The sequence below is a fragment of the Geodermatophilus sp. SYSU D00742 genome (assembly GCF_054049935.1).
This window is the reverse complement of the sequence record NZ_JBJGYJ010000026.1, coordinates 1-57,671: the sequence shown is the minus strand read 5'-3', so window position 1 is coordinate 57,671 and position 57,671 is coordinate 1. Positions and strand designations below refer to the sequence as shown.

Genomic DNA, 57,671 nt, shown 5'->3' with positions numbered 1-57,671 from the left:
GACCGCGGGGTACTTCATGGTCACCTTGGACCCGAGGTTGCCGTCGACCCACTCCATGGTCGCGCCCTCGTGGGCGATGGCCCGCTTGGTGACCAGGTTGTAGACGTTGTTCGACCAGTTCTGGATGGTCGTGTACCGGCAGCGCGCGTTCTTCCTGACGATGATCTCGACGACCGCGGAGTGCAGCGAGTCCGACTTGTAGATCGGCGCGGTGCAGCCCTCGACGTAGTGCACGTAGGCGCCCTCGTCGACGATGATCAGCGTCCGCTCGAACTGGCCCATGTTCTCGGTGTTGATCCGGAAGTAGGCCTGCAGCGGGATCTCGACGTGCACGCCCTTCGGCACGTAGATGAACGAGCCACCCGACCACACCGCGGTGTTCAGCGCGGCGAACTTGTTGTCGCCCGACGGGATGACCGAGCCGAAGTACTCCTTGAAGAGGTCCTCGTGCTCCTTGAGCGCGGTGTCGGTGTCGAGGAAGACGACACCCTGCTCCTCGAGGTCCTCACGGATCTTGTGGTAGACGACCTCGGACTCGTACTGGGCGGCGACACCGGCGACCAGCCGCTGCTTCTCGGCCTCCGGGATGCCCAGCCTGTCGTAGGTGTTCTTGATGTCCTCGGGCAGCTCCTCCCACGAGGTCGCCTGGGCCTCGGTGGAGCGCACGAAGTACTTGATGTTCTGGAAGTCGATCCCGGACAGGTCCGAGCCCCAGTCGGGCATCGGCTTCCGGTCGAACAGCTTGAGGGCCTTCAGGCGGCGCTCGAGCATCCACTCGGGCTCGTTCTTGCGGCGGGAGATGTCCCGGACGACGTCCTCGGACAGACCCCGTCGCGCGGAGGCACCGGCGACGTCGGCGTCAGCCCAGCCGTACTGGTAGCGGCCGAGCTGCTCGATCTGCTCGTCCTGCGTCAGCGGCGCGCTGGTCACCGGCTGCTGGGTGCTGGTCATACGGGCGTCCTCTCCCGGTCGAACGTGTGGGTGGAGCTGGTGGACGGTGCGGTGCGCGTGGTCGCCGTCGTCGGCTGCGCTCCCCGCTCACCTGGTACAGGGCGCGCGGGGGCCGATCTGTTCCCCGCGCGGTTGTGAGCAAGGACCCCGTCCTCGGCCTCGTACGGAGGCCCGCCCTCAGCGCGCGAGGGGTGAGGGGCACGGGGTCCCCTTCGGGGCCACGGGCCTGCACCCGCCCGGACCGGCCCCGGGATGTGGGTGGTGCAGACGCCGTCGCCGTGCGCGATCGTGGCCAGCCGCTGGACGTGGGTACCCACCAGCCGGCCGATCACCGCCGTCTCGGCCTCGCACAGCTGCGGGAACTCCGCCGCCACGTGCGCCACCGGGCAGTGGTGCTGGCAGAGCTGCCCGCCGCTGGAGATCGCCGAGGCCGACGCAGCGTAGCCCTCAGCCGTCAGGGCCGCCGCAAGCACCTGCGCCCGGTCGACGGTGCCGCTCGCGGCGGCCTGCTCGACGGCCGTGGAGCAGCGCTCCTCGAGCCGGGAGAGCTGGGCCTCGGCGACCGCGCGGACGGCGTCGGGACCGCCGGAGGCGGCCACGTACCGCAGTGCGGTCAGCGCCAGGTCGTCGTACGCGTGCGGGAAGCCGGAGCGCCCGGCGTCGGTGAGGTGGAACAGCCGTGCCGGCCGGCCGCGGCCGCGGCGGGCCGTGCCGCCACCCAGCCGCTCCTCGACCCGACCGGTCGCGACCAGCGCGTCGAGGTGCCGGCGGACGGCGGTCGGCGAGACACCCAGCCGGGCGGCCAGTTCGGTCGCGGTCTGCGGCCCGTGCTCCAGGAGGAGCTCGGTGACGCGGTGCCGCGTGCGCCCGTCGTCGGCGCCGGCCGACGGTCGGGGCGGTGGCACCGTTCCGGTGCCCACCTGCACGTGGTCGCTTTCCACAACACGAGTGTTACCTATTTCCGGACGACCGCAAGCAAGGCGGACCTAAGTCCCTTGCGCCCCGGGACCCCCGGCCGTGGCCGGCACCGTGGTCCCGCGTCCGGCTGTGACCAAGGCCTCATCCGGTCGTGGACGACGCGGCGCCGGCGGGCTCGTCGACGACGGTGCCCTCCGAGGCGCCGGGCCCCGGCCCCGTGCCGTCCGTCCACGCGCCGGCGCCCGGGATCACCTCCCGGAGGGTCCGGACCGCAGGCCGCGACCGCCTAGCATCGGTCCGTGCCGGTCTCCCCTGCCGTCGTCTCGCGGTTCGCCCTGGCCAACGCCGTCGCCAACGGCGCGATCGTCGTCACCGGCGGAGCCGTCCGGCTCACCGGTTCCGGCCTGGGGTGCCCCACCTGGCCGCGGTGCACCGACGAGAGCTTCGTGGCGACGCCGGAGCTCGCCGGACACGGCGCCATCGAGTTCGGCAACCGGCTGCTGACCTTCGTGCTGGCGGCCGTGGCGATCGCCACCGTCGTGGCCGTGTTCCGCTCCGCCCGACGCGACCTGCGTGGTCTCGCCGTCCTGGCGTTCCTGGGCATCCCGGCGCAGGCGCTGCTCGGCGGCGTCACCGTGCTCACCGGGCTGAACCCGTGGACGGTGGCCGCCCACTTCCTGGTGTCGTCGGTCCTGGTCGCGGTGACGACCGTGCTGTGGCTGCGTTCGCGGGAGCCGGGGGTCGGCCGGCTGCTGGTCCGCCGTCCGTTCGCGCTGCTGGTGACCGGGATCGGCGTGGCCACCGCCGCCGTCCTGGTGCTGGGCACGGTGGTGACCGGCAGTGGCCCGCACAGCGGCGACCCCGGCGCCGGCCGCACCGGCTTCGACCCCGAGCTGGTCAGCCAGCTGCACGCCGACTCGGTCTTCCTGCTGCTCGGCCTGACCATCGCACTGCTGGTCGCGCTGCACGCCACGGACTCCCCCGGCCGCGTCGAGCGGGCCGCCCGCGACCTGCTCGTCGTCCAGCTCCTCCAGGGTGTCGTGGGCTACGTGCAGTACTTCACCGAGCTGCCGATCACCCTGGTGCTGCTGCACATGCTGGGCGCGGTGCTGGTGACGGCGTTCACCGCCCGCCTGGTGTGGTCGGTGCGCGGGCCGGCGCCCGAGCTGCCGCTGGGCGCCCCCTCGGTCCCGGCCGCCGCCACCCGCTGACCGGCGCGGCTCCCCCGAGGCCGGGGACACCGCGCGAGTCCGGGGCCCGGCCCGGACCGGGGACGGGACCTGGCCGCGGTGCCGTCCGGACGACGGCAGTGTCACGGGCCCCCGAGCGTGGACGGGCGTGCGGGCTCCGCCTGGTACGGGGACGGCACGTGGCCGCGGTGTCGGCCGGCAGGCCGACGGGGTGCACCGCTCAGACGAGGACGTCGACGATGATCGCGACCGACAGCAGGGTCATGTACGTGATCGAGATGTGGAACAGCTGCATCGGCTTGGTCTCCGCGCCGGAGCGGATGCGCCGGAGCAGCCGGTGCGCCTCGACGGCGAACCACAGGCCCAGGGCGGCCGCGGCGGCGGTGTAGATCCAGCCGATGCCGAACCCGTCGGCCACCGGCCACAGCAGCAGCGAGACGGCGACGGTCAGCCAGGTCCAGACGACGGTCTGCCGGCCCACCGACACCGCGGAGGCCACCACCGGCAGCATCGGCACGTCGGCGCGGGCGTAGTCGGCGCGGAACCGCATGGCCAGCGCCCAGAAGTGCGGCATCTGCCAGCAGAAGACGACGCCGAAGAAGACGACCGCGGGCCAGGCCAGCGAGCCGGTCACCGCGGCCCAGCCGATGAGCACCGGTGCCGCTCCGGGGACCCCGCCGAACTCGGTGCTGCGGCGGGTGTACCGCTTGAACACCATCGTGTAGAGGACCGCGTAGTACACGATCGCGGCGAGGGCCAGGACCGCTGCGAGCACCGTGGTGGTCGCGGCCAGCAGACCGACCGACACCACGGTGAGCACCAGCCCGAACACCAGGGCCGCGCGTGGGCTGACCTCGCCCATCGGCAGCGGCCGGCGCTCGGTGCGGTGCATGAGCCGGTCGATGTCGCGGTCGTACCAGCAGTTGAAGACGTTGGCCGCACCGGCGGCGAGGGTGCCGCCGACCATCGTGGCGATCAGCAGGCGCCAGGACGGCCAGCCCCCGGAGGCCAGCATCATCGCCGGCAGCGTGGTGACCAGCAGCAGCTCGATGATCCGCGGCTTGGTCAGCGCCACGTAGGCGCGCACGGTGGAGGAGAGGCGACGGGCCTGCAGGGCCGGGCGCTCCGACAGCGCGGTCACCGCGAGGCCTCGGGTGCGCAGGCACACGGGCAGGGCACCACCGGGCACCTGGACAGCACGAGGTCCCTTCCGAGAGGGGACGGGAGAACGGACCAACTGTAGCCCGCGCCCGCCGCCGCCACGGGCGGGCATGACTAGGGTCTCGTCACGTTGGTGCTGCGCATGCAGCGGGTAGGGCCGACGTCGACGACGACGGTGCGTCCAGGTCCGGCGCGACGGGCTGCGGGCACGCGCGACGGCCGGTCGCTGGAGCCGCGCACCGTCGTCCGCCCGCGGTCGGTTGGTCTCCACCGGTCGTCCCGGGCGGTCCCGCACAGGCCGACCCCGAGGGAGCACCCGCAAGATGGGAACCAGAAGCACCGCGTCCGAGGCTCCGGCCGAGGCGGCGACCGACGCACCGACCGGCAACCCGAGCCAGCCCTCCCCCACCCTGCCCGAGGGCTTCGGTGAGCTCGACCGGCGGGTCATCGACACCGCCCGGGTGCTCGCGATGGACGCCGTCCAGAAGGTCGGCAACGGCCACCCCGGGACGGCGATGAGCATGGCGCCGACCGCCTACCTGCTGTTCCACAAGTGGCTGCGGCACGACCCGAGGGACCCGCAGTGGGTGGCCCGGGACCGCTTCGTCCTCTCGATGGGCCACTCGAGCCTGACCCTCTACATCCAGCTCTACCTCTCCGGCTACGGCCTGGAGCTGGAGGACCTGCAGGCGCTGCGCACGTGGGGTTCGAAGACGCCTGGTCACCCCGAGGTCAACCACACCCCCGGCGTGGAGACGACGACCGGGCCGCTGGGCCAGGGCGTGGCCAACGCGGTCGGCATGGCGATGGCGTCGCGGCGCGAGCGCGGGCTGCTCGACCCCGACGCCCCCGAGGGCCAGAGCCTGTTCGACCACACCATCTGGGTCTTCGCCTCCGACGGCGACCTGGAGGAGGGCGTCAGCGGCGAGGCGTCCTCGCTGGCCGGCACGCAGAAGCTCGGCAACCTGGTGCTCGTCTACGACGACAACCGGATCTCGATCGAGGACGACACGAACGTCGCCTTCACCGAGGACGTCGGCAAGCGGTACGAGGCCTACGGCTGGCACGTCCAGCACGTGGACGACGGCGAGGACCTCGCCGCGGTGGACGCGGCCTTCGCCGCCGCCAAGGCCGAGACCACCCGCCCCTCGATCATCGTGCTGCGGACGATCATCGCCTGGCCCGCGCCGAACAAGCAGAACACCGGCGCCGCGCACGGCTCCGCGCTCGGCGAGGACGAGGTGCGGGCCACCAAGGAGATCCTCGGCTTCGACCCCGAGCGCACCTTCGAGGTGGCCGACGAGGTGCTGGCCCACGCCCGATCGGTCGTCGAGAAGGGCGCGGAGGACCACGCCGAGTGGCAGCGGCGCTTCCAGGAGTGGCAGCAGGCCAACGGCGAGGCCGCGGCGCTGCTCGATCGCATGACCACCCGGACGCTGCCGGAGGGTTTCGCCGGGCACCTGCCGACCTGGGACGCCGACGCCAAGGGCGTGGCCACCCGCAAGGCCTCCGGTGAGGTGCTCGCCGCGCTCTACCCGGTCCTGCCGGAGCTGTGGGGCGGGTCGGCCGACCTGGCCGAGAGCAACAACACCGCCGTCAAGGGCGAACCGTCGTTCCTGCCCTCGGACCGGCAGACGAAGATGTGGTCGGGTGGCCCGTACGGCCGCACGCTCCACTTCGGCGTCCGCGAGCACGCCATGGGCGCGATCATGAACGGCATCGCGCTGCACGGCGGCACCCGCGTCTACGGCGGCACGTTCCTCACCTTCTCCGACTACATGCGCGGGGCGGTGCGGCTGGCCGCGCTCATGCAGCTGCCGGTCACCTACGTGTGGACGCACGACTCGATCGGCCTGGGCGAGGACGGCCCGACCCACCAGCCGATCGAGCACTTCGCCGCGCTGCGCGCCATCCCGGGCCTGGACGTCGTCCGGCCGGCCGACGCCAACGAGGTGTCGGTGGCATGGCGGACGATCCTGGAGAACAACGACCGGCCCGCCGGGATCCTGCTGTCGCGGCAGAACCTGCCGGTCTTCGACCGGGGGCAGTTCGCGTCGGCCGACGGTGTCGCCCGGGGCGCGTACGTGCTGGCCGAGGCCTCGAACGGCGAACCCGAGGTGATCCTGCTCGGCACCGGCTCCGAGGTGCAGATCGCGGTGGCCGCGCGGGAGCGGCTGGAGGCCGAGGGCGTGCCGACACGGGTCGTGTCGGTCCCCTGCGTCGAGTGGTTCGCCGACCAGGAGCAGGCCTACAAGGACGAGGTGCTCCCGCCGTCGGTGCGCGCCCGGGTCAGCGTCGAGGCAGGCGTGCCCATGGGCTGGCGTGAGTTCGTCGGCGACGCCGGCCGGATCGTCGGCCTCACCCACTACGGGGCCAGCGCCGCCTACAGCGTCCTCTACGAGGAGTTCGGCCTCACCGACGAGGCCGTCGTGGCCGCCGCGCGCGAGAGCATCGAGGACGCACGGTCGGGCGCGGGCGTCCCGGCCGGTCCGGTCCCGGCCACCGGCGGCCTGCCGCACCCCACCGGCGACCGCTGAGCGAGGCCACCGCCCCACGACTCGTCGGAGGACTCCCTCCTCCGCACCGCTCGCGCACCCCGCGGTGGGCCTCGGACGGGGCCACACGATCACCCAACCGAGAAGGGCAAGAGACCATGGCACAGAACGAGAAGCTGGCCGAGCTGTCGGGGGCCGGGGTCGCCGTCTGGCTCGACGACCTGTCCCGCGACCGCATCCGCACCGGCAACCTGCAGTCGCTGGTCGACGAGCACTCCGTCGTGGGTGTCACCACGAACCCGACGATCTTCGCGGCGGCGATCAGCGGGTCGGAGTCCTACGACGACCAGCTGCACGCCCTCGCCGTCCGCAGGGTGAGCGTGGAGGAGGCGCTGCGCACGATCACCGCCTCCGACGTGCGCGACGCGTGCGACCTGCTGGCCCCGGTCGCCGAGCGGCAGCCCGGCGACGGGCGGGTGTCCCTGGAGGTCGCCCCCGGGCTCGCGCACGACACCGACGCCACGGCCGCCGAGGCGGCGCACCTGTGGTGGCTGGTGGACCGGACGAACCTGTACATCAAGATCCCGGCGACCGAGGCCGGCCTGCCGGCGATCACGACGTCGATCTCCCGCGGGATCAGTGTCAACGTCACCCTCATCTTCAGCCTGGAGCGCTACCGGGCGGTCATGGACGCCTACCTGTCCGGCCTGGAGAAGCGGGTGGCCGAGGGCGGATCTCTCGACGGCATCGCGTCGGTCGCCTCGTTCTTCGTGTCCCGCGTGGACTCCGAGATCGACAAGCGGCTGGACGCGGCCGGCGCCGACCCCGCGCTGAAGGGCAAGGCGGCCCTGGCCAACGCCCAGCTGGCCTACCAGGCCTACGAGGAGGTCTTCTCCTCCGACCGCTGGAAGGCCCTCGAGGCCCGGGGCGCCCGGCCGCAGCGGCCGCTGTGGGCGTCCACGGGGGTCAAGAACCCCGACTACCCCGACACCCTCTACGTCAGCGAGCTCATCGCCCCCGGCACGGTCAACACCATGCCGGAGAAGACCCTGATGGCCTACGCCGACCACGGCAGCCCCGGCACCCCGGTGCAGAAGACCTACGACGAGGCCGCCTCGGTCATGCAGTCCATCAGCGACGCCGGGGTCGACCTCGACGACGTCTTCCGGGTGCTGGAGGAGGAGGGCGTGCAGAAGTTCGTCGACTCCTGGGACGAGCTCACCGAGTCGGTACGCACCCAGCTCCAGGACAAGGCGTGACCTTGCGCTTCTCCTGCGCCGGACTCGACGTCCCGCAGGCCGTCCGCACCCAGCTGGCCGACGACGACGTCGCCGACCGGCTGGTGCGCAAGGACCCCACCCTGTGGGGTCCCGAGGCCGAGACCGAGGCGTCGGTCCGGCTGGGGTGGCTCGACCTGCCGGCCACGTCGCGGGAGCTGGTCCCGCGGCTGGCCGCACTGCGCGCCGAGGTGCAGGCCGAGGGCCTGGACCGGGTCGTGCTGTGCGGCATGGGCGGCTCCTCGCTCGCCCCCGAGGTGGTCTGCCGGACCGCCGGCGCCCCACTGGTCGTCCTGGACACCACCGACCCCGGCCAGGTGACCGCGGCGCTGACCGACCTGGACCGCACGCTCGTGGTGGTCAGCTCCAAGTCCGGCGGCACGGTGGAGACCGACAGCCACCGCCGCGCGTTCGTGGACGCCTTCGCCGCGGCCGGGCTGGACGAGCAGCAGATCGGGGCGCGGTTCGTCGTCGTCACCGACCCCGGCTCCCCGCTGGCGGAGACGGCGGCGGCGATGGGTGCCCGCGCGGTGTTCCTCGCCGACCCCACCGTGGGCGGGCGCTACAGCGCCCTGTCGGCCTTCGGCCTGGTCCCCGCGGCGCTGGCCGGCGCCGACGTCGCGGCGCTGCTGGAGGACGCCGCCGGGCTGGCCGAGCACCTGGCCGAGCCCGGCAACCCCGCCCTGGAGCTCGGGGTGGCACTGGGCGCGGGCTTCCGCACCGGCCGGGACAAGGTCGCCCTGGCCGAGAGCGGCCCGGTCCCCACCGGCTTCGGGGACTGGGCCGAGCAACTGATCGCCGAGTCCACGGGCAAGCAGGGACGTGGCCTGCTGCCCGTGGTGCTGGAGTCCCCCGACGCGCCGGGCGCCTCGGACCGGGACACCCTGCTCGCCGTCGTCGGCGGTGAGCCGGTCGCCCCGGGCCCCTCGGTCGGCGTCACCGGCCCGCTCGGCGCCCAGTTCCTGGGCTGGGAGTACGCGACGGCGGTGGCCGGTCACCTGCTCGGCATCAACCCGTTCGACCAGCCGAACGTCACCGAGAGCAAGGAGAACACCCAGCGGCTCCTGGCCGCCGGGCTGCCCGACGAGAAGCCGCTGGCCACCATCGGCGCGGTCGAGCTGTACGCCGGCGGCGACGTCCTCGACCAGGTCGACCTGAGCCAGCACGACGGCGTCCGCCTGGCGCTCGACGCGCTGATGGCCGCCGTCCCGCCGCGCGGCTACCTCGCCGTGATGGCCTACCTGGACCGCGAGCGCGACGCCCGCGCCGCGGAGCTGCGCGCAGCGCTGGCCACCCGCACCCGCCACGCGGTCACCTTCGGCTGGGGCCCACGGTTCCTGCACTCCACCGGCCAGTACCACAAGGGCGGGCCGCAGACGGGGGCGTTCCTCCAGCTCACCGGCGCCGTGGACGTCGACCTGCCGGTGCCCGACCGGCCGTACACCTTCGGCACCCTGCAGGCGGCCCAGGCCGCCGGCGACCGCCAGGCCCTGGCCGACCGTGGCCGTCCCCTGCTCCGCCTGCACCTGACCGACCGGGCCGCCGGCGTCGGGCAACTGCTCGACGCGCTGCGCTGACCGGTGTCGGCCAGGATCGGGTCGACAGGGCGTGGTCCACGGCCGCACCCCCGTTCCACCCCGCCGGGCGGTCCACCGCCGCGCCGGCCGGCGGGCCCGCACTCCGACCTCGAGGACGGACGATGATCTCCAACCCGCTACGGGACCCGCGGGACCGGCGGCTGCCCCGTGTGCCCGAGCCGTGCGCGCTGGTGGTCTTCGGCATCACCGGCGACCTGGCCCGCAAGAAGCTGCTGCCGGCGGTCTACGACCTGGCCAACCGAGGCCTGCTGCCGACCAACTTCGCCCTGCTGGGCTTCGCCCGCCGGGACTGGGGTGACGAGGACTTCGCGGAGCTGGCCCGCGACGCCGCCCGCAAGGCCGCCCGCACCCCGTGGCGGGAGGAGGTCTGGGAGCGGCTGGCCGGCAGCGTCCGGTTCGTGCAGGGCTCCTTCGACGACGACAACGCCTTCGACCAGCTCGCGGCGACCCTCGGTGAACTGGAGGGCACCCACGGCATCGGCGGGAACGCGGCGTTCTACCTGTCCATCCCCCCGGCGATGTTCCCCATCGTGCTCAAGCAGATGCAGCGCACCGGCATGGCCGACAGCACCGCCGACCGCTGGCGGCGGGTCGTGGTGGAGAAGCCGTTCGGCACCGACCTGGCCTCCAGTCTGGAGCTCAACGCGCTGGTCGACTCGGTGTTCAGCGCCGACGACGTGTTCCGCATCGACCACTACCTGGGCAAGGAGACCGTCCAGAACCTGATGGCGCTGCGGTTCGCCAACACCCTGTTCGAGCCGGTCTGGAACGGCCACCACGTCGACTCGGTGCAGATCACGATGGCCGAGGACGTCGGCATCGGCGGGCGGGCCGGGTTCTACGAGGAGACCGGCGCCGCCCGGGACGTGCTGCAGAACCACCTGCTGCAGTTGCTGGCGCTCACCGCGATGGAGGAGCCGGTCGAGTTCTCCGCCGAGGAGATCCGCACCGAGAAGCTCAAGGTGCTGCGGGCCATCTCGCTGCCGGAGGACCTCGGCACCTTCGCCGTCCGCGGGCAGTACGAGCAGGGTTGGCTGGCCGGTCAGCGGGCGAACGGCTACCGGCAGGAGGAGGGCGTCGACCCCGGGTCGACCACCGAGACCTACGCCGCGGTCCGCCTGGGCGTCGAGACCCGCCGCTGGGCCGGGGTGCCGTTCTACCTCCGTACCGGCAAGCGCCTGCCGCGCCGGGTCACCGAGATCGCGCTGGTGTTCAAGCAGGCGCCGCACCTGCCCTTCGCCGCCACCGACACCGAGGAGCTGGGCAACAACCAGCTGGTCGTGCGGGTGCAGCCGGACGAGGGGGTCACCCTCAAGTTCGGGTCGAAGGTGCCCGGCAGCGTCATGGAGGTCCGTGACGTGTCGATGGACTTCCTCTACGGGGAGCAGTTCACCGAGGCCAGCCCCGAGGCCTACGAGCGGCTGCTGCTCGACGTCCTGCTGGGCGACGCCACGCTCTTCCCGCGCAACGCCGAGGTCGAGGCGTCGTGGGCGGTCATCGACCCGCTCGAGGAGTTCTGGGCCGGGACGACGCCGCACCCCTACCGGGCCGGCGAGTGGGGTCCGCGGGCGGCCGACGAGATGCTCGCCGCCGAGGGACGCCGGTGGCGGCGTCCGTGAGGCGCGCCCCCGTTACAGCCACCGCACTGGAGGAGACCCCATGACCACGCTGTGGGACACCACCGGCTCCGCGGTGGTCAAGGAGCTGGCCGCGCAGCGGCGCACCGGCGGCGCCGTGCTCTCCGGCGTCGCCCTGACCCTGGTGGTCGTGGCCGACGAGGGGCGGGTCGCCGAGGCCGAGGAGGCCGCGACCGCAGCCGCCGAGCAGCACCCCTGCCGGCTGCTCATCGTCGTCCGCCGCCAGATCGACGCGCCGGCGCCCCGACTGGACGCGGAGGTGCTCATCGGCGGTCGTCTCGGCCCCGGTGAGGCGGTGGTCATGCGGATGTACGGCCGGCTCGGGCTGCACGCCGAGTCGGTGGTGCTGCCCCTGCTGGCCGCCGACGCGCCGGTGGTCACCTGGTGGCACGGCACGCCACCGGAACGGCTGGCGACCGATGCGCTCGCCGTCATCGCCGACCGGCGGATCACCGACAGCTCGCTGGCCGACGACCAGCTGGCGGCGCTGCGGACCCGCGCGGCGGACTACGCCCCCGGCGACACCGACCTGGCCTGGACCCGCAGCACGCCGTGGCGGGCGACGCTCACCTCGACGGTGGACTCGGTGTCCGGGCGCCGGGGCGACGTCGTCCGGATCCGCGGGGGCCGGGTCGAGGGCCAGCCCGGGCACGCGACCGCGCAGCTGCTGGCCGGGTGGCTGCGCGCCCGGTGCGGGTGCGACATCACCGTGACCGAGGGCGACCGGCGCCCCGGCCCGAGCGGCGTCTCCTCCGTCGTCCTGGAGCTGGACCAGGACGAGGAGGTGCGGGTCACCGCGGACCGCCGCGGCGGTGCGCTCATCTCCCAGCCGTACCGGCCGGAGGCGACCGTGGCGTTGCCCGACCGTCAGCTCGGCGACCTCGTCGGCGAGGAGCTGCGCCGGCTGGACCCCGACGAGCCGTTCGCCGAGGCCCTGGAGGCCGCGACCGGCGTGCAGGGCCTGACCGAACGCTCCCCCGTGCGCGAGCACGTGTGGTTCGACCCCGCCGAGGTCGCGGGCGACGGCGACCCGCTGCCGACGGTGCCGCCGCCTTCGCAGGACACCGACGACGCCGCCCAGCAGGGCACGCACGACAGCGAGGGGGCGACCCGGTGACCCTGCCGCCCGGTGACCGGGTCGCCGACGACCCGTCCGACGCCGACCGCCCGGTGCCCGACGTGGTGGTCGAACCGGACGAGGAGCGGCTCGCCCGCGCCGTCGCCTCCGCCCTGGTGGCCCGGCTGGCCGCTGCCCAGGCGGTGCACGACACCGCGTCGGTCGTCCTCACCGGCGGCGGCATCGGCACCGCCGTCCTCGAGCGGGTCGCCGCCCTGGCCGTCGAGCCGGAGCGCGAGCGGGTCGACTGGACGGCGGTGGACGTCTGGTGGGGCGACGAGCGGTTCGTCCCCGCCGGGAGCGAGGAGCGCAACGAGACCGGCGCCCGCCGGGCCCTGCTCGACGCCGTCGGCGTCCCGGCCGAGCGCGTGCACGCGATGCCCGCCTCGGACGCCGGGTTCGACGAGCCGGAGCAGGCCGCTGCCTCGTACGCCGAGCAGTTGGCCGCGGCCGCGCCGGAGGGTCAGGAGCTCCCCCGTTTCGACCTGCTGCTGCTCGGCATGGGCCCCGAGGGGCACGTGGCCTCGATCTTCCCCGGGTCACCGGCCGCCTCCGACGACCGGCTCGTGGTCGCGGTCCGCGACTGCCCGAAACCGCCGCCCACGCGGGTCAGCCTGGGCTTCTCCGCCATCAACTCCGCCGAGGAGGTCTGGCTGCTGGTCTCCGGCGAGGCCAAGGCCCCCGCGGTCGCCGCGGCCCTGCGGTCCGGCGCCGAGCCCCAGCAGCTCCCGGCCGCCGGGGTGCACGGCCGGCGGGCCACCCGGTGGCTCCTCGACGCCGCCGCGGCCGGGGAACTCGACGCCACGCGGTAGTCCTCCGTGTGCGCCGGGGCGACCGACGCTCGACGCGGTGGGGTCCGAGGCGGCGACGGTCTGGCCACGGCGGCCGGGTGCGCGCACACTGCCTGGCGTGCCCGAGCACAGGGTGCGACTCCCTGACGGCGCCGCCCCCGCCGCTCCCGTCCACCCTGCGCGGAGAGCCCCATGACCCGTCCCGCCACGACCGTCCCGCGTCCCGTCCCCGACGCCGTGTTCCCCCTACCGCGGTCGACCGCGGAACCGGTGCTCCGGCACGGCGGCTGCTACTGGGACCACGAGCAGGCCGCCTGGGTCGCCTACACCCCGGTGCCGCTCCCCCGCCCGGCCCGGGATTGAGCACGACGCGACCCGGCGCTCCGGCCTCGTGGCCGGCGCGCCGGGTCGGGAGCCGATGGCCCCCTCCAGGAGCTCACCGCGAGCGCTGAGGGGAGACGGGGCCTCCGTCAGGCGCCGCGGCGGGCGCGGAGCTTGGCGAGCGCCTCCTCGAGCAGGGCGTCGCCGTCGGCGTCACTGCGCCGCTCCCGCACGTAGGCCAGGTGGGTCTTGTAGGGCTCGGTGCGGGGCGCCGGCGGCGGAGCGGCCTGGTCCTGCCCGGCGGGGAGGCCGCACCGGGGGCAGTCCCACAGCTCCGGCACCTCGGCGTCGAACGCGAACGCGACGCGGGTCTCGTGTCCCTGCGTACACCAGTAGGCCACCCGGTGCCGCGGTGCGGCCTCACCGCGCTCGGCCTCGCCCATCGGCCCTGCACCGACCCGAGTGCCCCGGATCGCGTTCCCACCAGCCACGAGTGCCCCCTGTGTTCCCAGCGGTCTGCGGCGGCCTCTGCCGCGCGGGCAGTCTATGGGCAAGACGTCGCGATTTCGGTCACGTTCTCCGCGGAACCGGCCTGTTCCGGGTCTCCGGCCCCCCCAGGACCCCGTCGCGGGCGTGCGAGCGCCGGGCGGCAGGGCGTCCCCCGTCAGACCTTGAGCAGGATCCCCAGCCCGACGACGCAGACGGTCCAGATCAGTCCGGTGAAGACGGTGAGCCGGTTGAGGTTCTTCTCGACCACGGAGGAACCGGACAGCTGGGAGGAGACCGCGCCGCCGAACATCGAGGACAGGCCCCCGCCCTTGCCGCGGTGCAGGAGGATCAGCACCACGAGGAGCACGCTGGTGAGCACCAGCAGGAGGTTGAGGACCAGCTCGATCATGTCCCGAGGGTAACCGACCGGCCGTGCACCTCCGGCCGACGCGGCCGGTGCGCGGTCGAGCCGGCCCGGGTCAGCGCACGCCGGCGGTCGCGAGGTCGTAGCCGGTGTAGGCGGCCATGACCACGCCGTTGCGCAGCCGCTGCCCGGCGAGCAGCTGCACCCGCGACTCCGCGAGCGGCACGTACGCGCCGGTCGCCGCGGCGGCGGTCGCGACCTCCCGCCAGGCGTGGCGCGCGCCCTCCCCGGCGGTACGGGCCGCGTCGATCAGCCCGTTCACCTCGGCGGCGTCGAGCCGGGCGAAGTTGGTGTTGCCCACCGGGCTGACCGAGCGGCCGTCCACCAGCGGCACCAGGAACGAGCCCGGGGTCGGGAAGTCGGCGGTCCAGGTGGCCAGCACGATGCCGAACCCGTTGGCCGCGACGTTGTCGGGGTTGCCGACGTCGGTGGCGTAGAAGCCCGGCGCGGCCAGCGGCCGGACCTCCACCCGGACGCCGATCTCGCCGAGCTGGGCGGCGACCTCCTCGGCGACGGCCACGCTGGTCGCGGCGTCGGGCACGGCCAGCACGGTGCTGAAGCCGTCGGGCCGGCCGCAGGCACCCAGGTGCTCGCGCGCGGCGCGGAGGTCCGGCTCCGGATCGGGCTCCTCCGGGCCACCGGCCAACCCCCGCGGCCACAGCTGCGAGGTCCGCACGGCGTTGACCGACCCGCCGAGCTCCTCCTGCACCGCCCGGCGGTCCACGGCCGCCACGACCGCGGCCCGGCACCGCGGGTCGTCCAGGGGCGCGACGTCGGTCGGCAGTGCGAGCAGCCGGACCACGCCGCTGGTCACCTCGTCGACCCGGTCGCCCACCGGGACGTCCCCGCCGGCCCCCTCGGCCAGCCGGGCCGTCGTCGCCGCCTGGACGCCGGTCCCGGAGACGTCCACGTCGGCCGAGCCGGCCAGCAGCGCCTGGTCGCGCTCCACGCCGGTCAGCCCGGTCCGGACCAGGACCCGGTCGGGCAGCGCGGTCCGGACGTCGTCGGTGGCGGGGTCCCACTGCGGGTTGCGGTCCAGCACGATCCCGGTGACGGCGTCGACGGAGGTGACCGCGTAGGGCCCCGAGGAGACCGGGTCGCGGCCGTACTCGGCTGCGGTGTCGTTCTCGGCCGGCACGGGGCTGCTCGACGGGAGCGCCATGACGTACGGGAAGTCCGGCTCGGCGGTGCGCAGCCGGAAGGTGATCGTGCGGTCGTCAGGGGTCTCGATCGCCGCCAGCCCCAGCTTGTCGGGCGTCTCGTCCTGGTAGGGGCCGGCGTAGGGGTCGGCCGGGTCGTCCAGCAGCTCCACGACGTGGGTGGGGCCGCCGACGACGACGTCGGAGGCGAAGGACCGCTCGATGCCGTACTTGACGTCACGGGAGGTGATCGCCCGGCCGTTCTCGAACCTCGCGCCCTCGCGGAGGGTGAACGTCCACGTCGTCCCGCCGTCGGGGGTGGTCCCGAGGTCCGTGGCCAGGTCGGGCACCAGCCGGTCGGTCGCGCCCGGCTCGGTCGAGTACGTCACCAGCGTGCGGGCGTAGAGCCGCATCAGGTTCCAGACCCCGGGCAGGTACGAGCGCTGCGGGTCCAGGCTGTCGACCTCGCCGGCCACCACGCGCAGCGTCCCGCCGGTCGCCTCGGACGGCGCCCGGACGCCGCTGAGCCCGGCGTCCGGGCCGCCGCCCAGCACGGGCACGCCCGTGCCGTCGTCCCCGCGGCCGCTCCAGCTCACGGCTGCCACGACCACGAGGACGACGGCGACGGCGATCCCGAGGACGCGGCCGCGCGTGCCACGGACCCACGCCGGGACCCGCCCCGCCGTCCGCTCCTGCGTGCTCTCCACCTACCCGCTCCCCCTGGGGCCGGCGGCGGTCAGCTGCCGTCGGCGGCTGTCCGACAGATCTGCACGAACTCGTCGGCGTCCAGGCTGGCGCCGCCGACGAGCGCGCCGTCGACGTCCGGCCCGGCCAGGATCCCGGCCGTGTTCGCGGCCTTCACCGACCCGCCGTAGAGGATACGGACGACGGCGGCGGTCTCCGGGCCGAAACGCTCGGCGAGCCGTGACCGCAAGGCACCGCACACCTCCTGTGCGTCCTCGGGCGTGGCGACCTCCCCGGTGCCGATCGCCCACACCGGCTCGTAGGCGATCACGATGCCCTGCACCTGGTCGGCGGTCAGCCCCTCCAGCGCGGCGTCGAGCTGCGCGGTGCAGTGCGCGACGTGCTGCCCGGCCCGGCGGACGTCGAGCCCCTCCCCCACGCAGAGGATCGGGACCAGTCCGTGCCGCAGGCTGCTGCGCACCTTGCCGGCCACGACCGCGTCGTCCTCGCCGTGCAGCGCGCGCCGCTCGGAGTGACCGACGACGACGTACTGGCAGGCCAGCGCGGCGAGCATCGCGCCGCTGACCTCGCCGGTGTACGCGCCGGAGTCGTGGACCGAGAGGTCCTGCGCGCCGTACCCGACCTCCAGCTTGTCGCCGGTCACCAGGGTCTGCACGCTGCGCAGCGCGGTGAACGGCGGCAGGACGACGACCTCGGCGGCCTCGAGCTCGGGCTCCTTGAGGGAGAAGGCGAGCTTCTGCACCAGCCCGATCGCCTCGAGGTGGGTCATGTGCATCTTCCAGTTGCCCGCGATGAGCGGACGACGCCCCTCGCGGCGCCCCGGGGTGCCTCTGCGTGCCATGCCCGTCCCCTCAGTCGGCCAGCACCGCGAGGCCCGGCAGCTCCCGGCCCTCGAGGTACTCCAGCGACGCCCCGCCGCCGGTGCTGATGTGCCCGTAGGCGGCCTCGTCGAGGCCGAGCTGGCGCACCGCGGCGGCGGAGTCGCCGCCGCCGACGACGGACAGCCCGTCGACGGCGGCCACGGCCTGCGCCACGCCGCGGGTGCCCTCCTGGAAGGGCGCCAGCTCGAACACGCCCATCGGGCCGTTCCAGAACACGGTGCGGGCCCCGCCCAGCTCCCGGCCGAACGCCTCCACCGTGCGAGGGCCGACGTCCAGTCCCATCTGCCCGTCGGGGATCGCCTCGACGGGGACGACGGTCGTCTCGGCCTCCGCGCTGAACTCCGGCGCGCAGACCACGTCGACCGGCAGCACGATCCGGTCCCCCGCCTCGGCCAGCAGCCGGCGGCAGGTGTCGACCTGGTCGCCCTCCAGCAGGGACGTGCCCACGCCGTGGCCCAGGGCGGCGAGGAAGGTGAAGCACATCCCGCCGCCGACCAGCAGCCGGTCCACCTTGGGCAGCAGCGCCTCGATGACGGCCAGCTTGTCGCTCACCTTGGAGCCGCCGAGGACGACGACGTAGGGCCGCTGCGGGTCCTGCGTCAGCCGGGTGAGGACGTCGAGCTCCTGCGCGACCAAGCGGCCGGCCACGTGCGGCAGCCGCTGCGCGACGTCGAACACCGACGCGTGCTTGCGGTGCACCGCGCCGAACGCGTCGTCGACGTAGACGTCGGCCAGGGCCGCCAGCCGGTCGGCCAGCACACCCCGCTCGGCGTCGTCCTTCGACGTCTCGGCCGCCTCGAACCGCACGTTCTCCAGCAGCAGGACGTCGCCGTCGCCGAGCGCGGCGGCCTTCGCCTGCGCGTCGTCGCCGGCCACGTCCGCCGCCAGCGGCACCCCGACACCGAGGAGCTCGCCGAGCCGCTCGGCGACCGGGGCCAGCGAGTACTGCGGGTCGGGCGCGCCCTTGGGACGGCCGAGGTGGGCGGCCACGAGCACGCGGGCGCCGGCGTCCCGGAGCGCCTGCAGGGTGGGCAGGCTGGCCCGGATGCGCCCGTCGTCGGTGATGGCCCGGGTGCCCTTGTCGAGGGGGACGTTCAGGTCGGCGCGCACGAGCACGCGCCGACCCGAGACGCCCTCGGCGAGGAGGTCGTCGAGGGACCGCATCAGAGGGACTTGCCCACCAGCGAGGTGAGGTCGACGAGCCGGTTGGAGTAGCCCCACTCGTTGTCGTACCAGCCGAGCACCTTGACCATCGGGCCGAAGACCTTGGTCAGCTTGGCGTCGTAGATGCACGACGACGGGTCGGTGACGATGTCGGAGGACACGATCGGCGCGTCGGTGTAGCTGAGGTACTTGCCCAGCGGGCCGGCGGCGGCCTCGCGGTAGGCGGCGTCGATCTCCTCGGCGGAGGCCTCGCGGGTCACCTGCACGGTGAGGTCGGTGGCCGAGCCGGTGGGCACGGGTACGCGGATGGCGTAGCCGTCGAGCTTGCCCTTGAGCTCCGGGAGCACCAGGCCGATCGCCTTGGCCGCACCGGTCGAGGTCGGGACCATGTTCAGCGCGGCCGCGCGGGCGCGGCGGAGGTCCTTGTGCGGGCCGTCCTGCAGGTTCTGGTCGGCGGTGTAGGCGTGGATGGTGGTCATGAGGCCACGCTCGATGCCGAACGCGTCGTTGAGGACCTTGGCCAGCGGGGCGAGGCAGTTGGTCGTGCAGGACGCGTTGCTGATGATCGTCTGCGAACCGTCGTACAGGCCGTCGTTGACGCCCATGACGATCGTGATGTCGTCGTCGGTGGCGGGCGCGGAGATGATGACCTTCTTGGCGCCGCCGGCGTCGACGTGCTTGCGCGCGTCGGCGGCCTTGGTGAAGAAGCCGGTGGACTCGACGACGACGTCGACGCCCAGGTCGCCCCAGGGGAGGTCGGCCGGGTCGCGCTCGGAGAGCACCTTGATGGTGTTCCCACCGACCTTGATGCCCTCGCCGTCGGCGGCGACGTCCTCGGAGAGCTTGCCGAGCACGCTGTCGTACTTGAGCAGGTGCGCCAGGACCTCGGGGCTGGTGAGGTCGTTCACCGCCACGATCTCGATGTCCTGGCCGCTGGCAGCGGCGGCGCGCCAGAAGTTGCGCCCGATCCGGCCGAATCCGTTGATGCCCACCCGCACGGTCACTGCAGACCTCCGATGTCGACGCTGTCTGTCGGGGGCCACGCGGGTGCGCGGCCGCGATCCGGCGACGACCCTATCGGGCGCGGGACGACGCGGCCCGGGCCGCCCGGGAAGGCGGCCCGGGCCGCGTCGACGGCCCTGCGGTGTCCCGCCGCGAGCGTGCGAGCGGCAGGGGGCAGGGAGGGTCCGTCTACTGCGCGAGCATGTCCTCGGTGACCACCGACTCGGTGTCGGGGATGCCGAGGTCCTTGGCCCGCTTGTCGGCCATCGCCAGCAGCCGCCGGATCCGGCCGGCGACGGCGTCCTTGGTCATCGGCGGGTCGGCCCGCTGGCCGAGCTCCTCCAGCGAGGCCTGGCCGAACTCCAGGCGCAGCCGACCGGCGACCAGCAGGTGCTCGGGGGCGTCGCCGTCGAGGATCTCCAGCGCCCGCTCGACCCGTGCACTGGCGGCCACCGCCGCCCGCGCCGACCGGCGCAGGTTGGCGTCGTCGAAGTTGGCCAGCCGGTTGGCCGTCGCCCGGACCTCGCGGCGCATCCGCCGCTCCTCCCAGGCCAGCACGGCGTCGTGGGCGCCCATGCGGGTCAGCAGCGCGCTGATCGCGTCGCCGTCGCGGACGACGACCCGGTCGGCGCCGCGCACCTCGCGCGCCTTGGCGGCGATGCCCAGCCGCCGGGCCGCCCCGACCAGGGCCATGGCGGCCTCGGGCCCGGGGCAGGTGACCTCCAGGGAGGACGAGCGACCGGGCTCGGTCAGCGACCCGTGGGCGAGGAAGGCCCCGCGCCAGGCGGCCTCGGCGTCGTTGATCCCGCCGGAGACGACCGACGGCGGCAGCCCGCGCACCGGGCGCCCGCGCTGGTCGACCAGCCCGGTCTGGCGGGCGAGGCCCTCGCCGTGCTTGGCGATGCGGACGAGGTAGCGCACGCCGCGGCGGATGTTGCCGCCCGCGAGCACGCTCACCCCGCTGGTGTAGCCGTAGACCTCGCTGATGTCGCGGCGCAGCCGACGGGCCACCGAGCCGGTGTCGAGCTCGGCCTCGATGACCACGCGGCCACCGACGATGTGCAGGCCGCCGCTGAAGCGCAGCAGCGCCGTGACCTCCGCCTTGCGCTCGGAGGTCTTGGTGCACTCCACCCGAGACAGCTCGTCCTTGACCATGGCGGTCATCGCCATGCCATCCACCCCCACGTTCCCCCGGGGTAACCAGGCCCCATGTGCGACGTCCCCTCTTCTCCCCCTCGTACCGGTGCCGGTACCCGAGGTTGCGGTACCCGGCCACGGATTTCCATGACCTAGCGCGCCCCGACGGCCGACTCGAGCGCCGCCGCGAGGCGGGCCGGGTCGTGCCGCGGTGCCCCGTCGAGCTCGGCCACGGGAGCCAGGACCAGCTCCGCGCCGCACTCGCGCACCGCAGACAGGAGACCACAGCGGTCAACCACCGAGTCGACATCGGCGATCACCGTGTGCAGCGCCACTCCGCCGAGGTGGGCGCGCAGGACCGCGAGGTGCTCCTCCGGCGAGAACCCGTCGGTCTCCCCCGGCTGCGGCTCGAGGTTGAGCACGACCACCACCCGGGCGCGGCTGGCCGCCAGCGCCGCCCGGAGCCGCGGCACCAGCAGGTGCGGCAGCACCGAGGTGTACCAGGAGCCCGGCCCCAGGGAGACGACGTCGGCGGCGGCGATCGCCTCGAGCACCGCCGGGCTCACCGGCGGGTCCGGCGGCGAGACGATGATGTCCCGGACCCGCCCCGGGGTGCTGGCGATCGCCACCTGCCCCCGGATGGTGCGGGTCCGCGACGGGTCGTCGGGGTCGGTGCTCTCGACGCGGGCCACGAGGTCCAGCGGGACGTCGGCCATGGGCAGCACCCGGCCGCGCGCGCCGAGCAGCCGGCACAGGTCGTCGAGCGCCCGCACGGTGTCGCCGCCGTGCAGCTCGGTGAGCCCGGTCAGGACGAGGTTGCCCACCGGGTGGCCGGCCAGCACGCCGGTGCCGCCGAAACGGTGCTGGAGCAGCCGGCTCATCTCCCGGGTGCCCTCACCGTCGTCGGCGAGCGCCGTGAGCGCCATCCGCAGGTCCCCCGGCGGCAGCACGGGCATCTCGCGGCGGATGCGCCCCGAGGAGCCGCCGTCGTCGGCCACGGTGACCACCGCGGTGAGGTCGTCGGTGAGCCGGCGCCACGCCCCCAGGGCGGCGGCCAGCCCGTGTCCGCCGCCGAAGGCCACCACGCGCAGCGCTCGCTGCGCCACCGCGCCCGGCGGCGCGGGGTCCGGGGCCCCCACTACTCGCGGCCCAGGTCGCGGTGCTGCACGGCGACGTCGATGCCCTCGGCGGACAGCCGGCGGGCGAACTCCTCCGCGATCGCCACGCTGCGGTGCTTGCCGCCCGTGCAGCCCACCGCCAGCGTGAGGTACCGCTTCCCCTCCCGCCGGTACCCCGGGATGAGCAGCCGCAGCACGTCGGTGTAGCGGTCCAGGAACGGTGCGGCCGCCTCCTGGCTGAGGACGTAGTCGCGCACGTCCGGGTCCTGGCCGGTGTGCGGCCGCAGCTCCGGCAGCCAGTGCGGGTTGGGCAGGAACCGGGCGTCGACCACCAGGTCGGCGTCCAGGGGCAGGCCGTACTTGAACCCGAAGCTGAGCACGGTCGCGGTCAGCGGCGGCGTCTGGCCCTCGCGGGCGAAGGCGTTCTCCAGCGTGGCCCGCAGCTGGTGCACGTTGAGGTCGCTGGTGTCCACCCACAGGTCGGCCTCGCCGGCGATGCCGGTGAGCAGGGCCCGCTCCTCGGTGATGCCGTCGATCAGCGTTCCGCTGCCCTGCAGGGGGTGCTCGCGCCGGTTGGACTCGTAGCGGCGCACCAGCACCTCGTCGCGGGCGTGGACGTACACGACGCGCGGGCGGTGGCCGGCCCCGGCCAGCACCCGGATCGCCTCCTGCAGGTCGCTGGAGAACGCCCGGCTGCGGACGTCGACGACCGCGGCGAACCGGCGGACGTCACCGCGGGCGCCCAGCTCCACCATCGGCAGCAGCAGGGCCGGCGGCAGGTTGTCGACGACGAACCAGCCGAGGTCCTCGAGCACCCGGCCGGCGCTGTTCTTGCCGGCGCCGGACAGGCCGGTGACCACGACGACGTCCAGCGGCTGCGTCTCGGCGGACGCCGGGTCCAGCGGCACCGGGATGTCGGTGTGCGGGTGCCCGGGGGTGCCCGGCGGCGTGCCGAGGGCCCCGTGCGGGCGGGTCAGCTCGCTCACGCGACCTCCTCGCCGGCGCTCGTCGGACGCGTTCGCGGCGCTGCCGTGCCCCTGCGTGAGTTCGCGAGCCCGCTCACGATGCCACCAGCCCGACCTCGGCGGTGGCGCCGGTGCCCGGCTGCGGGGTGCCGCGCTCGGCGGGACCGGCCGGGGCGGTCGTCGTCTCCACGACCTCGTCCGCGGGCTCGGCCGCCGCCTCACCGGCCGGCTCCGCGACGGCGGCGAGCACCGCCTCCGCCGTCCGCCGGCCGATGCCCGGGACGGCCACCAGCTCCTCCACGGTGGCGGCCCGCAGCCGCTTGAGAGACCCGAACTGCTTCATCAGCGCCTTCCGCCGCGCCTCTCCGAGGCCGGGGACGTCGTCCAACAGGGAGACCAGCATGCTGGTGGACCGCTTCTGCCGGTGGTAGGTGATCGCGAACCGGTGGGCCTCGTCGCGCACCCGCTGCAGCAGGTACAGCGCCTCGGAGGTACGGGGCAGGATGACCGGGTCGCTCTCGTTGGGCAGCCACACCTCCTCCATCCGCTTGGCCAGCCCGCAGACGGCGACGTCCACGATGCCCAGCTCGTCGAGGGACCGCGCCGCCGCGGCCACCTGCGGGGCGCCGCCGTCGACGACGAGCAGGTTGGGAGGGTAGGCGAACCGGCGCGGCCGGCCCTCCTCCGCGGCGATGCCCTGCTCGTCCTTGCGGTCGGCCTCCTCCTTGAGGTGGCGGGCGAAGCGCCGGCGGACGACCTCGGCCATCGCCGCGGTGTCGTCGGTTCCGTTCGTGACGGAGAAGCGTCGGTAGTCGGACTTCTTCGCCAGACCGTCCTCGAAGACGACCATGCTGGCGACCACGTTCGTGCCCTGGACGTGCGAGATGTCGATGCACTCGATCCGCAGCGGGGCGTCGGGCAGTTCGAGGGCCTCCTGCAGCTCGCTGAGGGCCAGGGAGCGGGCGGTGAGGTCGCTGGACCGCTTGACCCGGTGCCGGGCGAACGCCTCCTTGGCGTTGCGCTCGACGGTCTCCAGCAGCGCCCGCTTGTCCCCCCGCTGGGGCACCCGCAGGGAGACCCGCGAGCCGCGCAGCTCGCTGAGCAGCTCCTCGTAGACGTCGGCGTCGTCGGGCAGCTCGGGGACGAGCACCTCCTTGGGCACCGTCTCCCCGGACTCGACGACGCCGGTCTGGTCGTCGACGCCGCCGTAGACCTGCAGCAGGAACTGCTCGACCAGCTCGCCGGTGGTGACCTCCTCGACCTTGTCGACGATCCACCCGCGCTGCCCGCGCACCCGCCCGCCACGCACGTGGAAGACCTGGACCGAGGCCTCCAGCTCGTCCTGCGCGAAGGCGACGACGTCGGCGTCGGTGCCGTCGCCGAGGACGACGGCCTGCTTCTCCAGCGCGCGCCGGAGCGCCCCGAGGTCGTCGCGCAGCCGGGCGGCCTTCTCGTACTCCATCGCCTCGGCGGCGGCGCCCATCTCGCGCTCCAGCCGCCTCACCATCTGCTCGGTGCGGCCGGCCATGAAGTCGCAGAAGTCGTCGACGATCCGGCGGTGCTCCTCGGCGGAGACCCGGCCGACGCACGGCGCGGCGCACTTGCCGATGTAGCCGAGCAGGCAGGGCCGGCCGATCTGCCCGGCGCGCTTGAAGACGCCGTTGGAGCAGGTGCGGGCCGGGAAGACGCGGGTGAGGGTGTCGAGGGTCTCGCGGATCGCCCAGGCGTGCGCGTAGGGGCCGAAGTAGCGCACGCCCTTCTTCTTGGGCCCGCGCATCACCTGCAGTCGCGGGTACTCCTCGTTCAGCGTCACCGCCAGCGACGGGTAGCTCTTGTCGTCGCGGTAGCGGACGTTGAAGCGGGGGTCGAACTCCTTGATCCAGTTGTACTCGAGCTGGAGGGCCTCGACCTCGGTGCCGACGACGGTCCACTCGACGCCGGCCGCCGTCGTCACCATCTGCCGGGTGCGCGGGTGCAGGCCGGCGACGTCGGCGAAGTAGCTGTTCAGCCGCTGCCGGAGGTTCTTGGCCTTGCCGACGTAGATGACCCGCCCGTTGGGGTCGCGGAACTTGTAGACCCCCGGGTCCTCCGGGATGCTGCCGACCGCCGGTCGGTACGTGGACGGGTCGGGCATGGCTCCCAGGTTATGTGGGCGGGACGACGGTTCGCCCGGGTACCGGTCACCGGGACGACATCGGTGTGATCCGCGCCGGGACCTCCGCCCCTTGCCCGCCCCCGCGGGCCCGGTCCAGCCTCGGGCGGTCAGGCCGTCCACCCCTGGGGTGCACCATGAGCTCGACGCAGGACCGGACGAGTGCGACCCGCGCGGCACCGATCCCGGAGGCCCGGACGGGCTCGCCTCCCCTGACCGACCCGCTGGCCGACCTCGCCGCCTTCGCCCTCGTGGAGGCCCTGTTCGGACGGCGCTCCCGCCGGTTCGCCCTGGGCGACGAGATCCCGGACGGCCCGCTGGCGTACCGGTCGCGGCACGAGCCGGTGCCGCTGAGCGAGCTCGAGCGGATGCTCGTGCTGAGCGCGATGGGCGGGACCACCGGCTGGCACTACTCGATCACCCGGAACGCCCGCTACGCGCCACACGCGGCGAACTACGCCGCCGCGGCGGCCGGGCGGACCTTCCCGTCCGCGGCGGGTTTCCACACGGCCGAGCTGTTCTTCACCGACGACTCCGGGGTGTACTTCTTCCCGACCCGGGACGCCGGCGCGCTGGTCGACCCCGCCACCGAGGACGTCACCGCGGAGCTGGTGGTGGAACGCCACCGGGGCCGGGTCCGGCAGCTGTCCGACCGACGGCTGCACCTGCCCGCGCGGGAGCCCTACCTGGAGGGGCACAACACCTGGTGCGTCAACGTGCCCGGCTCCCTGCTGGTCATCCCGGTCGCGGACATCGCCCAGCACATGCTGGCGATCCTCTGCTTCTTCACGCAGAACGGGTACGCGGTCTTCGACGACGTCCACGGCCGGGAGATCCCGGGACTGGAGCGGTTCCGCGCCCTCGTGGACGTCGACGCGCCGTTCCCGCTCACCTTCGCCGAGCAGTACGCGCTGACCGAGGCGACCGCCGAGCTGGCCACCTCCTGCTACGGCGGGGTGCTCATGCTGCAGGCGATGGGGCTGGGCGGGTGGATGTTCGACGGGATCGACCGCTTCTCGATGCTGGGGGCCTCGGGCGATCCCGACGTCCCCGGCCTCGGCTTCCGCTACGACGAGGACGAGCGCTGGGCCGTGCCCAACCCCACCGGCCTGCCCGGCGTCTTCGAGGCGTTCTGCCCACCCCACCACGCGGACATGACCGCGGCGGTGGAGGCGTTCGCCGAGCGCAAGTTCGGCGCAGGCGGCCCGTTCAACCCCGCCACGCCCGGCCCGTGGACCGACAGCCCCGGGTTCCGGGGCAGCGCGCAGGTGCACGACGAGCAGTTCCGGGCCTGCGTGGCCCTGCAGGCGCAGTACGTGCTGGACACCTTCGGCAAGTTCCCGGGCACCGTGCCGACGCTGTTCATCCTCAACTACGTCCAGGCCCACCACCTCGACCTGGAGTTCTACGACCGGTTCTTCCGGCCCGGCGCCTACCTGCGCACACACGCAGAGCACATGCAGCGGTGGCACCCCTGAGAGGAGCACGGCGATGGGCAGGCACGTCCGCGCGGGGACCCTCGACATCTGGGTCGAACAGGTCGGGCAGGGGCCCGACGTGCTGCTGCTCGGCGGCCTGGGCGACACCGTCGAGTCCTGGCGGTTCCAGCTCGACGGGCTGGCCGACCGGTACCGGCTCACCGCCCTGGACAACCGCGGCGCCGGCCGGACGGCGATGCCGGCGGAGGGAGCCACCGTGGCGGCGATGGCCGACGACGCCGCGGGGGTGCTGCGCGCGCTCGGCGTCCGGTCCGCGCACGTCGCGGGCTTCTCGGGTGGCAGCCTCATCGGCCAGGAGCTGGCGTTGCGGCACCCCGACCTGGTCCGCAGCCTGGTGCTGCAGAGCACGTGGGCGGTGATGGACCCCTACTTCCGGGCGTGGCTCCGCTTCGTCGAGTGGCTGGTCGACAGCGCCCCGGACGAGCGGACGTTCCTGGAGTCGTTCTACCTGTGGATCTACACACCGCGGGCGCACAACGACGGCACCGTCGCCGACTTCATCGACGAGGTGATCGCCTTCCCCCACAAGCAGTCGCCGGAGGACGTGCACCGCTTCCTCGCCGACATCTGGGCCTTCGACAGCACCGACCGGCTGCCGCGCGTCACCGCGCCGACGCTGGTGCTGGCCGGGGGCCGCGACCCCACTGCCCGTCCCCACCTCGGCCGGGCGGTCGCCGAGGCGATCCCGGGCGCCGTCTTCGGAGTCATGGACGAGGAGTCCCACCAGCCGTTCCAGGAGGTGCCGGACCAGTGGAACGCCCGGGTCGACGCGTTCTGGCAGGACGTCGAGGCGCGCCTCGCCGCACCGCCGAGCCCCCGGGCGGTCCCCCGCGGTGAGCGACTCCCGACCGCCGACCGACCGCCGTCCTGAGCACGGTCCCCCGCCGGAGAGGAGCCCCGGGATGGGCGCACACATCCGGGTCCGCGACCTCGACGTCTGGACCGAGCAGGTCGGGCAGGGCCCGGACGTCCTGCTGGTCGGGGGTGCCGGGGACACCGTCGAGTCCTGGCAGTTCCAGCTCGACGGGCTGGCCGACCGGTACCGCCTGACCGCGTTCGACAACCGCGGGGCCGGCCGGACGGCGATGCCTCCCGGCCCCGTGACCGTGGCGACGATGGCCGACGACGCGGCCGGCGTCCTCGACGCCCTGGGGATCCGCTCGGCCCACGTGGCCGGGTTCTCCGGCGGCAGCATGGTGGCCCAGGAGCTCGCGGTGCGCCGTCCGGACCTGGTCCGCAGCCTGGTGCTGCAGAGCACGTGGGCCGTGCCGGACGTCTACCTCCGGTCGTGGCTGGGGTTCGTCCGGTGGCTGGTCGCCGCCGCGCCCAGCGAGCGCGCGTTCGTCGAGGCCTTCTGCCTCGACCTGTACACCGCCCGGGCGCACGAGGACGGCACCGTGGCCGCCCTCGTCGAGGAGGTGCTGGCCTTCCCCCACAAGCAGGCGGCCGAGGACCTCCAGCGCTACCTGGACGCGTTGGTCGAGGACGCCGCGCCGGACCGCCCGGCGCGGGTCGCCGCGCCGACGCTGGTGCTGGCCGGCGGGGTCGACCCCATCGCCCGCCCCCCGTTGGGCCGCGTCGTCGCCGACGCGATCCGGGGCGCGTCGTTCGAGGTGTGGGAGACCGAGTCGCACCAACCGTTCCAGGAGGTCCCCGACCGCTGGAACGCCCGCGTCGACGCCTTCTGGCAGCACGTCGAGTCCGGGGCTCGCCCTCGCCCACGGCAGGCCCCGGACCGCGACCGCCCGTCCCCCGACCGCCCACCGGAGACCGCCGGCCGCGGGTGACGACCTCCGCACGGAAGGAGCCCGTCGTGGGACACCACATCCGCTCGGCCGACGTGGACGTCTGGACCGAGCAGGTCGGGCAGGGCCCGGACGTGCTGCTGATCGGTGGCCTCGGCGACACCGTGGAGTCCTGGCAGTTCCAGCTGGACGGGCTGGCCGACCGCTACCGGCTGACCGCCTTCGACAACCGGGGCGCCGGGCGGACGGCGCTGCCGGACGGACCCGTGACCGTGGCGGACATGGCCGACGACGCGGCCGCGGTGCTGGACGCGCACAGCATCACGTCGGCGCACGTGGCCGGCTTCTCCGGAGGGGCCAAGACCGCGCAGGAGCTGGCGCTGCGCCGTCCGGACCTGGTCCGCAGCCTGGTGCTGCAGAGCACCTGGGCGGCCATGGACCCCTACCTGCAGGCCTGGGTGCGGTTCGTCCGCTGGCTGGTCGAGGCCGCGCCCGGCGAGCGGGCCTTCCTGGAGACCTTCTTCCTGGTCATCTACACGCCCCGCGCGCACGACGACGGCACCGTCGCCGCGATCATCGACGAGGCCCTCGCCTTCCCCCACAAGCAGCCGCCGGAGGTGATCCGGCGGCACCTGGACGCGTGGGCCGCCCACGACACCACCGACCGGCTGCCGCGGATCACCGCGCCGACGCTGGTGCTGGCCGGCGGCCTGGACGTGACCGCGCGACCCGAGCTCGGCCGGGCGGTCGCCGAGGCCATCCCGGGCGCGTCGTTCGAGGTGTGGGAGACCGAGTCGCACCAACCGTTCCAGGAGGTGCCGGACCGGTGGAACGCCCGCGTCGCGGCCTTCTGGCAGGAGGTCGAGGCCGCCTCGGGGACCCCGCTGCCCCGCGCGTCCGCGCACGACGCCGGCTCGGCACGGGACCGCCCCCGGACGGGACCCGTGCGGCCCGGCCGAGCCGGGCCGCGGTCGTCACCGTGACTCCCGCGGAGGCCCCTTCACGGCGAGGACCGGGCAGTCGACGTCGAGCAGGATCCGCTGCGCGGCGCTGCCCATGAGCAGCTTGCCGACCGCCGAGCGCCGGCGCAGCCCGATGACCAGCAGCTCCGCGTCGGTCTCCACGACGGCGGCGGCGAGCTCCTCCGCGACGTCGCGGCCGATCGGCTGGCGCAGCTCGAAGGGCACCCCCGACACGGTCAGGTCGGCCTGCAGCTGTCGCAGCGGGGCGCCCTGGAGGAACTCCTCGTCGACGAGGGCGTCGCCGCGCGAGCTGTTGACCACGACCAGCCGCGCGCCCCGCCGGTGGGCCTCGACGACCGCGTGCGCCAGCGCCGCCTCGCCCCGGGGATTGGGCACGACGCCCACCACCACGACCCCGCTCACGGGCCCTCCCCTCCCTCGCGGCTCAGAGCCGCCTGGTCGTGGTGCCGCAGCTCGCCGGTCTCCTGGAGCTCCTCGGGGGTGGAGCGGCGCCCGCGGACGACCCGCAGCACGATGGGCACGACGAGGGCCAGGACGGCGAGCAGCAGCACGACGCGGCTGAACCAGGTCTCGACCAGGACGCCGAGGTCGCCGCCGCTGATGGCCAGCGCCCGGCGGAGGTTGGTCTCGGCGATCGGCCCGAGGATCAGGCCGATGACCGCGGGGGCCACGGGCCAGCCGTAGCGCCGCATGACGAAGCCCAGCCCGCCGAGCACCAGCAGCAGCACGAGGTCGAGCGGGTCGGCGTTGACCGCGTAGGAGCCGAGCGAGGCGAACAGCAGGATGCCCGCGTACAGGTAGGGCCGCGGGATGCGCAGCAGCTTCACCCAGACGCCGGCCAGCGGCAGGTTGAGCACGAGCAGCATGGTGTTGCCGATGAACAGCGCCGCGATCAGCGTCCAGACCAGCGTCGACTCGGTGGTCAGCAGGGTCGGGCCCGGCTGGATGCCGTAGCCCTGGAACGCGGCCAGCAGGATCGCCGCCGTGGCCGACGTGGGCAGCCCCAGTGTCAGCAGCGGGACGAGGACGCCGGCGGCCGCGGCGTTGTTCGCCGCCTCGGGCCCGGCCACGCCCTCGATGGCGCCCCTGCCGAACTCCTCGGGGTGCTTGGTGAGCCGCCGCTCGGTCGCGTAGGAGAGGAACGTCGGGATCTCCGCGCCGCCGGCCGGCAGCGCACCGAACGGGAATCCGAGCGCGGTGCCCCGCAGCCACGGCTTCCAGGAGCGGCGGAGGTCCGCCCCGGTCATGTAGCGCCCGCTCGCCGGCATGACCTGCACGGGCCCGCGCCGCAGCCGGGAGGCGACGTACAGCGCCTCCCCGACGGCGAACAGGGCCACCGCCACCACGACGACGTCGATGCCGTCGGACAGCTGCGGGATGCCGAGGGTGAACCGCTCCTGGCCGGTGAGGACGTCGGTGCCCACCAGCCCGAGGTACAGCCCGACGCCCAGGGACGCCAGGCCGCGCAGCGGGGACGCGCCCAGCACGGTCGACACCGCGACGAAGGCGAACACGGCCAGCGCGAAGTAGTCGGCGGCGGTGATCCCGATGGCCAGGTCGACGACGGTCGGCGCGACCAGGGCGAGCAGCAGGGTGGCGATCGTGCCGGCGACGAACGAACCGATCGCCGCCGTGGCCAGCGCCGCTGCTCCGCGGCCGGCCTTGGCCATCCGGTTGCCCTCGAGCGCGGTCATGATCGAGCTGGCCTCGCCCGGGGTGTTGAGCAGGATCGACGTCGTCGACCCGCCGTACATGCCGCCGTAGTAGATGCCGGCGAACATGATGAACGCGCTGACCGGCTCGAGGACGTAGGTGACCGGCAGCAGCAGCGCCACGGTCATGGCGGGGCCGATGCCGGGGAGCACGCCGACCGCCGTCCCCAGCAGGACGCCGATGAAGGCGAACAGCAGGTTGGCCGGGGTGAGGGCGTCGGCGAAGCCGCCGGCGAGTTCGGTCAGGGCGTCCATCTAGAACCAGCTCGTCGCCAGCTCGAGGAGCGTTCCGCCGGGCAGCGCCACGTTGAGTGCCTTGACGAAGACGATCCAGACGACCACCGAGGTGATCCCCCCGGCGAGCAGCGGCCGCACGATCCCCCGCGCCCCGAGGGCCCAGGCGACCGTGCCGAACATGAGGGTGACCGCCAGCGGCCAGCCGACGACGTTGATGAGCAGGGCGTGGGCCAGGAAGGCCACGGCGATGATGCCGACCGCCCGCCACGACGTGCCGGCGGTCGGGTCGACGTCCTCGCTCTCGTCCGCCGGGCCGCGGTCCCCGCGCCACACCCGGTACCCCAGCCCGAGCGCGGTGGCGACGACCACGGCGCCCACCAGGTAGGGGAAGAAGCGCGGGCCGACGTTGCTGGCCGAGCCGGGGACGGCGATGTTCCCCGCGTCCAGGACGAGGTAGACACCGAGCGCGCCCAGCAGGACGGCCATCACCAACTCGCCGGTGCTCCGCCCGGCCGGCTCGGCCTGCGCGGGCGCGGGCGTCCCGGCGTCGCCCGGCGGGGCCGGCGCCCCGGCGTCGCCCGGCGGGGCGGGCGCCGGCTCGGGCGCGCTCACTGCACCAGCCCGATCTGCACCAGGATCTCACGCACCCGCGCCTCCTCCGCTGCGAGGAACTCGGCGTAGTCGTCGCCGGTGAGCAGCAGGTCGTCCCAGCCGTTGTTCTCCAGCGCCTCGGCCCACTCGTCGCTGTCGTGGGTGTCGACGACCAGCGCGATGAGGTCCTCCCGCGCGGAGTCGGTCATCCCGGGGCGGGCCATCACGCCGCGCCAGTTGGAGACCTCGACGTCGAACCCCGACTCGATCAGCGTGGGGACGTCGGGCACCTGGTCGCTGCGCTCGGCGGTGGAGACCGCCAACCCCTTGAGGTCCCCGGAGGCGACCTGCGGCCCGTAGTCGGCGGTGCCGGAGATGCCGGCGGCGACCTGGCCGCCGAGGAGCGCCGACAGCGACTCGCCGCCGCCGGAGTACGGGATGTAGTTGATCAGCCCGGGGTCGATCCCGGCGGCCTGCGCGAGCAGCCCGGCGAGGATCTGGTCGGTGCCGCCGGCCGACCCACCGGCGATCGGGGTGGCGGCGGGGTCGGCCGCCCAGACCTCGACGAAGCCGGCGATGTCGTCGAAGGGCGCGTCGGGCGGGGCGACGATCAGCTCGGTCTCACCGATGAGCCGCGCGATCGGCGTGACGTCGGTGAGCCGGGTCGACGAGTCGTTGGTGTCGACGGCGCCGACCATGACCAGCCCCATCATCATCAGCAGCGCGTCGTCGTCCTCGCGGCTGAGCTGGCCCAGGCCGATCACCCCGCCGGCGCCCTCGACGTTGAACACCTGCACGTTGCGGGCCAGGCCGCTCTGCTGGATGACCCGCTGCATCACCCGCGCCGTGGTGTCCCAGCCACCGCCGGGGCTCGCCGGCGCCATGATCCGCAGCCGGGAGAGGTCGCCGGGCTGCACGACGGTGCCGGCGCAGCCGGCAAGCGCGCCGAGGACGGGGGCGGCGACCACCCCGGCGAGGAAGGACCTGCGGCTCACGGTCACGGCCGGACCCCCTCCGGAACGGAGTGACGGGGGTCACGGTAGACCCTTGCCCTGGTCAGGGCTGCTCCGGGTCCGACCCGGCGTCGACGGGTCGGCGACTCCCCCGCTGCGACGCCCGCGGTCACCCGGCCGGGCGGGACCGCCGCACCGCAGGGGCCCAGTGGGCGACGGCCGGCACGGCACGACGGACCAGCCGGACGACCCGGCGGACGAGCGACACCGCGGCGAGGAGCGCCACCCCTCCGGCGAGGACGCCGAGGGCACCGGGCACGGACTCACCGGTGGCGACGAGCACCGAGCCGGTGAGGACGGCGAGGACGACCAGCGTGGACCGCAGACCCGGACCGCCGCCGTCGGGACCGCGCACCGGCGAGCCGCAGTTGGACAGGTCCGGGTCGCAGTCCGGCGTCAGTGCGCTCACCGCTGGTTCCCCGCGTCGTGCCGGACAGCACCCATCCGCGTCCCCTCCTCGGAGGCCCCACCACGCCGGACGGGCGGCGTGATGCCGGTCACACCGGACCGTACGGGAACGGCCACTCCCCGCTCAAGCGGTGGAGCGGCCGTTCCCGCACGCCGGGCCTCCGGTCAGCTGGCCTTCTTGCGGGCCCGCTTCCTCGGAGCCGACGCCGCCGCGACGGTCTCGGGGTCGAGGATCTTCGCCAGGTACCGGCCGGTGTGGCTCTCCGGGACGCCGGCCACGAACTCCGGCGGACCCTCGGCGACGACCGTGCCGCCGCGGAACCCGCCCTCGGGGCCCATGTCGATGAGCCAGTCCGCGCTCTTGATGACGTCGAGGTTGTGCTCGATGACGACCACCGAGTTGCCCTTGTCGACCAGGCCCTGCAGCACCAGGAGCAGCTTGCGGATGTCCTCGAAGTGCAGCCCGGTGGTGGGCTCGTCGAGGACGTAGATGCTGCGACCGTTGGACCGCTTCTGCAGCTCGCTGGCCAGCTTGACGCGCTGCGCCTCACCGCCGGACAGCGTGGTCGCCGGCTGGCCCAGCCGGACGTAGCCGAGCCCCACCTCGGTGAGGGTCCGCAGGTACCGGGCGATCGCCGGGATGGCCGCGAAGAAGTCCGCGGCCTCCTCGATGGGCATGTCGAGGACCTCGGCGACGGTCTTGCCCTTGTAGTGCACCTCGAGGGTCTCCCGGTTGAACCGGGCGCCCTTGCACACCTCGCAGGGGACGTAGACGTCGGGCAGGAAGTTCATCTCGATCTTGAGCGTCCCGTCGCCGGAGCACGCCTCGCAGCGGCCGCCCTTGACGTTGAAGCTGAACCGGCCCGGCAGGTAGCCGCGGACCTTGGCCTCGGAGGTGCTGGCGAACAGCTTGCGCACGTGGTCCCAGACGCCGGTGTAGGTCGCCGGGTTGGACCGCGGCGTGCGGCCGATCGGCGACTGGTCGACGTGCACGACCTTGTCCAGGTGCTCCAGGCCGGTGACGGTCCGGTGCCGGCCGGGCACCATCCGCGCCCGGTTCAGCTGGTTGGCCAGCGTCGTGTAGAGGATGTCGTTGACCAGGCTGGACTTGCCGGAGCCGGAGACCCCGGTGACGGCGACCAGGCAGCCGAGCGGGAAGGTGACGTCGACGCCGCGCAGGTTGTGCTCGCGGGCGCCCTTGACCACCAGCTCCCGGCCCGGCGTGGGCTCGCGCCGCTTCTCCGGGACGACGATCTCCTTGCGGCCGGACAGGTACTGGCCGGTCAGCGAGCGCTCGCTGGTGAGCAGGTCGTCGACGGTGCCGCTCACGACGACCTCACCGCCGTGCTCGCCGGCGCCCGGGCCGATGTCGACCACCCAGTCGGCGACCTTGATCGTGTCCTCGTCGTGCTCGACGACGATGAGCGTGTTGCCCATGTCCCGCAGCCGGATCAGCGTCTCGATCAGCCGGGTGTTGTCCCGCTGGTGCAGGCCGATCGACGGCTCGTCCAGGACGTAGAGGACGCCGACCAGCCCCGAGCCGATCTGGGTGGCCAGCCGGATGCGCTGCGCCTCCCCGCCGGCGAGCGTGGCCGCCGGCCGGTCGAGGGACAGGTAGTCCAGGCCGACGTCGACCAGGAACGACAGCCGCGCCTGGATCTCCTTGAGCACGCGGTCGGCGATCGCGCGCTCCCGCTCACCGAGCTCCAGGGCGCCCAGCCAGTCCGAGGCCTCGCCGATCGACAGCCCGGTGACCTCGGCGATGGAACGGCCGTTGAGCTTGACCGCGAGGATCTCCGGCTTCAGGCGGGTGCCGTGACAGACGGGGCAGGGCACGTCGCGCATGTAGCCCTCGTACTTGTCGCGCATGTAGTCGCTGTCGGTGTCCTCGTGCCGCCGCTCGAGGAAGGGCAGCACGCCCTCGAACGCCGCGTAGTAGCTGCGCTCGCGGCCGTAACGGTTCTTGTAGCGGACGTGCACCTGGTCCGGCGAGCCGTGGAGGACGGCCTTCTGCACCTTGGCCGGCAGTCGCTCCCACGGGTCGTCCATCGAGAAGCCGAGCTGCTGGGACAGGCCGGTGAGCAGCCGGGTGAAGTACTCGTTGCTCATCGAGGTCGACCACGGCGCGATGGCGCCCTGGGCCAGGCTCTTCTCCGGGTCGGGCACGACGAGCTCGGGGTCGACCTCCTTGCGGGTGCCGATGCCGGTGCACTCGGCGCAGGCGCCGAAGGGTGAGTTGAACGAGAACGACCGCGGCTCGAGCGCCTCGAAGGACAGGCCGTCGTCGACGCAGGCCAGGTGCTCGGAGAAGGTCCGCTCCCGCTGCGGGTCGTCCTCCGCCAGGTCGACGAAGTCGAGGACGACGAGGCCGCCGGCCAGGCCGAGCGCGGTCTCGACGGAGTCGGTGAGCCGGCGCTTGGCGCTCTCCTTGACGGTGAGCCGGTCGACGATCACCTCGATCGTGTGCTTCTCCTGCTTCTTCAGCTTCGGCGGCTCGGTGAGCGGGTGCACGACGCCGTCGACGCGGACCCGGGAGAAGCCCTGGGTCTGCAGCGAGCTGAACAGGTCCACGTACTCGCCCTTGCGGGCGCGGACGACGGGGGCGAGCACCTGGAAGCGGGTGCCCTCCTCCATGCCCAGCACCTGGTCGACGATCTGCTGCGGCGTCTGCCGCGAGATCGGCTTGCCGCAGTTCGGGCAGTGCGGCTGGCCGGCGCGGGCGTAGAGCAGGCGGAGGTAGTCGTAGACCTCGGTGATCGTGCCGACCGTCGACCGCGGGTTGCGGTTGGTCGATTTCTGGTCGATCGAGACCGCCGGGCTCAGGCCCTCGATGAAGTCGACGTCGGGCTTGTCCATCTGCCCGAGGAACTGCCGGGCGTAGGCCGACAGCGACTCGACGTACCGCCGCTGGCCCTCGGCGAAGATCGTGTCGAAGGCGAGGCTCGACTTCCCCGAGCCGGACAGGCCCGTGAACACGATGAGCGCGTCGCGGGGCAGGTCGAGGTGGACGTCCTTGAGGTTGTGCTCGCGGGCGCCGCGGACGACGAGGCGGTCCATGTGTTCCCTGTCGGTCGCTGGAGCGTGGATTGCGGTGTGCGTGGCGCCGGCGGTACCCGGTGCCGATGTCCCCACGGAGACAAGCCGTCGCGCTGCGTGCCTGTTCCCCCTGGCCGGGCCGCGGCCCCGGTGATACCGGTCATCCCCCGCGTGGGGACGGGACGGGTCAGCCGGGTGGCGCGACGCCGTGCTCGGTGGGGTCGAAGACCGGCGCGTACCGGCGCCACGGCTGTCGCCGTTCCAGCTCTCCGGCGAGCCAGAGTAGTCGCGTCTCGGCGCCCGGGGGGCCGGCGAGCTGGACCGCCAGGGGGTGTCCCTCCGGTCGCACGCCGGTGGGCAGCACGAGCGCCGGCAGGCCGGCGAGGTTCCACGGCGGCGTCCACGGCGCCCACCGCGCGTTGGCCCAGACGTTGGCCGCGAACGACCGCTCGTGCCACGGCCGGGCCGGCAACGGTGGGCCGGTGGTGACCGGGGTGAGCAGCACGTCGACGTCGTCGAAGAAGGCGGTCATCCGCTCGCGGAACCGCTCGGCGGTGGCCGGCCGGACCAGGCCGGCCCGGCGGACCAGCCGGCCGATCCGCGCGTGCGTCCGGCTGCGTGGCTGGAGGGCGCGCCGGTCGACAGCGAGGACGTCGGCGCCCTCGTCGGCCCCGGCCATCCACCGGGCGAACGCGCCGACCGCCGCCCCGGGCGGCACGACCAACGCCCGCCGGACGACGGTGTGCCCGGCGGCCCGCAGCTGCGCCGCGACGGCATGGACCGCGGCGCGTGCCGGACCGTCGGTGGGGACCCCGGGCACCAGCGCCTGGGTGGACACGGCGATCCGCAGGGGCCGGCCGGGGTCGGCCGGAGGGGCCGGCGCCTCCCCCGCGAGCACGGCGTGCGCCAGCGCCAGGTCGGCCACCGTGGTGGCCAGCGCGCCGTTCTCCGTCATGCCGTACCAGTTGTCGGGCAACGTCGGGACCACGCCGCGGCCCGGCTTGAGCGTCACCAGCCCGCAGGCCGCGGCAGGGAGCCGGAGCGAGCCCATGCCGTCGTTGCCCAGCGCCAGCGGCACACTCCCCGAGGCGACCGCTGCGGCGCTGCCGCCGGAGCTGCCCGCCGGGGACCGCGCGGTGTCCCACGGGTTGCGGCAGACCGCACCCTGGAGGTCGGTGGTGGCGTAGAGCCCCAGCTCGGGCATGCGGGTGATGCCGACGACGACGGCGCCCGCGGCCCGCACCCGCGCCACGACGGGGTGGTCCTCGGTCTCGGGGCCGTGGGGACAGGCCGGGGAGCCCTGGGTGCAGGTCTCCCCCGCGACCGGGATGTTGTCCTTGACCGCGATCGGCACCCCGGCCAGCGGCAGCGAGGCCCGGCCGGCATCGGCGTCGACCGCCGCGGCCTCGGCGAGTGCGGCCTCCCGGCGGACCACCCGGAACGCCCCGATCCGGGCCTCGACCCGGTCGAGGTGCGCGAGGTGCGCGCGGACCACCTCGACCGCCGTCAGCTCCCCCGCCCGCACGCGTGCGGCCAGCTCAGTGGCCGGGAGGCCCACCACCGTGCCACTCGGCGCGCCGACCGGCAGACCTCCGCTAGCGTCCATGCCAGGACCGTAACCGCGGCCGCCGACACTTCTCGAACGGAGTCCAGCGATGAGCTCGGGGACCTACACCGGCGACGTCGAGGTGGGCGGGCCCGCCGACGTCCGGGAGCTGCCGGGCCTGACGATCAGCAAGATCGCCGTGAGCGAGATGGCCAACAACGCCTACCTGCTGCGCTGCACCGCGACCGGCGAGGCGTTGCTGGTCGACGCCGCGGCGGAGCCCGAGACGCTGCGCGCGTTCATCGGCGACGCCCCGGTGCGCACCGTGGTCACGACGCACGGGCACTGGGACCACCACCGCGCCCTCCCCGAGGTCGTCGAGGCGACCGGGGCCACCACCGTCGCCCACCCCGCCGACGCCGGCGACCTCCCCGTGCCGGTGCAGCGGCCGGTCGAGCACGGCGACACGGTGACCGTCGGCGAGCAGGTGCTCGAGGTGGTGCACCTGCGCGGACACACGCCGGGCAGCATCGCGCTGGTCTGGCGCGGGCCCGGGGACGCCGGCACGCACGTCTTCACCGGCGACAGCCTCTTCCCCGGCGGCGTCGGGAACACCCAGAAGGACCCGCAGCGGTTCGCCAGCCTCATCGACGACGTCGAGCAGCGGCTGTTCGGCACGCTGCCCGACGACACGTGGGTGTACCCGGGCCACGGCAAGGACACGACCATCGGCGCCGAGCGTCCGCACCTGCCGGAGTGGCGGGAGCGGGGCTGGTAGGACCGGCGCACCGGGCAGGGCCCCGGGAGCCGTCGGCCGGGGTCGTCGCAGCGGCGTCGTCCTCCGGGCCACTCGCGGTCCGCCCGCCGGCCGGGCGGCCCCGTGGCCGAGCCCCTTGCGCGCGCCCACGCGGCCGGAGCACGGTTCTCCTCACCCCGAGACCGAGGGCGGGTTCTCGTCGTGGTGAGAGCCTCTCCGGCGCGTGGAGGACACGATGCACGCGGTCATCCGGCACTACAGGCACAACTCGCAGCTGTTCGACGAGTTGGAGCGGCGGACCGACGAGGTGGAGACCGTGATCCGGAGCGTCTCCGGATTCGTGGGCTACTACCTCGTGAGGACGGAGGACGGTGGGTTCTCCGTCAGCGTCTTCGAGGACAAGACCGGGACGGACGAGTCCGTCCGCGTGGCTGCGGACTGGGTCAAGCAGAACGTGCCCCAGGCCGCAGGGAGTCCTCCTGAGGTCATCGAGGGCAGGGTCGTACTCCGGATGAACGCCTAGCCGGGGACCCCAGCGGTCCAGCGGCCGCGTCGACGACGTCACGGCGGGTGCGCGCCGGCGACCAGCGACGGCGAGCCGGTGCCCTCCCGCGTCGCCGGTCAGCCCGCGGGCAGGTGACCCAGCTGGGTGAGCACCGTCAGGTTGTCCCAGGTCACCCACCACTCGGCGATCCGGCCGTCGGCGACGCGCAGGACACCGGCGAAGTCGAACGTCGCCCGCTTCCCCGACGGGGGGAACGGCCCGAGCTGCCCGGTCTGCGTGCCCTCGTAGGTGGCCCAGACGGCGGCCCAGTCGCCGTCCACCAGCACCCGGGTGAACGTCTGGGTGTTGTCGGGGAAGGCGGCGGCGTCCTGCCGGAGGAAGTCCCTGAACTGCTCCCGGTCGGCGACCGGCAGCTGCGGGGTCGCCTCGCTGCGGCGGACGAAGTCGCCGGCGAGCAACTCGTCGAGGAGGTCCAGCTGACGCGTGTTGATCGCGTCCTCCAGCCGACGCACCAGGGTCCGGATCTCCTCGGGGCTGCTGTCCATGCGGGTGCCTCCCTCGGCGTGGCCGTGACGGTCCCGTGCCTAACCGCAGGCAGGTCGCGCCACCAGGCAGCAGCGCGTGGCCGGTCCGCCCCGGGGCGGCGGACACGGCGTGGCCTCACGCGGACGGCCACCCCGGTCGCCGAGCGGCGGTCCCGCCCACCGGGACGGGCCACCGCCCGGCGACCCCACTACTCCTCCTCGAACAGGGCGACGAGCTCGTCGGGGGTGCAGGCCACGTGCAGCGGCACGATCGACACCGTCCACTCCGGTCGACGCTCGTCGACGTCGAGTGCGAGGTCCCACGCCGCGCGGGCGCTGAGCGGGCCGAAGCAGGCGTCGTCCCCGTCGTCGGCGACGGCGACCTCGACCAGCCAGGTGTCGGAGAGGTCGGCCGCCAGTTCGGCGAAGTCCGGGTCGGTGCCGTCCTCGGGTTCGGGCGAGTCGGCCGCGACGGGGTAGATGAGCGCCATACCGCAGCCTCTCAGAGCTGGATGCCGCGGGTGAGGGCACCGTCCACGACGAGGTTGGTGCCCGTGGTGAAGCTGGACACCGGGCTGGACAGGAAGACGACCGCCCTGGCCATCTCCTCCGGCGTCCCCATCCGGCCGGTCGGGTTGAGCGCGAGCGAGTCGGCGAACAGCTCCGGCTGGCCCTGCTCGATGCCGTTCCAGATGCCGCCGGTGAAGTAGGTGTTGCCCGGGGAGACGACGTTGGCCCGGACTCCCCGCCCGGCCAGCTGGAACGCCAGCCCGCTGATGTAGCCGACGATCGCCGTCTTCATCGTCCCGTAGGGGCCGGAGGCGAAGTCGGACTCCCGCCCGGAGACGCTGGAGACGGCCACGATCGACCCGTTGCCACCGGGCTCCAGGTGCGGCAGGGCGGCGGTGACCAGCCGCACCGTGTGCATGAGGTCGACCTCGAAGGACGCGTACCAGTTCTCCTCCGTGTCCGGGACGGCCAGCGCGCTCACGTTGGCCACGACGGCGTCGATGCCGCCCAACCGTCCGGCGGCGCTCTCCACCCAGGAGGTGAGGGCCGCGCCGTCGCGCACGTCCAGCTGGACGCCAGAGGCCCGCCCGCCGCGCGCGGCGGCCGCCTTCTCCGTCGCCTCGATCTCGGCGGCGTCGCGGGCGCAGAACTCCACCACGGCCCCCTCGTCCACGAAGGTGTCCACGATGGCGCGGCCGATGCCGCGGGTCCCGCCGGTGACGAGGACGCGGGCGCCGGTGAGCTGCAGGTCCATGGGGTTCCTCTCGCAGGTGGGTGGCTCAGAGCAGGGTCGCCGCGCGGCGGCGCAGGTCGTCGTGCAGCCCGCCGTAGGCCGACGCCCGCGGCAGCAGCGACTTCCGGGCCTTCACCACGGTGCTGTAGTTGGCGTCGACGACGTTGGCGATCGGCACCTCGGAGATCTGCGAGAGCAGCTGGTAGGCGTCCATCGGGTGCAGCCCGTAGAGCTCGCCGAACCAGCGCACCAGCTCCACCTGGCCGATGCGCCAGGCGTCCTCCAGCGGGCGGCTGGAGCCGACGGTCATCCAGTGCGTGTCGTCCTCGAGGCGCGGCCACAGCGGGGCCCCGCCCTTGACCAGCTCGACGATGAGGGTGGTGGTCATCGCCCCCTCGACGGCGGTCCCGCAGGCCTCGCCCTCGCCCTGCCGGTAGTGCCCGTCGCCGATGGAGAACAGCGCCCCCTCGACGTTCACGCCGAGGAAGCAGGTCGAGCCCGGGCGCATCTGCGGGGTGTCCATGTTGCCGCCGAAGCGCTCGGGCACCAGCGAGCTGCGGACCTCACCGCCGGGCGGCGCGACCCCGACGGTGCCGAGCATCGGCTCGACCGGCAGGGCGATCTGCAGGTCGGTGTGCTGGGCGGCGAAGGTCACCGTGTTCGCGGCCCGGTCCAGCTCGTAGATCCAGGTGGTGTCCGGCAGCGGCTCCTGCAGCGTCGCCGTCCGGTCGGTGCTGGTGAGCCCGCCGAAGAACGGGATCGCCGCCGAGGCCCCCCAGTCACGGGCCGGCTCCATGGCCACGAAGTGCAGGGCCAGGGTGTCCCCGGGCTCGGCGCCCTCGACGTGGAACGGCCCGGTCTGCGGGTTCACGAAGCGCAGGTCGACCTTCTCGCTGGAGAGGTCGGTGGTCTTCTGCAGCGCGCCGCAGAAGGCGTCGTCGGACCACACGCGCAGCGCCGTCCCGGGGGTGACCCGGTGCAGCGGTGCGACGCCGCCGAAGGTGAACGCGTACTGCTCGAACCTGGGCACGACCTCGACGACGTCCATGCCGCACCCTAGGAAGCCGCAGATCGGTCCGGCAACGGGTCGGGGTGGCAGCGCAACCGCACGCGGTCCGGCGTCAGCTCGGCCACCGACGGGACGCCGAGCAGCTGCAGCGTGCGGGCGATCTCGCCGGCCAGGATGTCCGTGGCCCGCTGCACCCCGCGCTCTCCGCCGGCCATGAGCCCGAAGAGGTAGGCCCGGCCGACGAGGCACGCCCGGGCGCCGAGGGCCACCGCCGCGACGACGTCCGCCCCGTCCAGGATGCCGCCGTCCAGGTACACCTCCGCGCGGTCCCCCACCGCCGCGACGACGGCCGGGAGCTCCTCGAGCGGGGTGGGCGCCCGGTCCAGCTGCCGGCCGCCGTGGTTGGAGACGACGACCGCGTCGGCGCCGGCGTCCACGACGGCACGGGCGTCGTCCGCCGTCTGGACGCCCTTGACCACCAGCGCGCCGGACCACCGCGCCCGCAGGTCCGCGACGTCGGCCAGCGTCGCGGCGGGCTCGAAGACGCGGTCGGCGAGCTCGGCCACCGTTCCGCCCCACGAGCGCAGCGAGGCGAACTCGAGGGGTTCGGTGGTGAGCAGGTCGACCCACCAGCGCGGGTGGACGGCGGCGTTGGCCATCGTCCGCAGGGTCAGCGCCGGGGGGATGGTGAAGCCGTTGCGCACGTCGCGCAGCCGCGGCCCGGCGACGGGGGTGTCGACGGTCAGCACCAGCGCCTCGTAGCCGGCCGCGGCCGCCCGCTCCACCAGCGCCTCGCTGGCCTCGCGGTCGCGCCACAGGTAGAGCTGGAACCACTTCCGGGCATCGGGGGCCGCGGCGGCCAGCGCCTCGATGGTCGTCGTCCCCATCGTCGACAGCGCGTGCGGGATGCCGACCCGCTGCGCCACCCGGCCGACGGCCGCCTCGCCCTCGGTGTGCATCAGGCGGGTGAACCCGGTCGGGGCGAAGGCCAGCGGCAGCGCCGAGGGGCGGCCGAGGACGGTCGTGGACGGGTCGACGACGGAGACGTCGCGCAGCACGCTGGGGCGGAACTCCAGCCGCTGGAACGCCTCCCTCGACCGCCGCAGGCTGGTCTCGGCGCCCGCCGCCCCGTCGGTGTAGTCGAAGACCGCGCGCGGCACCCGCCGCCGGGCGATCTCCCGGAGGTCCCCGACGGTGGCCGCCGCGGCCAGCCGGCGGTCGGTGGCGTCGCCCGGCAACCGCCGGGGTCTGACCAGCTCGCGCACCTCCGACCAGCGGGGTACTCGGCGCTCGACCACTCCTGCCTCCTCCTGTCGACCTCCGCCCACCCTGCCAGTACCAGTGGGACGGCCGGTACACGTGGGACGGCGTGCCCGTCCCTCACCGCGCGCCGTACGCGAACCGCCGTTAACGTCCTGCCAGAGTGACGCGCGTCACCGTCGATGCCGCCCCGAGGAACAGGACAGGTCCCGATGCTCTACACCGCCTACGAGATCAACCGCCGGGCGGGCGCGCCCGTCGTGGCCGCGACCGGGCTCACCGCCCGTGCGCTGTCCGCGCTCCCGCCCCGGCTCGGCGGTGTGGCGCCGGTGCGACACCTGCGGGCGGCCTGCGACATGGTCGCGAAGGCACGTCCCACGCACGCCCGGCCGGACTACGGGATCGACGCCGTCCTGGTCGGCGGCCGGCGGGCGGCCGTCTCCGAGCACCCGGTGACCTCCACCCCGTTCGCGACCCTGCTGCACTTCCGCAAGCCGTCGGTGACCGGCCAGCCGCCGGTGCTCGTCGTCGGGCCGATGTCGGGGCACTTCACCACGCTGATCCGGCCGACCATCCGCACGCTGCTGGCCGACCACGACGTGTACGTCCTCGACTGGCACAACGCCCGCGACGTCCCGGCCGACGAGGGCCCGTTCGGGCTGGACGAGTACATCGAGCACGTCATGGACGCCCTGCGGGTGCTCGGCCCGGGCGCGCACGTCGTGGCCGTCTGCCAGCCCGCCGTCCCGGTGCTCGCCGCCGTGGCGCTGCTCGCCGCGGACGACGACGACGCCCAGCCCGCCACCCTCACCCTCATGGCCGGCCCGGTGGACACCCGGGTCAACCCCAACCGGATCAACGAGACGGCCGGCAAGCAGCCGCTGTCGGTCTACGAGCGCCGCCTGATCGCGACCGTCCCCCGGCGCTACGCCGGCGCCGGGCGGCGGGTCTACCCGGGCGTCGTCCAGCTGACGGCGTTCATGTCGATGAACCCGCGCCGGCACCTGGACGCGCACCTGCAGCTCTACCGCGACCTCGTCACCGGCAACGCGGAGCGGGCGGCGGCGACCCGCGCCTTCTACGACGAGTACGGCGCGGTCATGGACGTCCCCGCCGAGTTCTACCTCGAGACGGTCGGCCGCATCTTCCAGGAGCACCACCTGGCCACCGGCCGGTTCACCTGGCGCGGCCGGCCGGTCGACCCGGCCGCGATCCAGCGGACGGCGCTGCTCACCGTCGAGGGCGCCCGCGACGACATCTGCTCCCCCGGCCAGACCGAGGCCGCGCACGGGCTGTGCACCGGCATCCCGGCGGCGCGCAAGCGGCACCACCTGCAGCCCGGGGTCGGCCACTACGGCGTCTTCAGCGGCTCCCGCTGGGAGGCCGAGGTGTACCCGGTGCTGCGCGACTTCGTCGCCGAGCACACCGACGGGCACGCCGCCACCGGCTGAGCCCCGAGGACGCCGACGGCCGCCGGTCCCGCCACCACGGGCCGGCGGCCGTCGGCGTCAGTCCAGGCGGGTGGCGCGCACGGTCAGCGGCCGGCGCCCCTCCCCCTGGTCGTCGTCGGCGAGCGGCTCGGCGTCCACGACGTCGTCGGGCCACTCGTCCAGGCCGGCGCCGGCGTCGGTCCCGGCGGGCAGCCAGCGGGCCCACCACCGCAGCACGTGCTCCAGCCGCGCCAGCCGGTGCCGCGGCCGGCCCGACCGGCTCAGCTCGTGCCCCTCACCGGGGAACAGCAGCAGCTCCGCCGGGACGCCGCGGCGCTTGAGCGCGACGTAGAACCGCTGCGCCTGCTCGACGGGGCAGCGCCAGTCCTGCTCGGCGTGGACGACGAGGGTCGGGGTGGTGATGTCGCCGGTGCGGGCCAGCGCGCTCTGGGCCGCCTGCCGCGCCGGGTCGGCACCCAGGTGCGCGTCGACGAGGTACCAGCCGATGTCGGAGGACCCGACGAAGCTCACCGGGTCCAGGATCGCCCGCTCGACGACCGCCGCGGCGAACCGCGCCGACCGGGCGGTCAGCACGGCGGCCAGGTACCCCCCGTAGGAGCCCCCCATGACGCCGACCCGGTGCCCGTCGAGGGCCGGGTCGGCCAGGGCGGCGTCGAGGAGGGCCAGGACGTCGTCGACGTCCACCGTCCCCCAGGCGCCGTGCAGCACCCGCCCGTGCGCCTGCCCGTAGCCGGACGATCCCCGGGGGTTGCCCTGGACGACGGCGTAGCCGGCGGACACGAGGACCTGCACCTCGTCCAGCAGCGCCCAGCCGTGCTGCCGGTAGGGCCCGCCGTGGAGGAGCACCACCACCGGGTGCGGCCCGGGCCCCTCCGGCACGGTCACCCAGCCGTGCACCGGGTACCCGTCGGGCGCGGTCCCGGTCAGCTCGCGCATCCGGTGCAGTCGCCCGGTGGCCGCGAGGGTGCGGCCGAAGCCGGTGAGCAGCCGCCGGCGGCCCGGGGTGATCGCGATCAGCTCCCCGGCGGAGCGGTCGTGCGCGACCGTGGCGACGACGACCCCGCCGGCCACGGCGACGCCGCGCACGGTGAACGGCCCGTCGACCAGTGCCTCGGCCGGGCCGCCGGTCAGGGGCACCCGCAGCAGTTCGACCCCGCCCCGCCGCTGCACCCCCAGGTAGGCCGCGCCCCCGGCCAGCACGGTCGCCGGCGTCTCGTCCCCCCGCTCGGTGTGCTCGGGGTCCAGCACCGGTTCCAGGGCGCCGCCGCCGGCCGGCACGCGGCACAGCGTGGTGCTGCGGGCGAACCCGTCGAGGCCGTCGGGGCCGAGGTCGGGACGGGCGGTGAGCCAGATCGTGGCGCCCGACGGGTCGTAGGCGGGCAGGGAGCAGTCGCCCCGGCCGTCGGTGACCCGGCGCAGCGTCCCGCCCGCGGCGGGGACGACGTACACGTCCCGGACCAGGTCGCGGTCGGCTCGCGGGTGCCGGGCCGACACGAACGCCAGCTCGGCGCCGTCGGGGCTCCAGGTGACGTCGGCGTCGTCGTGGGGGCCGTCGGTGACCTGCCGCGGCCGCGGCAGCGGCGTCCCGTCGTCCTCCCCGTCGGCCGGCAGGTCGAGGACGAACACGTGGCTGCGCTGGTCGGCGAGGAAGCCGACCCCGTCGAGCCGGTACCTGAGCGTGGTGACCAGCCGCGGCGGCTCCGCCTCGGGCCCGACGCCCGGGTCCGTGCCGTGCCGCCCGGGCTCCGGCACGCGGGCGACGTAGGCCAGCCGGCGGGAGTCGGGCGCCCACACCGGCGCCCCCGTGCCGAGCGGGGCGTCGGTGAGCCGCCGGGGCGCTCCCCCGGCGGTCGGCAGCAGGTGGACCTGGGGATGCCCGCCGGGTTCGGCGCCCAGGTAGGCCAGCCAGCGGCCGTCCGGGGAGAACGCCGGTGCGGTGTCCCGGTGCCCGTCGGTCAGCGCCCGGGCCGGTGCCGACCCGTCGGTCGGCACCGCCCACAGCCGGCTGCGGTACACGTCGGCCCCGAGGTCGAGCCGGGTGACCGCGACGACCGCCATGCGACCGTCCGGGGAGACGGTCGGGACGCCCGGCGTGCGGAGCAGCTCGAGGTCGGTCGGGCGCATGCTGCGGCCACGCTGACCCAGCGGACGGCGTCCGCCGGGTCAGCCGCGGTGGCGGTCCCGGTCGGCCTCGTGCGCCTCCGGCGCGGTGGCGCGCCGCTCGGCGTCGGCCAGGGCCTCCGGCCCGGACGACCGCACGCTCCCGGCGATCTCGGGCTCGGCCGGCGAGACCTCGGGCGCCTGGCCGCGGGTCTTGAGCAGGCTGGCCACGGTGGCGATCACCAGGACCCCGAGGATGATCGACAGCGACAGCCAGATCGGGATCGTCGGGACGGCGTCGATGTGCTCGCCGCCGTTGATGAACGGCAGCGTGTTCTCGTGCAGGGCCTCCATCACCAGCTTCACGCCGATGAAGGCCAGGATCACCGCCAGGCCCAGCGACAGGTACACCAGCCGCTTGAGCAGGCCACCGAGCAGGAAGTACAGCTGCCGCAGCCCCATGAGGGCGAAGACGTTGGCGGTGAAGACGATGAACGGCTCACGCGTCAGGCCGAAGATGGCCGGGATGCTGTCGAGCGCGAAGATGAGGTCCGTCGTCCCCAGCGCGAGGAAGACGATGATCATCGGCGTCCAGTACTTCTTGCCGCTCTGCGTGACGCGGATCTTGCTGCCGTGGAAGTCCTGGGTGATCGGCAGCACCCGGCGCATCCGCCGGATGAAGGCGTTCTCCTCGTAGTCCTCGTCCTCGCCGCGGTGCCGCACCAGGTTGATCGCGGTGTACACGAGGAACGCGCCGAAGATGTAGAAGACCCAGGTGAACCGCTCGATCACCGCGGCGCCGAGCAGGATGAACACGCCACGCAGGATCAGCGCGATGATGATGCCCACCATCAGCGCTTCCTGCTGCAGGTGCCGGGGCACCTGGAACCGCGCCATGATGATCACGAACACGAACAGGTTGTCCACCGACAGGCTGTACTCGGTCAGCCAGCCGGCGTAGAACTCCGTCGCGTACTGGCCGTTGGTGAACCCGAGCAGCAGGACGCCGAAGATCAGCGCCAGGGCGACGTAGAAGCTCACCCACAGGCTGGCCTCCTTCATGGAGGGCTCGTGCGGGCGGCGGGCGACGATGGCCAGATCGGCGAGCAGCAGGACCGTGAGCCCCACGAACGTCGCGACCTCGAACCAGACGGGGAGATCCACGGGCTACGACTCTACGGGGCCCGCGTGGGGCCTGCTGTCCGCCGTCCGGAGCCGCCCCACGTCCGCCGCCCGCCGCCTGCTCAACGCCGTGCGGGACCGGCGCCGCGACCTGCGGTCTCGCCCACCGGCGCGGTCCCGTCGGACGGCCGGGCGTCGGCCGGGACGAGCCCGTCGCGGTCGCCGGCCGCGGTCACCGGACGGTCGGCACCGGTGGCGGTCACTCCGCGGTCGGTGCCGTCGGCGCTCCCCCGGCGGTCGGCGTCGTCCGCCGTGACGGCTCTGCCGGCGCTGCGGGCCCGGTCGCGCCGGTTCCTGGCCAGGCTCGCGACGGTCGTGACCACCAGCGTGAGCAGGATGACGGTCAGCGACAGCCAGGTGGGGATCTCCGGCACCGCGGTCACGTGCTCACCGCCGTTGATGAACGGCAGCTCGTTCTCGTGCAGGGCGTGGATGACCAGCTTGACGCCGATGAACCCGAGGATGACCGCGAGGCCGTAGGACAGGTAGACGAGCCGGTCGAGCAGGCCGTCGAGGAGGAAGAACAGCTGACGCAGGCCGAGCAACGCGAAGGCGTTGGCGGTGAAGACGAGGTAGGTCTCCTGGGTGAGACCGAAGATGGCGGGGATCGAGTCGACCGCGAACAGGATGTCGGCGCTGCCGATGGCGACCAGCGCGATGGCCAGCGGGGTGATGTACCGCTTGCCGTTGATCGTCGCGGTCATCTTGTCCGAGTGGTAGTCCTCGGTGGTCGGCAGCAGCCGCCGGGTGAGGCGGAGGACGCCGTTCTCCTTGAACTCCTCGTCGTGGGTGTGGCCGCCCTTGGCCTGCAGGTAGGCGGTGTAGATCAGGAACGCGCCGAACACGTAGAAGATCCAGCTGATGTTCTCGATCGCGGCGGCGCCCACGAAGATCAGCGCCGTCCGCAGGACGAGCGCGAAGGCGATGCCGAACAGCAGCACCTTCTGCTGCAGTTCCCGGGGCACCGCGAAGCTGCCCATGATCAGGACGAAGACGAAGAGGTTGTCGACCGAGAGGCTCTTCTCGGTGACGAAGCCGGCGAAGTACTCACCGCCGTACTGCGGGCCCGCGAACCACAGGACGAGCAGGCCGAAGACGATCGCGATGCCGACGTAGACCGCCGACCAGGTGGCCGACTCGCGCAGCGTCGGTGCGTGCGGGGTGCGGACGTGGCCGACGAAGTCGAACAGCAGCATGCCGACGATCGCTGCGACGGTGACCGCCCACACCCAGAAGGGGACGTCCATGTAGTGCTACCTCCGGTACTGGCTGATGTCAGTGACCGGAGGTCTCTCCCGCCGCGGGCTCGGCCGCGACCAGCAGGACCGGAGATCCGCAGACCCCGTGATGACGATCCTGCCGCGTAGGGATACTCCCCTCCACGTGCGGACCCGGCGGCGGGCAGGCGTCATCGACCGCAGACACCGTGGATCCGCACAGCACAACGCACGGTGACCGGGGGGAGTTCCCGGACCCCCGAGATCTCCGCGGGAACCGCCTCGCCGGCCCCGTGCAGGGCTCCCGGCTCCGTCCGGGTCCCGTCCCGAGCCTGCGGAGGTGGGAGGACGGGGTCCGGCTCCGGGCAGCGCGGGCCGGAACCCGTCTCAGCCCGACGCCGCCGGGCGCCGGCTCCTCGGCAGGGTGGCGACGATCGCGTCGTAGGAGGCGTCGACCAGCTCTCGGACCTCGTCGTCGGGCACCGGGCCGGTCCAGTCCACCCAGTTCCAGCCGTACCGGCCGACGTAGGCACTGGCGGTGATCGCCCCGGGGTACCGGTCACGCCACTCCCGGGCCTCGGCGGCGTCCCGGCCGCACTTGACGCTCACCCCGCCGCTGTCCAGGCCGATGAACGCGAACGCCTTCCCGCCCACCTTGGCGACCAGCTCGGCCGCACCCCACGGGTGGGTCTCCTCCGCGCCCGGCTTGCCCAGGCAGTGGGCCACCAGCTCCTCGCGCTCCACGGGTCTCCTCCCACTCCGGTCGGGCCCCGCCCTGGCGGCCACCGGCGGGGCCCGCCGCGAGCCCCCGGACGGCGAGGGCGGGGCTTCGATCAGGCGTGCGCGGCGTCGAACTGGCGCAGCTCCTTCTTCAGCTCCGCCAGCTCGTCGCGCAGGCGAGCCGCCACCTCGAACTGCAGCTCGCGGGCGGCGGCCAGCATCTGCTCGTTCATCTGCGTGATCAGGTCGGCCAGCTCGTTGCGGGGCAGGCCCTGGACGTCGATCGAGCCGGCCTTGCCCTTGCCGACCGCCTTCTTCGACGACAGCCCCGGCACCGGTGCCTTGCCGCGGGACTGCTGCCGACCCGAGCCGCCGATCAGCTCCGCGGACTCGGAGTCCTCCGCCTCCCGGTAGATGCCGTCGAGGATGTCGACGATCTTCTTCCGCAGCGGCTGCGGGTCGATGCCGTGCTCCCTGTTGTAGGCGATCTGCTTCTCGCGGCGCCGGTTGGTCTCCTCGATGGCCTGCGCCATCGAGGGCGTGATCTTGTCGGCGTACATGTGCACCTGACCGGAGACGTTGCGCGCGGCCCGGCCGATCGTCTGGATCAGCGAGGTGCCCGACCGGAGGAAGCCCTCCTTGTCGGCGTCGAGGATCGCCACCAGCGACACCTCGGGCAGGTCGAGGCCCTCGCGCAGCAGGTTGATGCCGACCAGGACGTCGTACTCGCCCTGCCGCAGCTCGCGCAGCAGCTCGACCCGGCGCAGGGTGTCGACCTCGGAGTGCAGGTAGCGCACCTTGATGCCGAGCTCGAGCAGGTAGTCGGTGAGGTCCTCGGCCATCTTCTTGGTCAGCGTGGTGACCAGGATGCGTTCGTCGCGCTCGGTGCGGACGCGGATCTCGTGCACCAGGTCGTCGATCTGGCCCTTGGTCGGCTTGACGACGACCTCCGGGTCGACCAGGCCGGTCGGGCGGATGACCTGCTCGACGACGTCGCCCTGCACGCGGCCGAGCTCGTAGGGCCCCGGGGTGGCCGACAGGTAGACGGTCTGCCCGATCCGGTCGGTGAACTCCTCCCACCGCAGCGGGCGGTTGTCCATCGCCGAGGGCAGCCGGAAGCCGTGCTCCACCAGCGTGCGCTTGCGGCTCATGTCGCCCTCGTACATGCCGCCGATCTGCGGGACGGTCACGTGCGACTCGTCGATGACGAGCAGGAAGTCGTCGGGGAAGTAGTCGATGAGGCAGGCGCCGGCGCTGCCGGGGGCGCGGCCGTCGATGTGCCGCGAGTAGTTCTCGATGCCGGAGCAGAAGCCGACCTGGCGCATCATCTCGATGTCGTAGGTGGTGCGCATGCGCAGCCGCTGGGCCTCCAGCAGCTTGCCCTGCCGCTCCAGCTCGGCCAGCCGCTGCTCGAGCTCGGCCTCGATGGAGGCGATGGCCCGCTCCATGCGGTCGGGGCCGGCGACGTAGTGGGTGGCCGGGAACACGAAGAGCTCGTCGACCTCGCGGACCACCTCGCCGGTGAGCGGGTGCAGGTAGTACAGCCGCTCCACCTCGTCGCCGAACATCTCGATCCGGCAGGCGAGCTCCTCGTAGACCGGGAACACCTCGATGGTGTCGCCCCGGACCCGGAAGGTGCCGCGGGTGAAGGACAGGTCGTTGCGGGTGTACTGCTCGGTGACGAGGGTGCGCAGCAGCTCGTCGCGGTCACGCTCCTCCCCCACCTTGATCTTCAGCGCCCGGTCGACGTACTCCTCGGGGGTGCCCAGGCCGTAGATGCAGGAGACGGTGGAGACCACGACGACGTCGCGCCGGGTGAGCAGGCTGTTGGTCGCCGAGTGCCGCAGCCGCTCGACCTCCTCGTTGATCGAGGAGTCCTTCTCGATGTAGGTGTCGGTCTGCGGGACGTAGGCCTCGGGCTGGTAGTAGTCGTAGTACGAGACGAAGTACTCGACCGCGGCGTCGGGCATCAGCTCGCGGAACTCGTTGGCCAGCTGCGCGGCCAGGGTCTTGTTCGGCGCCATCACCAGCGTCGGGCGCTGCACCTGCTCGATGAGCCAGGCCGTCGTCGCCGACTTGCCGGTGCCGGTGGCGCCGAGGAGGACGGTGTCCTTCTCGCCCGAGTTGACCCGCTCGGCGAGCGCCTTGATCGCGGCCGGCTGGTCGCCCGAGGGCTCGAACTCGCTGACGACGCGGAAACGCCCTCGGGTGGGCCGGAGATCGGTGGTCGAGCGCACGGGGACGACGGTACGACGGGGGTGTGACAGGACGGTGCTCGTGCGACGCCGGTGCACCGGCGGGGCCGACGGGACAGGTCGACTGGCCCCCGGTGCTTGATCCGGGGTACCGGGCCCCCTAGCGTCCCCGATCGCAGGAGCGGTCACCGCCGAGGACCAGCGCCACCCGGGCAGCAGCGCCGGGCGAGGTCGGACCCCGGCGCCGCTGCCGGGCCGGACCTGCGCACGACGCCCCCCGCGGAGCCCCGCGGGGGGCGTCGTCGTCCGGGGGTGAGCGAGATCTCGGTCCCGATGCCGGCGCCAGGTGTGGGCGGACCCCGGAGGGGGCAACGGGGCACGGGGCGCCGCGTGTGCCCCGACCTCCTCGCCGACGCCCCGCGGCGGGGAGGCCATCGGCCCCCGGCGTCCCGGGGGCGCCAGCGCAGGAGGACCCCGCACGATGACCCAGGTATGGCCCGGTAGCGCCTACCCGCTCGGTGCCACGTACGACGGCACCGGCACCAACTTCGCGATCTTCAGCGAGGTCGCCGAGAAGGTCGAGCTGTGCCTCTTCGACGAGGACGGCAACGAGGAGCGCATCCGGCTCCCGGAGATGGACGGCTACGTCTGGCACGCCTTCCTCCCGGGCATCCACCCCGGCCAGAAGTACGGCTTCCGGGTGCACGGCCCCTACGACCCCGCCCGCGGCCTGCGCTGCAACCCGAACAAACTGCTGCTCGACCCGTACGCCAAGGCCATCGACGGCCAGATCGACTGGGACCAGTCGGTCTTCGGCTACGACTTCGAGACCAAGGAGCGCAACGACGAGGACTCCGCGGCGCACATGCCGAAGTCCGTCGTCGTCAACCCGTACTTCGACTGGGGCGTGGACCGCCCGCCGAGGACCCCCTACAACAAGACGGTCATCTACGAGGCCCACGTCAAGGGCCTGACCATGACCAACCCGCGGATCCCCGAGGAGCTGCGCGGCACCTACGCCGCCATCGCCCACCCCGCGACGATCGAGCACCTCACCGACCTCGGCGTCACCGCGATCGAGCTGCTCCCGGTGCACCAGTTCGTGCAGGACGACACCCTCCAGCAGAAGGGCCTGCGCAACTACTGGGGCTACAACACGATCGGCTTCTTCGCGCCGCACAACGAGTACGCCAGCGCGACGACGGCGGGCCAGCACGTCCAGGAGTTCAAGGGCATGGTGCGGGCCCTGCACGAGGCGGGCATCGAGGTCATCCTCGACGTCGTCTACAACCACACCGCCGAGGGCAACCACCTGGGCCCGACGCTGTCGTTCAGGGGCATCGACAACCGCACGTACTACAAGCTCGTCGAGGGCGACGAGCAGTACTACATGGACTACACGGGCACCGGGAACACCCTCAACGTCCGGACGCCGCAGTCGCTGCAGCTGATCATGGACTCGCTGCGGTACTGGGTCACCGAGATGCACGTCGACGGCTTCCGGTTCGACCTCGCCTCGGCGCTGGCCCGCGAGCTGCACGCCGTCGACCGGCTGGCGACCTTCTTCGACCTGGTCCACCAGGACCCGGTGGTCAGCCAGGTGAAGCTGATCGCCGAGCCGTGGGACGTCGGCGAGGGCGGGTACCAGGTCGGCAACTTCCCGGCGCTGTGGACGGAGTGGAACGGGAAGTACCGCGACACCGTCCGGGACTACTGGCGCGGTGAGGACGCCACCGTCGGCGAGTTCGCCAGCCGGATCACCGGCTCGGCGGACCTGTACCAGCACTCCGGACGGCGCCCGGTGGCCAGCATCAACTTCGTCACCGCGCACGACGGCTTCACGCTCAACGACCTGGTCTCCTACAACGAGAAGCACAACGAGGCCAACGGCGAGGGCAACAACGACGGCGAGAGCCACAACCGCAGCTGGAACTGCGGCGTGGAGGGCCCCACCGACGACCCGGAGGTCCTGCAGCTGCGGGCGCAGCAGCGGCGCAACTTCATCGCCACGCTGATGCTCAGCCAGGGCGTGCCGATGCTGCTGCACGGCGACGAGCTGGGCCGCAGCCAGGGCGGCAACAACAACGGCTACTGCCAGGACTCCGAGCTGACCTGGATCGACTGGGAGAACGTCGACGAGGGCCTGCTGCAGTTCACCAGGACGGTCACCAAGCTGCGCTGCGACCACCCGACCTTCCGCCGTCGCCGCTTCTTCCACGGCCGGCCGGTCCGGCGGGGCCAGGGCGAGCCGGTGCCCGACATCGACTGGCTGACCCCCGACGGCGAGCAGATGACCGACGAGGACTGGGACGTCGGCTACGCCAAGTCGCTGGCGGTCTACCTCAACGGGCTCGGCATCCGGGAGATGGACGAGCGCGGGGAGTACGTCAAGGACGACCACTTCTACCTGGCGTTCAACGCCTCGCACGAGGCCATCGACTTCACCCTGCCCGGCGAGGACTACGCGCAGGGCTGGACGACGGTGCTCGACACCGCCGAGATGGGCGAGGTGGAGCCGGCGGAGCACAAGCCCGGCGAGACGATCACGGTGCGGGGTCGGTCGATCGTCGTCCTCACCGGTCCGGCGCTGTGAGCGGGCCGGACCGCGAGCGCCGGCGCGACGTCCCGACGGCGACCTACCGGCTGCAGGTGACGGCGGACTTCCCGCTGGGCGAGGCCGCCGGGATCGCCGGCTACCTGGCCGACCTCGGGGTGAGCCACGCGTACACCTCGCCGCTGCTGCGCTCGGCGTCGGGCAGCACGCACGGCTACGACACCGTCGACCACGAGCACATCGACGAGTCCCGCGGCGGTCGGGAGGGCTTCGACCGGCTGGTGGAGGCCCTGCACGCGCACGGCCTGGGCCTGGTGCTCGACCTCGTGCCCAACCACATGGGTGTGGCCGACGCGGCCGAGGCCCCGTGGTGGTGGGACGTGCTGCAGCACGGCCGGGACAGCGCGCACGCCGCGGCGTTCGACATCGACTGGGACTTCGGCGGCGGGAGGGTGCGCATCCCCGTCCTGGGGTCCGCGGACGACGTCGAGAAGCTCGAGGTGGTGGACGGCGAGCTGCGCTACTACGACAACCGCTTCCCCATCGCCCCGGGCACCGGGCAGGGCACGCCGCAGGAGGTGCACGCGCGGCAGCACTACGAGCTGGTCGACTGGCGGCGGGCCGACGCGGACCTGAACTACCGGCGGTTCTTCGCGATCAACACCCTCGCCGGCCTGCGCGCCGAGGACCCCGAGGTCTTCGCCGCGACCCACCGGCTGGTGCTGGAGCTGGTCGGGTCCGGCGCGGTCGACGGGCTGCGGATCGACCACCCCGACGGCCTGGCCGACCCGAAGGGCTACCTGGACCGGCTGGCCGAGGCCTCGGGGGGCCGGTGGACGGTCGTGGAGAAGATCCTCGAGCCCGGGGAGGAGCTCCCGGAGAGCTGGGCGACGGCGGGGACGACCGGCTACGACGCGCTCGCCGAGGTCGACGACGTCCTCGTCGACCCGGCCGGCGAGGCGGCGCTGACCGCGCTGGACACCGAGCTGTCGGGGCGGGCCGTCGACTACGCCGAGCTGGTGCACGGCTGCAAGCGGGAGGTCACCGACGGGATCCTCGGCTCGGAGGTGGCCCGGCTGGTGCGGGTCATCGGCGAGCTGCCCGGTGTGGACCGCGCCCAGCAGACCGAGGCGCTGGCCGAGCTGCTGGCGGGCTTCCCGGTCTACCGCACCTACCTGCCCGACGGCGCCGAGCACCTGACCGCGACCGTCGCCGCGGTCCGCGAGCGGCGGCCGGACCTGCGCGACGCGGTCGACGCCCTGCACCCGGTGCTGGCCCAGGCCGGCACCGAGGCGGCGACCCGCTTCGAGCAGACCAGCGGCCCGGTGATGGCCAAGGGGGTCGAGGACAGCGCCTACTACCGGTGGGCGCGGTTCGTGGCGCTCAACGAGGTCGGCGGCGACCCGGCCCGCTTCGGCAGCACGGTCGCGGAGTTCCACGAGGCGCAGCTCCGCCGCGCCCAGCGCAAGCCGCAGTCGATGACCACGCTGTCCACCCACGACACCAAGCGCAGCGAGGACGTCCGCGCCCGGCTGGCCGTGCTCGCCGAGCTGCCCACCGAGTGGGCGCAGCTGGTGCGCCGGCTGCTGGACCGGCACCCGCTGGCCGACCGTCCGATGGCGCACCTGGTGTGGCAGAACCTCGTGGGCGCGTGGCCGCTGTCCCGGGAGCGGGCACACGCCTACGCGGAGAAGGCAGCCCGGGAGGCGGGCACCTCGACGACCTGGACCGACCCCGACGAGGAGTTCGAGGGCCGGTTGCACGCACTGGTCGACGCCGCGTTCGACGACGAGGTGACGCACCGCGCCATCGAGGACGTCGTCGCCCGGATCGCCCCGTCCGGCCGGTCGAACTCGCTGTCGCAGAAGCTGCTGCAGCTGACCATGCCCGGCGTCCCGGACGTCTACCAGGGCACCGAGCTGTGGGACCACTCCCTGGTCGACCCCGACAACCGTCGCCCGGTCGACTACGACCTGCGCCGCCGGCTGCTGGGGTCGCTGGACGCCGGCGAGGTGCCGGCCGTCGACGAGACCGGCGCGGCCAAGCTGCTCGTGGTCTCCCGCACCCTGCGCGCCCGGCGCGACCACCCGGAGTGGTTCGCCGGGTACCGCCCGGTCGAGGTGACCGGCTCGGCCGCCGACCACGTGGTCGCCTTCGACCGGGGCTCCGGCGAGCAGGGCGGCGCGGTCACCGTGGCGACCCGCCTGCCGGTGGGGCTGGCCGCCGCGGAGGGCTGGGGCGACACGGCGCTGCAGGTGCCCAACGGCGCCTGGCGGGACCTGCTCACCGGCGGCCGGTTCGTCTCCGACGCCGGGGGGATGCCCGTCGGCGCGGTGCTCGAGCGTCTGCCCGTGGCCCTCCTGGTCCGCGACTGAGACCGGAGTCACACCGCCGCGGGAGGGGCGTTCCCGCGGCGGTGTGACCAGCCCGTCCGCGCCCCCTCCGGAACGGGGTCCGGCGCGGGACGGGTGTTCCTCGCGGGACGAGGGGTGCCTCGTCGTGATCTGACCGTTACCTTGTTGCGGCACCCGCTCGACCGAGACCGGGCGCCGGAGCCGATCCGCCGAACCCCGTCCGTCGGCATCCGTTTCCTCCTGCACCGCCAGGACGGGGGTGGGGGACCCATTCCGGCGTCCTGCGTGCCACGGCCTCCGGGCCGGGCGCCAGGGCGTCTCGGGGTGAAGCCGTGCGCGCACGGCCGGGGCACCGATCGCTCCGAACCCGACAGCTCACCTCTCAGGCGGCGGATCGGGAGTCCCCATGCGCACGTCCTCGTTCGCCCGCAAGACCCTCCTCACCGCCGGCGTCGCCGCCGCCTCGCTCGGCGTGCTGGCCGGTCCCGCCTCGGCCGCCGGACCCAACGACTGGGACGCCGTCGCCCGGTGCGAGTCCAGCGGCAACTGGAGCATCAACACCGGCAACGGCTACTACGGCGGCCTGCAGTTCAGCCAGAGCACCTGGGCCGCCTTCGGCGGGACGGAGTTCGCCTCCCGCGCCGACCTCGCCACCAAGGAGCAGCAGATCGCGGTGGCCGAGCGCACGCTCGACCGCCAGGGCCCGGGTGCCTGGCCCACCTGCGGCCGCGGCCTGGACCCGGCCGCCCCCACGGCCGGCGCGGCGCCTGCGGCGGCACCGGCCCCCGCGCCGGCTCCCGAGCGGGCCTCCCGCGACGACCGCCCGGCCCCGGCGGCGTCCGGGCAGTACGTCGTCCGGTCCGGCGACACCCTCGCCGAGATCGCGGCGGCGCACGGCACCACCTGGCAGGCGCTGTACGAGCTGAACCGGGGCGTGCTGAGCAACCCGGACGTCATCCACGTGGGTCAGACGCTCTCGGTCTGAGCGGCGCCTCCCCCCGGGGCGGGGCGGGGGGGGCGGGGCCCCCCCGCGGGGGGGGGGGGCGGGGCCCCGCCCCCCGCCCCCCCGCCCCCGCAGCCGCCGAGCAGCACCCCTGCCGGCTGCTCATCGTCGTCCGCCGCCAGATCGACGCGCCGGCGCCCCGACTGGACGCGGAGGTGCTCATCGGCGGTCGTCTCGGCCCCGGTGAGGCGGTGG

At 73.8% G+C, this 57,671-nt stretch carries 49 protein-coding genes (1 of these 49 running past the window's edge); 19 read left to right on the top strand and 30 right to left on the bottom strand.

Annotated features, from left to right (window positions below; translation table 11 throughout):
- Both sufB and ACI78V_RS16925 read right to left on the bottom strand, forming a co-directional pair.
- Positions 1 to 951: the 5' portion of a Fe-S cluster assembly protein SufB gene (sufB, locus tag ACI78V_RS16930; RefSeq protein ID WP_456852789.1), read on the bottom strand. 492 nt of this gene lie to the left of the window's left edge; 951 of the gene's 1,443 nt are visible here — the first part of the coding sequence; its start codon is at positions 949 to 951; its stop codon lies off the left edge, out of view.
- Positions 948 to 1,892: a helix-turn-helix transcriptional regulator gene (locus tag ACI78V_RS16925; protein WP_456852787.1), complete on the bottom strand. Its 945-nt coding sequence runs from the start codon at positions 1,890 to 1,892 to the stop codon at positions 948 to 950. Before ACI78V_RS16925 ends, sufB begins: the two co-directional genes overlap by 4 nt.
- Positions 1,893 to 2,168: 276 nt before the next feature.
- On the opposite strand from ACI78V_RS16925, the gene ACI78V_RS16920 reads away from it, so the two are divergent.
- The gene (locus tag ACI78V_RS16920; protein ID WP_456852785.1) at positions 2,169 to 3,080 is read left to right on the top strand and encodes a COX15/CtaA family protein; all 912 of its coding nucleotides are present in this window, start codon (positions 2,169 to 2,171) and stop codon (positions 3,078 to 3,080) included.
- Positions 3,081 to 3,279: 199 nt separating this feature from the next.
- On the opposite strand, the gene ACI78V_RS16915 is transcribed toward ACI78V_RS16920, so the two are convergent.
- Positions 3,280 to 4,200 carry a heme o synthase gene (locus tag ACI78V_RS16915; protein ID WP_456852783.1) on the bottom strand — a complete coding sequence of 307 codons (921 nt, stop codon included), beginning with the start codon at positions 4,198 to 4,200 and terminating at the stop codon, positions 3,280 to 3,282.
- A gap of 343 nt (positions 4,201 to 4,543) precedes the next feature.
- Here ACI78V_RS16915 and tkt point away from each other — a divergent pair, with 343 nt between their 5' ends.
- The 7 genes from tkt to ACI78V_RS16880 all read left to right on the top strand — a co-directional run bounded on the left by tkt (position 4,544) and on the right by ACI78V_RS16880 (position 13,498).
- The gene (tkt, locus tag ACI78V_RS16910; RefSeq protein WP_456852781.1) at positions 4,544 to 6,757 is read left to right on the top strand and encodes a transketolase; all 2,214 of its coding nucleotides are present in this window, start codon (positions 4,544 to 4,546) and stop codon (positions 6,755 to 6,757) included.
- 116 nt (positions 6,758 to 6,873) lie between these two features.
- Positions 6,874 to 7,974, top strand: coding sequence for a transaldolase (gene tal, locus ACI78V_RS16905; RefSeq protein ID WP_456852779.1), 1,101 nt, complete (start codon positions 6,874 to 6,876; stop codon positions 7,972 to 7,974).
- Positions 7,971 to 9,569 carry a glucose-6-phosphate isomerase gene (locus ACI78V_RS16900; protein WP_456852777.1) on the top strand — a complete coding sequence of 533 codons (1,599 nt, stop codon included), beginning with the start codon at positions 7,971 to 7,973 and terminating at the stop codon, positions 9,567 to 9,569. The genes tal and ACI78V_RS16900 overlap by 4 nt, the downstream gene beginning before the upstream one ends.
- 122 nt (positions 9,570 to 9,691) lie before the next feature.
- Positions 9,692 to 11,209: a glucose-6-phosphate dehydrogenase gene (zwf, locus tag ACI78V_RS16895; RefSeq protein WP_456852775.1), complete on the top strand. Its 1,518-nt coding sequence runs from the start codon at positions 9,692 to 9,694 to the stop codon at positions 11,207 to 11,209.
- A gap of 40 nt (positions 11,210 to 11,249) precedes the next feature.
- Positions 11,250 to 12,344 (top strand): glucose-6-phosphate dehydrogenase assembly protein OpcA, encoded by a 1,095-nt coding sequence (locus ACI78V_RS16890; RefSeq protein WP_456852773.1) that lies wholly within the window; start codon positions 11,250 to 11,252, stop codon positions 12,342 to 12,344.
- The gene (gene pgl, locus ACI78V_RS16885; RefSeq protein ID WP_456852771.1) at positions 12,341 to 13,156 is read left to right on the top strand and encodes a 6-phosphogluconolactonase; all 816 of its coding nucleotides are present in this window, start codon (positions 12,341 to 12,343) and stop codon (positions 13,154 to 13,156) included. Before ACI78V_RS16890 ends, pgl begins: the two co-directional genes overlap by 4 nt.
- A 171-nt stretch (positions 13,157 to 13,327) precedes the next feature.
- Positions 13,328 to 13,498: a hypothetical protein gene (locus ACI78V_RS16880; RefSeq protein WP_456852769.1), complete on the top strand. Its 171-nt coding sequence runs from the start codon at positions 13,328 to 13,330 to the stop codon at positions 13,496 to 13,498.
- A gap of 107 nt (positions 13,499 to 13,605) precedes the next feature.
- Here the strand turns inward: ACI78V_RS16880 and ACI78V_RS16875 are convergent, their stop codons facing one another.
- From ACI78V_RS16875 to uvrC, 10 genes are all read right to left on the bottom strand, one after another.
- Complete coding sequence (locus tag ACI78V_RS16875; protein ID WP_456852767.1) at positions 13,606 to 13,947, bottom strand: RNA polymerase-binding protein RbpA; 342 nt, start codon at positions 13,945 to 13,947, stop codon at positions 13,606 to 13,608.
- 173 nt (positions 13,948 to 14,120) lie between these two features.
- Positions 14,121 to 14,354 carry a preprotein translocase subunit SecG gene (secG, locus tag ACI78V_RS16870; protein ID WP_456852765.1) on the bottom strand — a complete coding sequence of 78 codons (234 nt, stop codon included), beginning with the start codon at positions 14,352 to 14,354 and terminating at the stop codon, positions 14,121 to 14,123.
- Between the two features lie 70 nt (positions 14,355 to 14,424).
- The gene (locus tag ACI78V_RS16865; RefSeq protein WP_456852763.1) at positions 14,425 to 16,215 is read right to left on the bottom strand and encodes an ABC transporter substrate-binding protein; all 1,791 of its coding nucleotides are present in this window, start codon (positions 16,213 to 16,215) and stop codon (positions 14,425 to 14,427) included.
- Positions 16,216 to 16,244: 29 nt separating this feature from the next.
- Positions 16,245 to 17,054 carry a triose-phosphate isomerase gene (gene tpiA, locus ACI78V_RS16860; protein WP_456852761.1) on the bottom strand — a complete coding sequence of 270 codons (810 nt, stop codon included), beginning with the start codon at positions 17,052 to 17,054 and terminating at the stop codon, positions 16,245 to 16,247.
- Between the two features lie 10 nt (positions 17,055 to 17,064).
- Positions 17,065 to 18,258 (bottom strand): phosphoglycerate kinase, encoded by a 1,194-nt coding sequence (locus ACI78V_RS16855; protein ID WP_456852759.1) that lies wholly within the window; start codon positions 18,256 to 18,258, stop codon positions 17,065 to 17,067.
- The gene (gene gap, locus ACI78V_RS16850; protein WP_456852757.1) at positions 18,258 to 19,262 is read right to left on the bottom strand and encodes a type I glyceraldehyde-3-phosphate dehydrogenase; all 1,005 of its coding nucleotides are present in this window, start codon (positions 19,260 to 19,262) and stop codon (positions 18,258 to 18,260) included. Before gap ends, ACI78V_RS16855 begins: the two co-directional genes overlap by 1 nt.
- Positions 19,263 to 19,449: 187 nt before the next feature.
- A complete protein-coding gene (gene whiA / locus ACI78V_RS16845) occupies positions 19,450 to 20,430 on the bottom strand; it encodes a DNA-binding protein WhiA (protein WP_456852755.1) in 981 nt (326 codons plus the stop codon).
- A gap of 119 nt (positions 20,431 to 20,549) precedes the next feature.
- Positions 20,550 to 21,503 carry a gluconeogenesis factor YvcK family protein gene (locus ACI78V_RS16840; protein ID WP_456852754.1) on the bottom strand — a complete coding sequence of 318 codons (954 nt, stop codon included), beginning with the start codon at positions 21,501 to 21,503 and terminating at the stop codon, positions 20,550 to 20,552.
- A 32-nt stretch (positions 21,504 to 21,535) separates the two neighbouring features.
- Positions 21,536 to 22,501 (bottom strand): RNase adapter RapZ, encoded by a 966-nt coding sequence (rapZ, locus tag ACI78V_RS16835; protein WP_456852752.1) that lies wholly within the window; start codon positions 22,499 to 22,501, stop codon positions 21,536 to 21,538.
- Positions 22,502 to 22,574: 73 nt separating this feature from the next.
- A complete protein-coding gene (gene uvrC, locus ACI78V_RS16830; protein ID WP_456852750.1) occupies positions 22,575 to 24,614 on the bottom strand; it encodes an excinuclease ABC subunit UvrC in 2,040 nt (679 codons plus the stop codon).
- Positions 24,615 to 24,769: 155 nt separating this feature from the next.
- Between uvrC and ACI78V_RS16825 the strand changes: the two genes are divergently transcribed.
- Genes ACI78V_RS16825 through ACI78V_RS16810 form a run of 4 tightly spaced genes read left to right on the top strand, consistent with a single transcriptional unit; the run spans position 24,770 to position 28,859 of the window.
- Complete coding sequence (locus ACI78V_RS16825) at positions 24,770 to 26,110, top strand: hypothetical protein (protein ID WP_456852748.1); 1,341 nt, start codon at positions 24,770 to 24,772, stop codon at positions 26,108 to 26,110.
- A gap of 13 nt (positions 26,111 to 26,123) precedes the next feature.
- Positions 26,124 to 27,002 (top strand): alpha/beta fold hydrolase, encoded by an 879-nt coding sequence (locus ACI78V_RS16820; protein WP_456852746.1) that lies wholly within the window; start codon positions 26,124 to 26,126, stop codon positions 27,000 to 27,002.
- Between the two features lie 31 nt (positions 27,003 to 27,033).
- Complete coding sequence (locus ACI78V_RS16815) at positions 27,034 to 27,918, top strand: alpha/beta fold hydrolase (RefSeq protein ID WP_456852744.1); 885 nt, start codon at positions 27,034 to 27,036, stop codon at positions 27,916 to 27,918.
- A gap of 26 nt (positions 27,919 to 27,944) precedes the next feature.
- Positions 27,945 to 28,859 carry an alpha/beta fold hydrolase gene (locus ACI78V_RS16810; RefSeq protein WP_456852742.1) on the top strand — a complete coding sequence of 305 codons (915 nt, stop codon included), beginning with the start codon at positions 27,945 to 27,947 and terminating at the stop codon, positions 28,857 to 28,859.
- Here ACI78V_RS16810 and ACI78V_RS16805 read toward each other — a convergent pair.
- The 7 genes from ACI78V_RS16805 to ACI78V_RS16775 all read right to left on the bottom strand — a co-directional run bounded on the left by ACI78V_RS16805 (position 28,851) and on the right by ACI78V_RS16775 (position 37,462).
- Positions 28,851 to 29,261 (bottom strand): universal stress protein, encoded by a 411-nt coding sequence (locus tag ACI78V_RS16805; protein ID WP_456852740.1) that lies wholly within the window; start codon positions 29,259 to 29,261, stop codon positions 28,851 to 28,853. The two genes, ACI78V_RS16810 and ACI78V_RS16805, sit on opposite strands and share 9 nt — an antisense overlap.
- A complete protein-coding gene (locus tag ACI78V_RS16800) occupies positions 29,258 to 30,826 on the bottom strand; it encodes a tripartite tricarboxylate transporter permease (RefSeq protein ID WP_456852738.1) in 1,569 nt (522 codons plus the stop codon). The genes ACI78V_RS16805 and ACI78V_RS16800 overlap by 4 nt, the downstream gene beginning before the upstream one ends.
- Positions 30,827 to 31,420, bottom strand: coding sequence for a tripartite tricarboxylate transporter TctB family protein (locus ACI78V_RS16795; protein ID WP_456852736.1), 594 nt, complete (start codon positions 31,418 to 31,420; stop codon positions 30,827 to 30,829).
- Complete coding sequence (locus ACI78V_RS16790; RefSeq protein WP_456852735.1) at positions 31,417 to 32,400, bottom strand: Bug family tripartite tricarboxylate transporter substrate binding protein; 984 nt, start codon at positions 32,398 to 32,400, stop codon at positions 31,417 to 31,419. The genes ACI78V_RS16795 and ACI78V_RS16790 overlap by 4 nt, the downstream gene beginning before the upstream one ends.
- Before the next feature lie 121 nt (positions 32,401 to 32,521).
- Positions 32,522 to 32,821: a hypothetical protein gene (locus ACI78V_RS16785; protein WP_456852733.1), complete on the bottom strand. Its 300-nt coding sequence runs from the start codon at positions 32,819 to 32,821 to the stop codon at positions 32,522 to 32,524.
- Positions 32,822 to 32,985: 164 nt separating this feature from the next.
- Positions 32,986 to 35,877, bottom strand: coding sequence for an excinuclease ABC subunit UvrA (gene uvrA, locus ACI78V_RS16780; RefSeq protein ID WP_456852731.1), 2,892 nt, complete (start codon positions 35,875 to 35,877; stop codon positions 32,986 to 32,988).
- Between the two features lie 166 nt (positions 35,878 to 36,043).
- A complete protein-coding gene (locus ACI78V_RS16775) occupies positions 36,044 to 37,462 on the bottom strand; it encodes an amidase (protein WP_456852729.1) in 1,419 nt (472 codons plus the stop codon).
- A 49-nt stretch (positions 37,463 to 37,511) separates the two neighbouring features.
- Between ACI78V_RS16775 and ACI78V_RS16770 the strand changes: the two genes are divergently transcribed.
- Both ACI78V_RS16770 and ACI78V_RS16765 read left to right on the top strand, forming a co-directional pair.
- On the top strand, positions 37,512 to 38,180 hold the full coding sequence (locus tag ACI78V_RS16770) for an MBL fold metallo-hydrolase (RefSeq protein WP_456852727.1): 669 nt from the start codon (positions 37,512 to 37,514) through the stop codon (positions 38,178 to 38,180).
- Positions 38,181 to 38,382: 202 nt separating this feature from the next.
- Positions 38,383 to 38,682: a hypothetical protein gene (locus tag ACI78V_RS16765; RefSeq protein WP_456852725.1), complete on the top strand. Its 300-nt coding sequence runs from the start codon at positions 38,383 to 38,385 to the stop codon at positions 38,680 to 38,682.
- Positions 38,683 to 38,780: 98 nt separating this feature from the next.
- On the opposite strand, the gene ACI78V_RS16760 is transcribed toward ACI78V_RS16765, so the two are convergent.
- The 5 genes from ACI78V_RS16760 to ACI78V_RS16740 all read right to left on the bottom strand — a co-directional run bounded on the left by ACI78V_RS16760 (position 38,781) and on the right by ACI78V_RS16740 (position 42,738).
- Positions 38,781 to 39,209 carry an ester cyclase gene (locus ACI78V_RS16760; protein ID WP_456852723.1) on the bottom strand — a complete coding sequence of 143 codons (429 nt, stop codon included), beginning with the start codon at positions 39,207 to 39,209 and terminating at the stop codon, positions 38,781 to 38,783.
- Between the two features lie 188 nt (positions 39,210 to 39,397).
- A complete protein-coding gene (locus tag ACI78V_RS16755) occupies positions 39,398 to 39,679 on the bottom strand; it encodes a hypothetical protein (RefSeq protein WP_456852721.1) in 282 nt (93 codons plus the stop codon).
- Positions 39,680 to 39,690: 11 nt separating this feature from the next.
- Complete coding sequence (locus ACI78V_RS16750) at positions 39,691 to 40,452, bottom strand: SDR family NAD(P)-dependent oxidoreductase (RefSeq protein ID WP_456852719.1); 762 nt, start codon at positions 40,450 to 40,452, stop codon at positions 39,691 to 39,693.
- Between the two features lie 25 nt (positions 40,453 to 40,477).
- The gene (locus tag ACI78V_RS16745) at positions 40,478 to 41,479 is read right to left on the bottom strand and encodes an acetamidase/formamidase family protein (RefSeq protein WP_456852717.1); all 1,002 of its coding nucleotides are present in this window, start codon (positions 41,477 to 41,479) and stop codon (positions 40,478 to 40,480) included.
- 8 nt (positions 41,480 to 41,487) lie between these two features.
- Positions 41,488 to 42,738, bottom strand: coding sequence for an alpha-hydroxy acid oxidase (locus tag ACI78V_RS16740; protein WP_456852715.1), 1,251 nt, complete (start codon positions 42,736 to 42,738; stop codon positions 41,488 to 41,490).
- Between the two features lie 174 nt (positions 42,739 to 42,912).
- Here ACI78V_RS16740 and phaZ point away from each other — a divergent pair, with 174 nt between their 5' ends.
- On the top strand, positions 42,913 to 44,151 hold the full coding sequence (gene phaZ, locus ACI78V_RS16735; protein WP_456852713.1) for a polyhydroxyalkanoate depolymerase: 1,239 nt from the start codon (positions 42,913 to 42,915) through the stop codon (positions 44,149 to 44,151).
- Positions 44,152 to 44,208: 57 nt separating this feature from the next.
- Here phaZ and ACI78V_RS16730 read toward each other — a convergent pair whose 3' ends face one another.
- From ACI78V_RS16730 to uvrB, 5 genes are all read right to left on the bottom strand, one after another.
- Positions 44,209 to 46,275, bottom strand: a complete 2,067-nt coding sequence (locus tag ACI78V_RS16730) for a S9 family peptidase (protein ID WP_456852711.1) — start codon at positions 46,273 to 46,275, stop codon at positions 44,209 to 44,211.
- A 39-nt stretch (positions 46,276 to 46,314) separates the two neighbouring features.
- On the bottom strand, positions 46,315 to 47,415 hold the full coding sequence (locus ACI78V_RS16725; protein WP_456852709.1) for a TerC family protein: 1,101 nt from the start codon (positions 47,413 to 47,415) through the stop codon (positions 46,315 to 46,317).
- 80 nt (positions 47,416 to 47,495) lie between these two features.
- Complete coding sequence (locus ACI78V_RS16720; RefSeq protein WP_456852707.1) at positions 47,496 to 48,680, bottom strand: TerC family protein; 1,185 nt, start codon at positions 48,678 to 48,680, stop codon at positions 47,496 to 47,498.
- Positions 48,681 to 49,037: 357 nt separating this feature from the next.
- Positions 49,038 to 49,394 carry an MmcQ/YjbR family DNA-binding protein gene (locus ACI78V_RS16715; RefSeq protein ID WP_456852705.1) on the bottom strand — a complete coding sequence of 119 codons (357 nt, stop codon included), beginning with the start codon at positions 49,392 to 49,394 and terminating at the stop codon, positions 49,038 to 49,040.
- Positions 49,395 to 49,483: 89 nt separating this feature from the next.
- The gene (uvrB, locus tag ACI78V_RS16710; protein ID WP_456852703.1) at positions 49,484 to 51,607 is read right to left on the bottom strand and encodes an excinuclease ABC subunit UvrB; all 2,124 of its coding nucleotides are present in this window, start codon (positions 51,605 to 51,607) and stop codon (positions 49,484 to 49,486) included.
- Positions 51,608 to 52,046: 439 nt separating this feature from the next.
- On the opposite strand from uvrB, the gene glgX reads away from it, so the two are divergent.
- The 4 genes from glgX to ACI78V_RS16690 all read left to right on the top strand — a co-directional run.
- On the top strand, positions 52,047 to 54,158 hold the full coding sequence (gene glgX / locus ACI78V_RS16705) for a glycogen debranching protein GlgX (RefSeq protein WP_456852701.1): 2,112 nt from the start codon (positions 52,047 to 52,049) through the stop codon (positions 54,156 to 54,158).
- On the top strand, positions 54,155 to 56,494 hold the full coding sequence (gene treY / locus ACI78V_RS16700; protein WP_456852699.1) for a malto-oligosyltrehalose synthase: 2,340 nt from the start codon (positions 54,155 to 54,157) through the stop codon (positions 56,492 to 56,494). The genes glgX and treY overlap by 4 nt, the downstream gene beginning before the upstream one ends.
- Positions 56,495 to 56,879: 385 nt before the next feature.
- A complete protein-coding gene (locus ACI78V_RS16695; protein WP_456852697.1) occupies positions 56,880 to 57,458 on the top strand; it encodes a LysM peptidoglycan-binding domain-containing protein in 579 nt (192 codons plus the stop codon).
- Positions 57,377 to 57,671: glucose-6-phosphate dehydrogenase assembly protein OpcA (locus tag ACI78V_RS16690; protein WP_456852803.1), on the top strand; the 295-nt coding region annotated here is incomplete at its 3' end. The genes ACI78V_RS16695 and ACI78V_RS16690, both read left to right, overlap by 82 nt.

Coding starts and splice junctions, on each gene's coding strand:
- tkt (WP_456852781.1), top strand. CDS start 4,544: ATGGGAACCAGAAGCACCGCGTCCGAGGCTCCGGCCGAGGCGGCGACC.
- tal (WP_456852779.1), top strand. CDS start 6,874: ATGGCACAGAACGAGAAGCTGGCCGAGCTGTCGGGGGCCGGGGTCGCC.
- zwf (WP_456852775.1), top strand. CDS start 9,692: ATGATCTCCAACCCGCTACGGGACCCGCGGGACCGGCGGCTGCCCCGT.
- ACI78V_RS16890 (WP_456852773.1), top strand. CDS start 11,250: ATGACCACGCTGTGGGACACCACCGGCTCCGCGGTGGTCAAGGAGCTG.
- ACI78V_RS16880 (WP_456852769.1), top strand. CDS start 13,328: ATGACCCGTCCCGCCACGACCGTCCCGCGTCCCGTCCCCGACGCCGTG.
- secG (WP_456852765.1), bottom strand. CDS start 14,354: ATGATCGAGCTGGTCCTCAACCTCCTGCTGGTGCTCACCAGCGTGCTC.
- tpiA (WP_456852761.1), bottom strand. CDS start 17,054: ATGGCACGCAGAGGCACCCCGGGGCGCCGCGAGGGGCGTCGTCCGCTC.
- ACI78V_RS16855 (WP_456852759.1), bottom strand. CDS start 18,258: ATGCGGTCCCTCGACGACCTCCTCGCCGAGGGCGTCTCGGGTCGGCGC.
- whiA (WP_456852755.1), bottom strand. CDS start 20,430: ATGGCGATGACCGCCATGGTCAAGGACGAGCTGTCTCGGGTGGAGTGC.
- uvrC (WP_456852750.1), bottom strand. CDS start 24,614: ATGCCCGACCCGTCCACGTACCGACCGGCGGTCGGCAGCATCCCGGAG.
- ACI78V_RS16825 (WP_456852748.1), top strand. CDS start 24,770: ATGAGCTCGACGCAGGACCGGACGAGTGCGACCCGCGCGGCACCGATC.
- ACI78V_RS16820 (WP_456852746.1), top strand. CDS start 26,124: ATGGGCAGGCACGTCCGCGCGGGGACCCTCGACATCTGGGTCGAACAG.
- ACI78V_RS16815 (WP_456852744.1), top strand. CDS start 27,034: ATGGGCGCACACATCCGGGTCCGCGACCTCGACGTCTGGACCGAGCAG.
- ACI78V_RS16800 (WP_456852738.1), bottom strand. CDS start 30,826: ATGGACGCCCTGACCGAACTCGCCGGCGGCTTCGCCGACGCCCTCACC.
- uvrA (WP_456852731.1), bottom strand. CDS start 35,877: ATGGACCGCCTCGTCGTCCGCGGCGCCCGCGAGCACAACCTCAAGGAC.
- ACI78V_RS16775 (WP_456852729.1), bottom strand. CDS start 37,462: ATGGACGCTAGCGGAGGTCTGCCGGTCGGCGCGCCGAGTGGCACGGTG.
- ACI78V_RS16770 (WP_456852727.1), top strand. CDS start 37,512: ATGAGCTCGGGGACCTACACCGGCGACGTCGAGGTGGGCGGGCCCGCC.
- ACI78V_RS16760 (WP_456852723.1), bottom strand. CDS start 39,209: ATGGACAGCAGCCCCGAGGAGATCCGGACCCTGGTGCGTCGGCTGGAG.
- ACI78V_RS16755 (WP_456852721.1), bottom strand. CDS start 39,679: ATGGCGCTCATCTACCCCGTCGCGGCCGACTCGCCCGAACCCGAGGAC.
- ACI78V_RS16750 (WP_456852719.1), bottom strand. CDS start 40,452: ATGGACCTGCAGCTCACCGGCGCCCGCGTCCTCGTCACCGGCGGGACC.
- ACI78V_RS16745 (WP_456852717.1), bottom strand. CDS start 41,479: ATGGACGTCGTCGAGGTCGTGCCCAGGTTCGAGCAGTACGCGTTCACC.
- phaZ (WP_456852713.1), top strand. CDS start 42,913: ATGCTCTACACCGCCTACGAGATCAACCGCCGGGCGGGCGCGCCCGTC.
- ACI78V_RS16730 (WP_456852711.1), bottom strand. CDS start 46,275: ATGCGCCCGACCGACCTCGAGCTGCTCCGCACGCCGGGCGTCCCGACC.
- ACI78V_RS16720 (WP_456852707.1), bottom strand. CDS start 48,680: ATGGACGTCCCCTTCTGGGTGTGGGCGGTCACCGTCGCAGCGATCGTC.
- glgX (WP_456852701.1), top strand. CDS start 52,047: ATGACCCAGGTATGGCCCGGTAGCGCCTACCCGCTCGGTGCCACGTAC.
- ACI78V_RS16695 (WP_456852697.1), top strand. CDS start 56,880: ATGCGCACGTCCTCGTTCGCCCGCAAGACCCTCCTCACCGCCGGCGTC.